The 56,239-nt window shown below is 66.5% G+C and carries 54 protein-coding genes and 3 tRNA genes (2 of these 57 only partly in view); 29 read left to right on the forward strand and 28 right to left on the reverse strand.

What is annotated here, in order from left to right; genetic code table 11:
- The 4 genes from BEP68_RS18045 to BEP68_RS02670 form a co-directional block, all read right to left on the reverse strand.
- A protein-coding gene (locus BEP68_RS18045; RefSeq protein WP_222839072.1) for a hypothetical protein crosses the window boundary here: on the reverse strand, nt 1-1,446 show its 5' end (the start). Its footprint begins 1,596 nt before the window's first position; only the first 1,446 of its 3,042 coding nucleotides appear in the window; it begins with the start codon at nt 1,444-1,446; its stop codon lies beyond the left edge, outside the window.
- A gap of 132 nt (nt 1,447-1,578) precedes the next feature.
- Nucleotides 1,579-2,958 (reverse strand): LCP family protein, encoded by a 1,380-nt coding sequence (locus tag BEP68_RS02660; RefSeq protein ID WP_187249145.1) that lies wholly within the window; start codon nt 2,956-2,958, stop codon nt 1,579-1,581.
- Nucleotides 2,959-3,085: 127 nt separating this feature from the next.
- On the reverse strand, nt 3,086-3,427 hold the full coding sequence (locus BEP68_RS02665) for a hypothetical protein (protein ID WP_187249146.1): 342 nt from the start codon (nt 3,425-3,427) through the stop codon (nt 3,086-3,088).
- Nucleotide 3,428: 1 nt separating this feature from the next.
- On the reverse strand, nt 3,429-3,722 hold the full coding sequence (locus BEP68_RS02670) for a hypothetical protein (RefSeq protein WP_053098275.1): 294 nt from the start codon (nt 3,720-3,722) through the stop codon (nt 3,429-3,431).
- Nucleotides 3,723-3,882: 160 nt separating this feature from the next.
- Here BEP68_RS02670 and BEP68_RS02675 point away from each other — a divergent pair, with 160 nt between their 5' ends.
- Nucleotides 3,883-4,296 (forward strand): hypothetical protein, encoded by a 414-nt coding sequence (locus tag BEP68_RS02675; protein WP_187249147.1) that lies wholly within the window; start codon nt 3,883-3,885, stop codon nt 4,294-4,296.
- An 86-nt stretch (nt 4,297-4,382) separates the two neighbouring features.
- Here BEP68_RS02675 and BEP68_RS02680 read toward each other — a convergent pair.
- Nucleotides 4,383-4,465, reverse strand: a tRNA-Leu gene (locus tag BEP68_RS02680).
- 271 nt (nt 4,466-4,736) lie between these two features.
- Here BEP68_RS02680 and BEP68_RS02685 point away from each other — a divergent pair.
- Genes BEP68_RS02685 through pknB form a run of 7 tightly spaced genes read left to right on the forward strand, consistent with a single transcriptional unit; the run spans nt 4,737 to nt 13,630 of the window.
- A complete protein-coding gene (locus BEP68_RS02685; RefSeq protein WP_187249148.1) occupies nt 4,737-5,465 on the forward strand; it encodes an FhaA domain-containing protein in 729 nt (242 codons plus the stop codon).
- On the forward strand, nt 5,462-5,992 hold the full coding sequence (locus tag BEP68_RS02690) for an FHA domain-containing protein (RefSeq protein ID WP_053098272.1): 531 nt from the start codon (nt 5,462-5,464) through the stop codon (nt 5,990-5,992). Before BEP68_RS02685 ends, BEP68_RS02690 begins: the two co-directional genes overlap by 4 nt.
- A gap of 7 nt (nt 5,993-5,999) precedes the next feature.
- The gene (locus tag BEP68_RS02695) at nt 6,000-7,295 is read left to right on the forward strand and encodes a PP2C family protein-serine/threonine phosphatase (protein ID WP_053098271.1); all 1,296 of its coding nucleotides are present in this window, start codon (nt 6,000-6,002) and stop codon (nt 7,293-7,295) included.
- A complete protein-coding gene (locus BEP68_RS02700; protein WP_072590403.1) occupies nt 7,292-8,677 on the forward strand; it encodes an FtsW/RodA/SpoVE family cell cycle protein in 1,386 nt (461 codons plus the stop codon). The genes BEP68_RS02695 and BEP68_RS02700 overlap by 4 nt, the downstream gene beginning before the upstream one ends.
- Before the next feature lies 1 nt (nt 8,678).
- A complete protein-coding gene (locus BEP68_RS02705; protein ID WP_053098269.1) occupies nt 8,679-10,133 on the forward strand; it encodes a peptidoglycan D,D-transpeptidase FtsI family protein in 1,455 nt (484 codons plus the stop codon).
- A complete protein-coding gene (locus BEP68_RS02710; protein ID WP_053098268.1) occupies nt 10,130-11,881 on the forward strand; it encodes a serine/threonine-protein kinase in 1,752 nt (583 codons plus the stop codon). The genes BEP68_RS02705 and BEP68_RS02710 overlap by 4 nt, the downstream gene beginning before the upstream one ends.
- A 54-nt stretch (nt 11,882-11,935) precedes the next feature.
- Nucleotides 11,936-13,630 carry a Stk1 family PASTA domain-containing Ser/Thr kinase gene (gene pknB / locus BEP68_RS02715; RefSeq protein ID WP_187249149.1) on the forward strand — a complete coding sequence of 565 codons (1,695 nt, stop codon included), beginning with the start codon at nt 11,936-11,938 and terminating at the stop codon, nt 13,628-13,630.
- Here the strand turns inward: pknB and BEP68_RS02720 are convergent.
- Genes BEP68_RS02720 through BEP68_RS02730 form a run of 3 tightly spaced genes read right to left on the reverse strand, consistent with a single transcriptional unit; the run spans nt 13,609 to nt 15,245 of the window.
- Nucleotides 13,609-14,277, reverse strand: coding sequence for an anthranilate synthase component II (locus BEP68_RS02720; protein ID WP_187249150.1), 669 nt, complete (start codon nt 14,275-14,277; stop codon nt 13,609-13,611). The two genes, pknB and BEP68_RS02720, sit on opposite strands and share 22 nt — an antisense overlap.
- Nucleotides 14,274-14,429, reverse strand: a complete 156-nt coding sequence (locus BEP68_RS02725) for a hypothetical protein (protein ID WP_167947501.1) — start codon at nt 14,427-14,429, stop codon at nt 14,274-14,276. The genes BEP68_RS02720 and BEP68_RS02725 overlap by 4 nt, the downstream gene beginning before the upstream one ends.
- 21 nt (nt 14,430-14,450) lie before the next feature.
- Nucleotides 14,451-15,245, reverse strand: a complete 795-nt coding sequence (locus BEP68_RS02730; RefSeq protein WP_072590401.1) for a class E sortase — start codon at nt 15,243-15,245, stop codon at nt 14,451-14,453.
- Nucleotides 15,246-15,331: 86 nt separating this feature from the next.
- On the opposite strand from BEP68_RS02730, the gene BEP68_RS02735 reads away from it, so the two are divergent.
- Entirely contained in the window at nt 15,332-15,571 is a 240-nt protein-coding gene (locus tag BEP68_RS02735; RefSeq protein WP_042541028.1) for a cell division protein CrgA, read from the forward strand.
- A 145-nt stretch (nt 15,572-15,716) separates the two neighbouring features.
- Here BEP68_RS02735 and BEP68_RS02740 read toward each other — a convergent pair whose 3' ends face one another.
- Together BEP68_RS02740 and BEP68_RS02745 are read right to left on the reverse strand one after the other, a co-directional pair.
- On the reverse strand, nt 15,717-16,619 hold the full coding sequence (locus tag BEP68_RS02740) for a rhomboid family intramembrane serine protease (RefSeq protein WP_187249151.1): 903 nt from the start codon (nt 16,617-16,619) through the stop codon (nt 15,717-15,719).
- 21 nt (nt 16,620-16,640) lie between these two features.
- A complete protein-coding gene (locus BEP68_RS02745; RefSeq protein ID WP_053098262.1) occupies nt 16,641-17,198 on the reverse strand; it encodes a peptidylprolyl isomerase in 558 nt (185 codons plus the stop codon).
- A 145-nt stretch (nt 17,199-17,343) separates the two neighbouring features.
- On the opposite strand from BEP68_RS02745, the gene BEP68_RS02750 reads away from it, so the two are divergent.
- Nucleotides 17,344-17,844, forward strand: a complete 501-nt coding sequence (locus tag BEP68_RS02750; RefSeq protein ID WP_053098260.1) for a hypothetical protein — start codon at nt 17,344-17,346, stop codon at nt 17,842-17,844.
- Between the two features lie 50 nt (nt 17,845-17,894).
- Complete coding sequence (locus BEP68_RS02755) at nt 17,895-18,356, forward strand: aminoacyl-tRNA deacylase (protein ID WP_053098258.1); 462 nt, start codon at nt 17,895-17,897, stop codon at nt 18,354-18,356.
- Nucleotide 18,357: 1 nt separating this feature from the next.
- Here BEP68_RS02755 and BEP68_RS02760 read toward each other — a convergent pair whose 3' ends face one another.
- Entirely contained in the window at nt 18,358-18,780 is a 423-nt protein-coding gene (locus tag BEP68_RS02760; protein ID WP_053098257.1) for an NUDIX hydrolase, read from the reverse strand.
- Between the two features lie 189 nt (nt 18,781-18,969).
- On the opposite strand from BEP68_RS02760, the gene BEP68_RS02765 reads away from it, so the two are divergent.
- The 3 genes from BEP68_RS02765 (at nt 18,970) to BEP68_RS02775 (ending at nt 21,246) form a co-directional block, all read left to right on the forward strand.
- Nucleotides 18,970-19,419, forward strand: coding sequence for a DUF1801 domain-containing protein (locus tag BEP68_RS02765; RefSeq protein ID WP_056275709.1), 450 nt, complete (start codon nt 18,970-18,972; stop codon nt 19,417-19,419).
- 43 nt (nt 19,420-19,462) lie between these two features.
- Complete coding sequence (locus tag BEP68_RS02770) at nt 19,463-20,578, forward strand: M24 family metallopeptidase (RefSeq protein ID WP_187249152.1); 1,116 nt, start codon at nt 19,463-19,465, stop codon at nt 20,576-20,578.
- A gap of 152 nt (nt 20,579-20,730) precedes the next feature.
- Nucleotides 20,731-21,246, forward strand: a complete 516-nt coding sequence (locus tag BEP68_RS02775; protein ID WP_187249153.1) for a DUF3253 domain-containing protein — start codon at nt 20,731-20,733, stop codon at nt 21,244-21,246.
- A gap of 22 nt (nt 21,247-21,268) precedes the next feature.
- Here the strand turns inward: BEP68_RS02775 and BEP68_RS02780 are convergent, their stop codons facing one another.
- The 13 genes from BEP68_RS02780 to dnaA all read right to left on the reverse strand — a co-directional run bounded on the left by BEP68_RS02780 (nt 21,269) and on the right by dnaA (nt 35,003).
- Nucleotides 21,269-21,550 carry a hypothetical protein gene (locus BEP68_RS02780; RefSeq protein WP_056275701.1) on the reverse strand — a complete coding sequence of 94 codons (282 nt, stop codon included), beginning with the start codon at nt 21,548-21,550 and terminating at the stop codon, nt 21,269-21,271.
- A gap of 232 nt (nt 21,551-21,782) precedes the next feature.
- Nucleotides 21,783-21,855: transfer RNA gene (locus BEP68_RS02785), tRNA-Ala, on the reverse strand.
- A 26-nt stretch (nt 21,856-21,881) separates the two neighbouring features.
- A tRNA-Ile gene (locus BEP68_RS02790) sits at nt 21,882-21,955 on the reverse strand.
- An 85-nt stretch (nt 21,956-22,040) separates the two neighbouring features.
- A complete protein-coding gene (locus tag BEP68_RS02795; RefSeq protein WP_187249154.1) occupies nt 22,041-22,976 on the reverse strand; it encodes a DUF4097 family beta strand repeat-containing protein in 936 nt (311 codons plus the stop codon).
- Nucleotides 22,973-23,659, reverse strand: a complete 687-nt coding sequence (locus tag BEP68_RS02800) for a LuxR C-terminal-related transcriptional regulator (protein WP_187249155.1) — start codon at nt 23,657-23,659, stop codon at nt 22,973-22,975. Before BEP68_RS02800 ends, BEP68_RS02795 begins: the two co-directional genes overlap by 4 nt.
- Complete coding sequence (locus BEP68_RS02805) at nt 23,647-24,915, reverse strand: sensor histidine kinase (RefSeq protein ID WP_187249156.1); 1,269 nt, start codon at nt 24,913-24,915, stop codon at nt 23,647-23,649. Before BEP68_RS02805 ends, BEP68_RS02800 begins: the two co-directional genes overlap by 13 nt.
- A gap of 136 nt (nt 24,916-25,051) precedes the next feature.
- Entirely contained in the window at nt 25,052-25,456 is a 405-nt protein-coding gene (locus BEP68_RS02810; protein ID WP_053098244.1) for a DUF3566 domain-containing protein, read from the reverse strand.
- Entirely contained in the window at nt 25,453-28,014 is a 2,562-nt protein-coding gene (gene gyrA / locus BEP68_RS02815) for a DNA gyrase subunit A (RefSeq protein ID WP_053098243.1), read from the reverse strand. Before gyrA ends, BEP68_RS02810 begins: the two co-directional genes overlap by 4 nt.
- A gap of 51 nt (nt 28,015-28,065) precedes the next feature.
- Nucleotides 28,066-30,135 carry a DNA topoisomerase (ATP-hydrolyzing) subunit B gene (gene gyrB / locus BEP68_RS02820; protein WP_171821963.1) on the reverse strand — a complete coding sequence of 690 codons (2,070 nt, stop codon included), beginning with the start codon at nt 30,133-30,135 and terminating at the stop codon, nt 28,066-28,068.
- 118 nt (nt 30,136-30,253) lie between these two features.
- Nucleotides 30,254-30,757 (reverse strand): DUF721 domain-containing protein, encoded by a 504-nt coding sequence (locus BEP68_RS02825; RefSeq protein ID WP_187249157.1) that lies wholly within the window; start codon nt 30,755-30,757, stop codon nt 30,254-30,256.
- Nucleotides 30,750-31,910: a DNA replication/repair protein RecF gene (gene recF, locus BEP68_RS02830; RefSeq protein ID WP_187249158.1), complete on the reverse strand. Its 1,161-nt coding sequence runs from the start codon at nt 31,908-31,910 to the stop codon at nt 30,750-30,752. The genes BEP68_RS02825 and recF overlap by 8 nt, the downstream gene beginning before the upstream one ends.
- 63 nt (nt 31,911-31,973) lie before the next feature.
- Complete coding sequence (dnaN, locus tag BEP68_RS02835) at nt 31,974-33,116, reverse strand: DNA polymerase III subunit beta (RefSeq protein WP_187249159.1); 1,143 nt, start codon at nt 33,114-33,116, stop codon at nt 31,974-31,976.
- A 495-nt stretch (nt 33,117-33,611) separates the two neighbouring features.
- Nucleotides 33,612-35,003 (reverse strand): chromosomal replication initiator protein DnaA, encoded by a 1,392-nt coding sequence (gene dnaA / locus BEP68_RS02840; RefSeq protein ID WP_053098239.1) that lies wholly within the window; start codon nt 35,001-35,003, stop codon nt 33,612-33,614.
- Between the two features lie 318 nt (nt 35,004-35,321).
- Between dnaA and rpmH the strand changes: the two genes are divergently transcribed.
- From rpmH to BEP68_RS02900, 12 genes are all read left to right on the forward strand, one after another.
- Nucleotides 35,322-35,459: a 50S ribosomal protein L34 gene (gene rpmH, locus BEP68_RS02845; RefSeq protein ID WP_022889115.1), complete on the forward strand. Its 138-nt coding sequence runs from the start codon at nt 35,322-35,324 to the stop codon at nt 35,457-35,459.
- Between the two features lie 6 nt (nt 35,460-35,465).
- Nucleotides 35,466-35,807, forward strand: a complete 342-nt coding sequence (gene rnpA, locus BEP68_RS02850; RefSeq protein ID WP_187249160.1) for a ribonuclease P protein component — start codon at nt 35,466-35,468, stop codon at nt 35,805-35,807.
- The gene (gene yidD / locus BEP68_RS02855; RefSeq protein ID WP_053098237.1) at nt 35,804-36,154 is read left to right on the forward strand and encodes a membrane protein insertion efficiency factor YidD; all 351 of its coding nucleotides are present in this window, start codon (nt 35,804-35,806) and stop codon (nt 36,152-36,154) included. Before rnpA ends, yidD begins: the two co-directional genes overlap by 4 nt.
- A gap of 3 nt (nt 36,155-36,157) precedes the next feature.
- On the forward strand, nt 36,158-37,228 hold the full coding sequence (gene yidC, locus BEP68_RS02860) for a membrane protein insertase YidC (protein WP_053098236.1): 1,071 nt from the start codon (nt 36,158-36,160) through the stop codon (nt 37,226-37,228).
- Nucleotides 37,225-37,719, forward strand: coding sequence for a protein jag (locus BEP68_RS02865; protein ID WP_056275682.1), 495 nt, complete (start codon nt 37,225-37,227; stop codon nt 37,717-37,719). The genes yidC and BEP68_RS02865 overlap by 4 nt, the downstream gene beginning before the upstream one ends.
- Nucleotides 37,720-37,756: 37 nt before the next feature.
- Nucleotides 37,757-38,377, forward strand: coding sequence for a 16S rRNA (guanine(527)-N(7))-methyltransferase RsmG (gene rsmG, locus BEP68_RS02870; RefSeq protein ID WP_315985259.1), 621 nt, complete (start codon nt 37,757-37,759; stop codon nt 38,375-38,377).
- Between the two features lie 2,742 nt (nt 38,378-41,119).
- Nucleotides 41,120-41,563, forward strand: a complete 444-nt coding sequence (locus tag BEP68_RS02875; protein WP_187249162.1) for an AAA family ATPase — start codon at nt 41,120-41,122, stop codon at nt 41,561-41,563.
- A gap of 587 nt (nt 41,564-42,150) precedes the next feature.
- Entirely contained in the window at nt 42,151-43,026 is an 876-nt protein-coding gene (locus tag BEP68_RS02880; RefSeq protein WP_269464941.1) for a ParA family protein, read from the forward strand.
- Nucleotides 43,026-43,994, forward strand: coding sequence for a ParB/RepB/Spo0J family partition protein (locus tag BEP68_RS02885; protein WP_187249163.1), 969 nt, complete (start codon nt 43,026-43,028; stop codon nt 43,992-43,994). The genes BEP68_RS02880 and BEP68_RS02885 overlap by 1 nt, the downstream gene beginning before the upstream one ends.
- A gap of 61 nt (nt 43,995-44,055) precedes the next feature.
- Nucleotides 44,056-45,504, forward strand: coding sequence for a sugar porter family MFS transporter (locus BEP68_RS02890; protein WP_187249164.1), 1,449 nt, complete (start codon nt 44,056-44,058; stop codon nt 45,502-45,504).
- Between the two features lie 9 nt (nt 45,505-45,513).
- Nucleotides 45,514-45,849 carry a hypothetical protein gene (locus BEP68_RS02895; RefSeq protein WP_053098229.1) on the forward strand — a complete coding sequence of 112 codons (336 nt, stop codon included), beginning with the start codon at nt 45,514-45,516 and terminating at the stop codon, nt 45,847-45,849.
- 18 nt (nt 45,850-45,867) lie between these two features.
- Nucleotides 45,868-46,392, forward strand: a complete 525-nt coding sequence (locus tag BEP68_RS02900; protein WP_187249165.1) for a GrpB family protein — start codon at nt 45,868-45,870, stop codon at nt 46,390-46,392.
- Nucleotides 46,393-46,482: 90 nt separating this feature from the next.
- On the opposite strand, the gene trxA is transcribed toward BEP68_RS02900, so the two are convergent.
- The 4 genes from trxA to BEP68_RS02920 form a co-directional block, all read right to left on the reverse strand.
- On the reverse strand, nt 46,483-46,806 hold the full coding sequence (trxA, locus tag BEP68_RS02905; RefSeq protein ID WP_042541543.1) for a thioredoxin: 324 nt from the start codon (nt 46,804-46,806) through the stop codon (nt 46,483-46,485).
- A 67-nt stretch (nt 46,807-46,873) separates the two neighbouring features.
- Complete coding sequence (gene trxB / locus BEP68_RS02910) at nt 46,874-47,848, reverse strand: thioredoxin-disulfide reductase (RefSeq protein WP_056277582.1); 975 nt, start codon at nt 47,846-47,848, stop codon at nt 46,874-46,876.
- An 88-nt stretch (nt 47,849-47,936) separates the two neighbouring features.
- Nucleotides 47,937-49,556, reverse strand: a complete 1,620-nt coding sequence (gene murJ, locus BEP68_RS02915; RefSeq protein ID WP_053098227.1) for a murein biosynthesis integral membrane protein MurJ — start codon at nt 49,554-49,556, stop codon at nt 47,937-47,939.
- Nucleotides 49,549-51,732, reverse strand: a complete 2,184-nt coding sequence (locus tag BEP68_RS02920; protein WP_187249166.1) for a DUF6049 family protein — start codon at nt 51,730-51,732, stop codon at nt 49,549-49,551. Before BEP68_RS02920 ends, murJ begins: the two co-directional genes overlap by 8 nt.
- Before the next feature lie 74 nt (nt 51,733-51,806).
- Between BEP68_RS02920 and BEP68_RS02925 the strand changes: the two genes are divergently transcribed.
- The 3 genes from BEP68_RS02925 to BEP68_RS02935 all read left to right on the forward strand — a co-directional run.
- Complete coding sequence (locus BEP68_RS02925) at nt 51,807-53,363, forward strand: methyltransferase (protein WP_187249167.1); 1,557 nt, start codon at nt 51,807-51,809, stop codon at nt 53,361-53,363.
- 40 nt (nt 53,364-53,403) lie between these two features.
- Nucleotides 53,404-54,459 carry an LLM class flavin-dependent oxidoreductase gene (locus tag BEP68_RS02930; RefSeq protein WP_053098225.1) on the forward strand — a complete coding sequence of 352 codons (1,056 nt, stop codon included), beginning with the start codon at nt 53,404-53,406 and terminating at the stop codon, nt 54,457-54,459.
- 96 nt (nt 54,460-54,555) lie between these two features.
- Nucleotides 54,556-56,239, forward strand: partial view of a collagen binding domain-containing protein gene (locus BEP68_RS02935; RefSeq protein ID WP_187249168.1) — the 5' portion only. The gene runs 266 nt beyond the window's last position; only the first 1,684 of its 1,950 coding nucleotides appear in the window; its start codon is at nt 54,556-54,558; its stop codon lies off the right edge, out of view.

Genomic DNA, 56,239 nt, shown 5'->3' on the forward strand with positions numbered 1-56,239 from the left:
GGGCGTGCCGCTCGCACCCGACACCGAGTCCACCGCCCCCGCTGCGCTCAGCGTCCAGTCACCCGGACCGAGCGTTCCCCCGCCGGTGTTCACGACATCCTTCACCAGCGTGAGGTGCGAGGTCTGCGAGACGTTCTCGATCGTGCAGGTGACCTCGTCGCCCTCGGCGATCGTGACCTCGTCGACGAATTCCGTGGAGTTGGTGCACTGCCATCCCGCGGTCGTGTACCCCTCGGTGGGGCCCGCTTCGGAGAGATCGTAGGTTCCCGCACCGACCGGCTCGTTCGTGACGGATGCGGTGCCGACGACGCCCTCGATGCGCTCCGCCCCGTCGTCCGCCGAGAGTGTCCAGGCCTGAGGAGGCTGCGGTCCGTCGACGGTCTTGACCAGCGTCAGCCACCCGCCCTCGAACGCGTTCACGATCGTGCAGCGCACGTCCTCGTCACCCTCGATCGTGAGCTGACCCGCCGAGACGGCCAACGGAGTGGCGGGCTCGGTCGCGAGGTCGACGCACTCCCACTCGCCCGCCGTGTATCCACCCGGACCGGATTCAGACAGCGTGTACGTTCCCGGTTCCACAGCGACGTGACTCACGTCCGCTGACCCGGTCACACCCGAATGCGGGGTGGGCCCGGCAGCTGACAGAGTCCATTCGGTGGGCTCGTCGAGGGGCACTCCGGCGGGTCCGTCGACCTCCTTGACCAGCGTGAGCCGCGGCACCGATCCCGTGTTGCGGATGGTGCAGGTCACTGATTGGTCGAGGTCGATGTCGATCCGTCCCGATGCGTCGACGGGCAGAGGGGTGGACGTGCCGGCGAGCGTCGTCGCGGTGCACGTCCAGTCGCTCGCGGTGTATCCGGACGGTCCCCCGCTCTCACTCAGCTGGTACTGGCCGATGCGCACCCGCTGCGCTGTCACGGCATCCGAGTTCCCGGGGCCTCGAATGTTCATCGGCCCCTGCGCCTGCAGCGTCCACAGTGACGGATCCGCGCTGCCGCCGACGACCTCTTTGATCAGGGTCAGTGTCGGTTCGATCGCCTCGTTCTCGACGGTGCAGGTGAGCTGCTGGTCTGCTGTGAGGGTGATGGTGCGCACCGGCTCATTCGTCACACTGCCGCCGCACTCCCACTCGACGAAGCGGTAGCCGCCGGGGGTGTCCTCCCGCACGATCTCGGAGATCTCGTACGTTCCCGGCGGGATCTTCATGCTCTGGATGCCGTTGAGCCCCTGCCCGCGGAACGTCTCGCCGGTGTCGACGTTGACGGCCTGCACATCCCACAGGGATCGATCACCGACGCTCGATCCGCTGTCGAGGTTCTCGATCCGCTTGAACAGCGACAGTGTCGCCTCGCCCGCTGCAGTGGCCGCCATCGGGGCGACGAGCGCTCCCGCCACGACGAGGAGCACAGCCACGAAGGCGGCTCGGACGAACGTGCGCTGTCTCATGAAGCTCCACTTCGTCCTGGGGATAGGGGCGAGTGCAGCCCACCCTACCGAGATGAGGCAACCGAATGGTGGTTCGATATATCGGTCGATGCCTCTTTCCGCGTCGCATCGAGTGCGGCCCCGGGGCGCGCCTCAGGCGGCGCAGAGGTCGGTGTCGGCGCTGCGGTTCACCGCATCCACCGGCCGCGGTGGCACCGGGGTGGCGCGGGGCTGCGAGGTGAGCGCTTCGTAGTCGGCGCCGAGCAGCAGCTGCACGCCGTCGACGTCTCCGACCTGGACGACGACCTGGATGCCGAGCTCTGCGGCGAGCGCCTGCGCCGTCTGCTGGGCGTCAGGGGTGTCTGCGGCCGTGATGGTCGTGAGGTCGACCGGGTCGGCATTGGCGATGCCGGCTACGGTGTATCCGTAGCCCGTCGCGTCATCGGAGACGCGGGACGCCAGACCGCTGACACCGGCACCGTTGAGGATCTGCACGGGCGCGGTGCGCACCGGCGCCTCGGGCTGCACCTCGTCGGTGGTGAGCACGATCGGCACGTCGTCGATCAGCGCCCGGAAGATGACGTCGGCGTCCGCGGTCGGCACGACGCGATTGGGGTCCTCCGGGGCCTCGGTCGTCGGCATGGTGAGGAATGTGACGCTGCTGAGCGGAACATTCGCGACCCGCGCGGCGAGGCCGGCGAGATCGGTCAGGGCTCCGAGACCGGGGTCGACGGTCATCGACGAGGTCACGGCATCGAGGAACGCGTAGAGCCGGTCGGGGCGCACGAGCACGGCGGACTTGGTGGCCTTCTGCACGATCGCCGAGAGCACCATCTGCTGGTGCCCGAGGCGGGCGATGTCGCTCTCCTGGGCGAGCGCATGGCGCGTGCGAGCGAGTGCGAGCGCCTGGTCGCCGTTGATCGACTGGGGGCCGGCGGGCAGGTCGAGGCGTGCGTGCCCGTCCTGCAGCGGCTCCGGCAGGCACACATCGATGCCGCCCATCGCGTCGACCATGCCGATGAATCCCTCGAAGTCCATCTGCACGAAGTGGTCTATCGCGAGACCGGTCAGCTGCTCGACCGCCGCGACGGAGCAGGCCGGGCCATACTGCAGTGCCGAGTTCAGCATGCCCCAGCCGCCGCCATACGACCCGCGCCCGTTGTCGTCGCACGCCGGCAGGTCGCCGACGGTGTCGCGCGGAAGCTGCACGGCGTCGATGCGGGTGTTGTCACTCGAGATGTGAGCGATCACCATCGCGTCGCTGCGCTCGGTGCCGTCGTCTTCGCCGAAGCCCTCGGACTCGAGCGCCCGGGAATCGGACCCGAGCAGCAGGATGTTCAGATCGCCCGTCGCGAGCTCGGGCTCGCTCTCACCGTCGTCCGAGCGGATGGGCGCCGTGGTGACGTTGCCCTGCAGCTGCCCGTAGGCGATGGCGCCCACGGCGACAAGGGCGGCCACGACGGCGACGCTGATCCAGCCGATCACTCGACCGCGCCGACGACGTGGTCGAGACGCGGGTTCGGAGCCTGACATGACGTCGTTCTGGTCGTCGCTGTGGGGGGAAGCTGGCGATCTCACCTGCTCACACCATCACGAGTGGGGCCTGAGCGCCAACACGTGGAGGCGGCGAGTCCTGCGAGGGTGCTGTGAGCCCGGTCGCTCACACCGTGACATACCCCCGGGAGGAGTCGTCGTGGATGAGGCGGTAGTCGGGCGTGGTGCCCCGCCGGTCGGCCAGGCTCCACACCCGGGTCGCTCGCCCGTCGCCGGCGGACGCGGCGCCGTACTCGAGCACGAGCGCGCTCGGCATCGCCCCGTCGCGGTACTCCCCGACGAAGTAGCGCGGGCTGCCGAGACCACCCGAGTCCACCCGCCCGACGAAATGACCCGAGTCGGTCAGTCGAGGAGGAGTGGCGAGCAGGTCGGCGGGTGTGATGCGCTGGACGGCCTCGTGCTGTGCGAAAGCAGACAGGGAGAGAGGCATGATCGAGTCGATTCGCATCTCAGACCGCCTCCGCCTTCTGATCGCTGCGCGACGATCGTTCGCGAAGGCTCTGAGCCCAGTCCTTCGTGTCGGTGAACCGGTGCTCGTCGAGGTAGGCGCGGATGACATCGTGCACGAGGCGGATCTGTGACTCCGTCCCCATCGCCGCCTGCATCATGTCGACCGTCGGCGCGGGCGCCCCGTCGATGCGCTCGAGCGCCTGGCGGATGATGCGCTCGCGCCCCTCCCGTCCGAGGGACTTCTCCATGGAGGGCGTCTGGCGTGGGTACTCTGGGGCGTGTTCGTGACTCATGCGAGCCTCCTCAGTCAGGGATGGTGGTGTATCACGGACAGTGGTGCCGGGGCTGCAACCCCGGCACCACGTCGTCTCCCCACCGTATCTTATTTTTAGTCATTCAAAATAAGTGAGGAGTTTCGGCGCGTCGGCCGCACACCGTGAGTAGCCTTCATCCATGAGCTTCCACATCGAGCACACCCTCGACGGCCGGCGTGCGAGCACCGGCGCCTACGACTCCCTCGGCGAAGCCGTGATGGCGGCGTTGGGCGTGAAGCGCCCGCCCGTTCTCGTCGTCGACGACTCCGCCGACAGTGGCACCGACGCCGTCGCCGCCGTCCTGAAGAAGGGCGAGGTGCTCACCGCGACACCTGAGGCTGAGTGGTGGGGTCGGGTGAAGAAGGCGTCGCAGGACAAGCTGCTCGCCGGAGGCCGGCTCGATGCCGCCGTGGTGACGGATCTCACCGATGCCGGTGGTGCAGTGGCAGCGACGGCATGGGAGAGCGGCCCCGTCGAGGAGTGGGAGCTGACGCCGGCATCCGACCACGACTGGGTGCGCTTCGAAGCCGCTCGGCGGACGATCCGAGGCTGAGGCCCCGCCGACACCTCTGCCGATGCATGAGAAAGGCCCGGCTTCCTCGAAAGGAACCGGGCCTGTCTCTCATTCACTGCTCGCTGTGCGCGAGGGGGGACTTGAACCCCCACGTCCATAAGGACACTGGCACCTGAAGCCAGCGCGTCTACCATTCCGCCACTCGCGCGAGTATGTCGGGCTCCGAAGAACTCAACTTCCCAAAGATATCACGCGTTTCGCCCATCGATGAAACCGGCGCCGCCGCGGTCTGCAGGAGTCGGGCACGGATGCCGGACGAGAGGATGTTCTTCGGTCCTGCAGACGTGCCGAGCTCCTGCATCCGGCGCATCCCACTCCCCCACTCCCCCGGAATCTCGGCGTTTTCCCGCCTCGCGAGGGCGTTCACCCAGCACACCTCGCTACGATGTGCCTACCGGTCGGCATGCCAGAGGAGCCCAGTGGGACTACTTGACAGCTTTGAGAAGGGTCTCGAGCGCGCTGTGAACAGCGCCTTCGCGAAGACCTTCCGCAGCGGCATCCAGCCCGTGGAGATCGCTTCCGCCCTTCGGCGCGAAGCGGACACCAAAGCGGCTGTGGTGAGCAGGGACCGCATCATCGCGCCCAATAACTTCGTCGTGCGCCTCAGCACCGACGACGCCGAGCGCATGCAGGCGCTCGGCGGAGCCCTCACCGACGAACTGCACGCGCTTCTCACCAAGCACGCGAAGTCGCAGGGTTACAGCTTCTCCGGCCCGCTCTCGATCTCGCTTGACGGTGACGACAAGATCGCGACCGGCACGGTCAACGTCAACTCAGGAACCGTCGAGGGGCGCGTCGAGTGGCAGGCCGTGATCGACGTCGACGGGCGTCGCCACTCGCTCACCCGCGCACGCACCGTCATCGGCCGCGGAACGGATGCCGACATCACGATCGCCGACGCCGGATCCAGCCGCAAGCACGTCGAGGTCCTCTGGGACGGAGAGCGCGCCATGATGCGCGATCTCGGCTCGACGAATGGCACCAAGGTCGACGGCCAGAAGGTGCGCGAAGCCGCCCTTCCCTCCGACACCACCCTGACCATCGGACGCACCGACCTGGTGTTCCGCATCGTTCCCGTCGCCACCCCGTCGCGCCCGCCCCGGCCGCGCGACGACGACGCGACCCGCGCGTTCGGGGCCATCTCGTGAGCACACCCAGTGAACTCGTCCTGCTGCTGCTGCGCGTGGGCTTCCTGCTGCTGCTGTGGTTCTTCGTGTTCGGCGTGGTCTACTCGCTGCGCGCCGATCTGTTCGGCATGAAGGTCCGCAAGCTCCCGGCCGAGGTCGCCGCGGCGACTCCCGCTCCGACGCAGTCGCCCGCATCCGCCCCGGCCTCGCGCCCCGCGTCGTCGAAGCCCAGCACCGGTCCCGCCACGGTCGCGACGGCCAAGCGGCTCGTCATCACCTCCGGTCCGAAGGCGGGGCTCGAGCTCCCCCTCGGCAACGAGACGTTGACGATCGGACGCTCCAGCGAATCCGCCCTCGTGATCCGCGACGACTACACGTCCAGTCACCACGCACGTCTGATGCTCCGCGGCGACAGCTGGGCCATCCAGGACCTCGACTCGACCAACGGCACCTTCGTCGCCGGCCAGCGCGTGACCGGCGGTCCCGTCGCCCTCGCCCTCGGCACCCCCATCAAGGTGGGCGCCACGACCTTCGAGCTGCGAGCCTGACCCCGGCATGGTCTTCGAAGGCTCGAGCGCCGCGATCTCCCACACCGGGAAGGTCCGCTCCAACAACCAGGATTCCGGGTACTCCGGGGCGAATCTCTTCGTCGTCGCCGACGGCATGGGCGGTCACGCCGGCGGTGACGTCGCCTCGAGCATCGCGATCCACCGGATGGAGCCGCTCGACCAGCCGTACTCGTCGGTCGACGACGCACAGGCCTCACTGCAGGCCGCCGCGACCACCGCGGCCGGCGATCTGATCCGCGCCGCCAAGGACCGTCCCGAGCTCGCCGGCCTCGGCACCACGCTCAGCGCCGTCATCATGGTCGACGACTACGCGGTCATCGGCCACATCGGCGACTCGCGCATCTACCTCTACCGCGACGACGCGGTGACGCAGATCACGGCCGACCACACCTTCGTGCAGCGACTCGTCGACTCGGGCCGCATCACGCCCGAAGAGGCGCGATACCACCCGCGTCGCTCGGTGCTCATGCGCGTGCTGAGCGACATGGACGCCGATCCCGAGCTCGACATGTTCGTGATGCACACCCAGCCGGGCGACCGCTGGCTGCTGTGCTCCGACGGCCTCTCGGGCGTCGTCGACGAGGCGCACATCCTCAAGGCGATGCGCATGGGCATGGCGCCTGGCCGCACGGCCGACAACCTGCTCAAGCAGGCGCTCGACGGCGGAGCCCCCGACAACGTGACCATCGTCCTCGTCGAGGTCGGCGGTCAGCACGCGATGCATTCCGGCACGGCGACGATCGTCGGCTCGGCATCGAACCCCGCCAACGTGACCGTTCCTCCGGTGCGCGCGCCCCGCGGCAACTGGCTGCACCCGGTACGCCAGGCCGCGAACGAGCCCAGCCACTTCGAGCCGGCCCCCGAATACCTCGAGGAGCTCATCGAAGAGGACCGTCGACGCGCCAAGCGCCGCCGTCTCGGATGGATCGCCGGGATGCTGGTGGTCGTCGCGATGCTCGTGTTCGCCGCCTTCGCCGCCTACAGCTGGACGCAGACGCGCTACTTCGTCGGCGCCGACGACGACAGTGTCGTGATCTACCAGGGCGTGCAGCAGAACATCGGCCCGATCACCCTGTCGACGCCGCTCCGCGACACCGACATCCTCCTCGCCAACCTCCCGCCGTACCAGCGTGATTCCGTGGAGCGCACGATCACGGCGCGGTCGTTCTCGGATGCCGAGGCCATCGTCGCGCGACTCCAGGCCGGCGCCGACCGCGTGATCGGCGAGACCCCGCTGCCCACTCCCCTGCCCACCGCGACGCCGACGGAGGACGCAGGATGACCACCGACGTCACGGCCGACACCAGCGTCATCAAGGCCCTCAAGAGAATGCGGATGCCGCAGACGCAGCGCAACCGCGAGTTCTGGCTGCTGCTCTTCGCCGTCGCTCTCAGTGGCGGCGCTCTCACGCTCGTGCAGCTCGGTGCTCTGGGTCTGATCGACCCCATGATCCTGGCGATCGGCGGTGGCCTCGCCGTTCTGGCCTTCGCCGTGCACTTCGTGCTGCGTGCCGTCGCGTCGGCCGCCGACCCGTTCCTGCTGCCGATCGCCACGCTGCTGACCGGCCTCGGCATCGCGATGATCTATCGCATCGACATCGCGAAGTCCCTCACGGGGTGGGACGCCTACTCGACGAAGCAGCTCGCGTGGACGGGCATCTCTCTCGCCGGGGCGATCGCGTGCGTGATCCTGCTGCGCAACTACCGGGTGCTGTTCCGCTACACCTACATCTTCGGCCTCTCCGGCATCCTGCTCCTGCTGCTCCCCTTCGTCCCGGGCCTGCGCATCCCCGATGCGAACGCCCAGGTCTGGGTGTCGCTCGGCGGCATGTTCGCCTTCCAGCCCGGCGAGCTCGCCAAGATCTGCCTCGCGATCTTCTTCGCGGGCTATCTCGTGCGCACGCGGGAGAGCCTGACGTCTGTCGGCACGAAGTTCCTCGGCATCATGTGGCCGCGCATGCGCGAACTCGGACCGGTTCTGGTGGTGTGGGCGATCTCGCTCGGCATCATCGTCATCCAGCGCGACCTCGGAACCGGAACCCTGATCTTCGGCATGTTCGTCGCAATGCTCTACGTCGCGACCGGCAAGACCAGCTGGGTGCTCATCGGCCTCGCCCTCGTGGCTGCGGGTGTCGCGGTGGCGACACAGATCCTCAGCTACGTGCAGGGCCGCTTCGTCAACTGGCTGTTCCTCTTCGACCCCGAGAAGGTCGACCCCGACGGCGCCGGCTTCCAGCCCATGCAGGGCCTGTTCGGGCTGGCGCACGGCGGCCTTCTCGGCACGGGCTGGGGTCAGGGACGCCCCGACGTCACGCCCCTCGCCCACAGCGACTACATCATCACGAGCCTCGGCGAGGAGATCGGCCTGATCGGGCTGTTCGCGATCCTCTGCCTCTACATGGTCTTCGTGAGCCGTGGCGTGCGCATCGGACTGGCGGGTCAGGACGACTTCGGCAAGCTGCTCGCCATCGGCCTCTCGTTCACCATCGCGCTGCAGGTGTTCATCATGGTCGGCGGCGTGACGAGGGTCATCCCGCTGACCGGTCTGACCACGCCGTTCCTCGCCGCCGGTGGATCCTCGCTCATCGCCAACTGGCTGATCGTGGCCATCCTGCTGCGCATCTCCGACGGCGTCCGCAGCCAACCCCGGGCGGTGATCGGCTGACATGACCAAAGAACTCCGCCGTCTCAGCATCGTGATGCTGTTCATGTTCCTGTCGCTGTTCGCCGCGACCAGCTGGATCCAGGTCGTCGAGGCCGACGCCCTCGGGCAGAACCCGAACAACAGGCGCACGCTCCTCGACAGCTACGAGATCCAGCGCGGGTCGATCATCGTCGACGACGTCGCGATCGCCTCCTCGACCCCCTCGGATGACCGCTACCAGTTCCAGCGCGTCTACACGGATGCCGCGATGTGGGCCCCTGTCACCGGGTACTTCAACCCGGCGCTGCAGTCGGCGACCGGCATCGAGCGGGCGATGAACGCCGACCTGTCGGGAACGGGATCGAGCGCCTTCTTCGCCGAGATCGAGCGGATCCTCTCGGGTCAGCCGCAGAGCGGATTCAGCGTCGAGCTGACTCTCGACACGGCCGCGCAGCGCGCCGCATACGACGCTCTGCAGGGCCTCAACGGCGCGGTCGTCGCGATCGAGCCGAAGACCGGGCGCATCCTCGCACTGGTGTCGACCCCCGGGTTCGACACCAACCAGCTCGCGACGCACGACGCGGATGCCGCGAACGCGACCTACGACCAGCTCGACGAAGACCCCACGAAGCCCCTCTCGAACCGGGCGATCGCCGGCGACCTCAACCCTCCCGGCTCGACGTTCAAGCTCGTCGTGGCGGCCGCGGCCTATGCGTCGGGCAACTGGACGCCCGACTCGACGCTCCCGAACCCGGCCCGCTACCAGCTGCCCGGCTCGACGAACACGGTCGCGAACGCCTGGGGCGGCACGTGCGGCAGCGGAGACACCGTGACGATCTCCGAAGCCATCCGCCTGAGCTGCAACATCCCGATGGCGGAGCTCGCCGTCGAGCTCGGCGATGACGCGATCCGCGAGATGGCGGAGAAGTTCGGGTTCAACCGGAGCTTCTCGACGCCGCTCGAATCGACTCCGTCGAGCTACCCGCGTGCCCTCGACGACGCTCAGACCGCCCTCACCGGGTTCGGCCAGGGACAGGTCACCGCGACGCCGCTGCAGATCGCGATGGTGGCGGCCGGCATCGCGAACGACGGCGTCGTGATGAACCCCCGTCTGGTCGACACGGTGATCGGCAACGACCTCTCGGTCATCCGTTCGTACGACGACACCCAGTTCGGTCAGACGACCGATGCGACGATCGCCGATCAGATCACGGCGTCGATGGTCGCGAGCGTCTCAAACGGCGCTGCGCAGGGTGCAAGAATAGACGGGGTCGATGTGGCGGGGAAGACCGGCACGACCGAGAACGATAACAAGCCGTACACGTTGTGGTTCACCGGTTTCGCGCCGGCGGACGACCCCGAGGTGGCAGTAGCGGTCCTCGTCGAAGACGGCGGTGGACAAGGGCAGTCAGGATCCGGCGACACCATCGCCGCTCCGATTGCAAAGAAGGTCATAGAGGCGGTGCTGGGCAGATGAGACCGACGCAGGGTGTGTCGTTCGGTGGTCGCTACGAGCTGCAGTCGCGTATTGCGATCGGCGGCATGGGCGAGGTGTGGGAGGCGACGGATCACGTCATCGGTCGCACCGTGGCCATCAAGATCCTCAAGGACGAGTACATGGGGGACCCCGGGTTCCTCGAGCGGTTCCGCGCTGAGGCGCGCCATGCCGCACTCGTCAACCACGAGGGCATCGCGAGCGTCTTCGACTACGGCGAGGAGAACGGCAGCGCCTACCTCGTCATGGAGCTCGTTCCCGGCGAGGCCCTCTCGACCGTGCTCGAGCGCGACGGCGCCCTGAGCGCCGACAAGACCCTCGACATCGTCGCGCAGACGGCATCCGCTCTGCAGGCCGCGCATGCGGCAGGTCTCGTGCACCGTGACATCAAGCCGGGAAACCTGCTGATCACGCCTGACGGCCGCGTCAAGATCACGGACTTCGGCATCGCCCGCATCGCCGACCAGGTGCCGCTGACGGCCACCGGTCAGGTCATGGGCACCGTGCAGTACCTCTCGCCCGAGCAGGCGTCGGGGCACCCGGCGTCACCCGCGACCGACACGTACTCGCTCGGCATCGTCGCCTACGAGTGCCTCGCAGGCAAGCGGCCCTTCACGGGTGAGTCGCAGGTCGCGATCGCGATGGCGCAGATCAACGAGCAGCCTCCGCCGCTGCCGCCGACCGTGCCGATCCCGGTGCAGAACCTCGTCATGGCGATGATCGCCAAGAAGCCCGCCGACCGCCCGTCGTCGTCGGCGACCGTCGCACGCGCCGCCCAGGCTCTGCGCCGAGGCGACCTGAACTCCGCTGCCATCGCGGTGCCGGCCATCGCGACCGGCGGTGTCGCCTCCGACGACGCCACCCGGCTGCTCACCGCATCGGGCGACGACGGCACGACGCGCATCCTCCCCACGACGGCCCAGCTGCCCACCGGCGAGCAGGCCGAGGAGGAAGCCGAGAAGAAGAAGAAGCGCAGCCCCTGGACGTGGCCGCTGATCGCTCTCATCGCACTGCTCGTGATCGTGCTCGGTGGAACCGTGTTCGCCCTGATGAATCAGGGCGACCCCGATCCCGAGCCGACCCAGTCGGAGACCGTGTCGCAGACCCCGAAGCCGACACCGACCGAGACCGAGACGCCCGAGCCCGAGCTCGTGGACGTCGATGCTCTCGGTCTCGTGGGGATGCAGTGCGATGCCGCGCAGACCGCTGCCGCCAACGCCGGACTCCAGGCCGAGTGCGTGGTGGGCAACACCATCGCCCCCAACGCGAACCAGGTCGGCACGGTCGAGTCCGTGCAGCCCGGCGGGAACGTTCCCGAGGGCACGGCCATCACGCTGACGACCTTCAAGGAGCAGGTGAAGGTGGGCAAGCCCTCGGGCACCCCGACCATCGCCGGCACCGCCACCGAGGGCGAGCCCGTGACCCTCAACTGGCCGAGCTTCGAGTGCCCCTCGGGCACCCCGGCGCGATCGGCCTTCGAGGTGACGCTCACCAACGCGACGTTCTCCGGCGGCAACGCCGGCGAGTCCATCCGCAGCTTCGGACCCAGCGTGCTCTCGACGCAGATCGTCCCCGGCACGGCCGGACAGTCGATCACCGCCACGTTCCGCGTCTTCTGCGGCAGCGACATGCCGTCCGAGCAGTCGGATGCCATGCCGGGCGTCGTCATCCTGCCCGCCGCGCCGGGCGCCGATGAAGGCGACGCAGACGGCGGAGACTCAGGCGAATAACCCGCTCCCGCCGTAGGCTGGAGCATCCACAAGGTCGTATCAGGGGGTCACTACGTGTCGACAGAGCCACGCGTTCTCGCGGGTCGCTATCGCGTCGACGAGCTCATCGGGCACGGCGGCATGGCGAAGGTGTACCGCGGGTACGATCTGACGCTCGGTCGTGCGGTGGCGATCAAGATCCTCGACCCCGAGCTGGCTCGCGACAACGCGTTCCGCACGCGATTCCGTCTCGAGGCCCAGTCCGCCTCTCGCATGTCGCACCCGTCGATCGTCCGCGTCTACGACGCCGGCGACCCCTCGACGACCGACAGCAGCACGGATGAGCCTCCGTACATCATCATGGAGCTGATCAGCGGCACGCTGCTGAAGGACATCATCGCCAAGGGCCCGGTGCCCGTCGAGGATGCCGTGCGCTATGTCGACGGCATCCTCGAGGCGCTGGACTACTCGCATCGTGCGGGTGTCGTGCACCGCGACATCAAGCCGGGCAACGTGATGGTGACCGACAAGGGCCAGGTCAAGGTCATGGACTTCGGGATCGCCCGAGCCGTGTCCGACTCATCATCGACGGTCGCCGAGACCACCCAGATCATCGGCACCGCGGCATACTTCTCACCCGAGCAGGCCAAGGGCGAACCGGTCGACGCACGCGCCGACCTCTACTCGACCGGCGTCGTGCTCTATGAACTGCTCACCGGCCGTCAGCCGTTCCGCGGCGAATCCCCTGTGGCCGTCGCCTACCAGCACGTCAGCGAGACTCCGGTCCCTCCGACCGAGGTGAACGAGGACTCCCCCGGCGCGCTCGACCCGATCGTCCTGCGCGCGCTGGCCAAGGATCCCTACCAGCGATACCCGGATGCCGCGCACTTCCGCGCTGCGCTCGACTCGGCGGTCTCCGGCCACGCGCCGAGCCGCAAGGAGCTCGGCGCGCTCACGAGCGAGCTGTACGGACCGAATCCGCGTGCCGCGCAGGAGACCGCCCGGTCGCTCCGCCAGCTGAGCACCGACACCACCATGGCTCGCACGCAGTCGGGTCCGCCCGTCGCGTGGATCTGGGCGGGTGTGGCACTGCTCGCCGTTCTTCTCGCCTCGGTGCTGTTCTGGGTCTGGACGCTCAGCATGCGCCCGGACGACGTGCCGTCGAGCTCGCGCGTGGTGCCTGATCTCGTCAATGTCTCGTCCGAGCGCGCCCAGGATGATCTCGGCAAGCTCGATCTCACCTCGAAGCTGGTGCTCGAGTCCAGCAACGACATCGTCGAGGGCAACGTGACCCGCACAGACCCTGCGTCCGGCACTGCCGTCAGCGAGGGCGATTCCGTGACGGTCTACGTGTCCTCCGGCAAGGAGACGGTCGTCGTCCCGATGCTCGAGGGCCTGTCTCTGACGGCCGCCAAGGACGCACTCGCGGCGGCAGGGCTCGAACTGGGCACGGTCATCCAGCGCAACGACAAGGGGCTGGCGGCCGAGACGGTGATGGAGGCCAGCGAGGCGGCCGACACCGAGGTCGCACCGCAGACCATCGTGAATCTCGTCGTCGCGAGCGGCCGGGTCACCCTCACCGACGTCACCGGGTGGACGATGGAAGCGGCTCAGGCTGAGCTCGAACGCATCGGCCTCACGCCCAGTCCGGTCGAGCTGATCGACTGCACGCCGACCGAACCGCCCACCGTGTCGTCGATGTCGGCCGCGCCGGGAGACGTGGCGATCGGCTCGACGGTCGAACTGCGCTACTGCGTCGCCGCCGGCTGATCCACACGAGCGTCGGGGCCCGACAGCGGGTGCAGTGCCGCTGAGCGTGCCACGGCGTGTGCGTCGCCGCACAGTTCGAGCCAGTTGGCGAGCAGACGGTATCCGCCCTCGGTCAGCACGCTCTCGGGGTGGAACTGCACCCCGAGTATGGGCAGACGGATGTGCTCCAGTGCCATGACGGTGCCGCTCGCGGTGCGCGCTGTGACGGCCACGTCAGCTGGCAGGTCGGTCTCCGCAAGAGCGAGGGAGTGATATCTGCCCGCGTCGAACGGCGACGGGATGCCGGCGAAGAGCGCTGATCCGTCGTGCGTGACCGGCGACACCATGCCGTGCATCAGCTCAGGCGCCTCTGAAACGGTGGTGCCGAACGCGGCGCCGATCACCTGATGCCCCAGGCAGACGCCGAGAAGCGGCATCCGGATCCTCGCGGCGAGCCGCACGGCGTCGACGGAGACGCCGGCATCGTCAGGGGTGCCCGGGCCGGGAGAGAGCAGCAGCGCGTCGAAGTCCGGCAGCATCACCGCGAGTTCAGCGGCATCGATGGTATCCGCCTCGATCAGCGCGACGTCGGCACCGAGCTCGCGCAGATAACCCACGAGCGTGTGCACGAAGCTGTCGTGGTTGTCCACGACGAGCACGCGGGTCATTCGAGGTCGACCTCGCCCGGGGTGATCAGCGGGCTCACCCAGGGGAAGACGTACCAGAAGAGCCCGTAGAGCACCGCTGCGACGAGCACGAGGAGGATGAAGAGCTTCAGCCACCACGGGCCGGGGAGGATGCGCCAGAGTGCGGCGTACATGGGTCGTCTCTTTCCGTTCGGCTAGATCGACGGCGCGGCCGGCGGAGGCGGTGGATCGGTGAGCGCGGCGGGCGGACCCTCGGCGCGGGGCTGGAAGCTCTCGTACACGCCGTAGGCGACGATGCGCTCGGCGAGGGAGTACAGCGGCGAACAGGCGGTCAGCGTGATGTACTTCTCCCCCGTCGCGACGCCGGGCATCTGCGGCACATCGAGCAGCACGTCCGTCTGCGTGGGCTTGACGTACTCCAGCGTCCGGAAGCGGTACGTGAACCATCCGTCAGGCGTCTCGACGACGATCGCGTCGCCGACCTGGAGCTTGTCGAGCTGGTTGAAGGGCTTGCCCCAGGTGGTGCGGTGGCCGGCCATCGCGAAGTTGCCGACCTCACCGGGCATCTTCGAGTCGGTGTAGACGCCGATCCCGAGCTTGTCGAGCGTGCGCGCGCGCGTCGTACCGCCGTAGATGCCGACGTTGTACTCGGCACCGAAGCGCGGCACGTGCATCTGGCCGAGAAGCTCGGTGTCGGCCGGAGCGGCGGGGATCACGGGCTCGAAGACTGTCGCTCCGTCGTCGGTCTCGACGACCGGTGGGAGCTCGGGAGTGGGTGCGTTCGCCCATTCCTGCGAGACCGCCGCACCCTCTTCGTTCTTCTGGGCCGCGATGATGATGTCGCCGATCCACATCTGCCACGCGACGAAGAGAAGCACGATCACTCCACCCGTGAGCAGCAGCTCGCCGAGCACGCTGGTGAAGGTCGCGCGCGACCGGGGGCGGCGGCGGTGTGCACGTCGCTCCCCCGAGACGACGGATGCAGTCATGGCGACATGCTATCCGCCAGACCTGTACTCACGCCCTGCGGCCCTGGTTTTCCGCGCGATATGACACTCTTGGGTACACTGTGGGAATGGCACGCGACCGCAAGACCGAAGAACCCGAAGCTCCGCGCAGCGAAGGCGAAGCCGCACCCAACGCCGTGTGGTTCAAGCCGGTGATGGTCGGCTTCATGCTCCTCGGTCTCGTGTGGATCCTCGTGTTCTACATCTCGGGCATGCAGTTCCCGATCCCGGGGCTCGACAACTGGAACCTTGCGATCGGCCTGGGCATCGCCCTGATCGGCTTCCTGATGACCACACGCTGGCGCTGACGCCCGCCCCACCGATATCGAAGAAGGCCCCTCTCGCGCTGGCGAGAGGGGCCTTCTTCTGAGTTATCCACAGGTTATCCCCAACATGGGGAGAATTACACAGATGTTATTCACATCGGTTAACAACCCTGTTAACAACTTCTGATCAGGAGTAAACCGTCGTGATCAGGAACGGTACCAACAGGGCGACGATCAGGACGAGCGCGACGACGACGGCAACGAGCAGCACGATCTGTAGCGTCCGCTGCTCACGCCGTCGGGTCCTCGTGAGGATGAACGCCACGAGCGCACCGACGATCGCCCCGCCGAGGTGCGCCTGCCAGGCGATGTTCTGAGAGAACACGAAGCCGACGACGAAGTTGATGCCGAGGATCACGAGGATGCCGGTCACGTTCGCGCCGATGTGCCGTCCGATGATCAGCAGGGCGGCCATCAGGCCGAAGATCGCGCCGGAGGCGCCCACCGTCGCGGTTCCGGGCGCGAGCAATGCGACGGCGACGGAACCACCGAGCCCGCTGATCAGGTACAGCGACAGGAAGCGGATTCGGCCGAGCATCGGTTCGAGACTCTGACCCAGCATCCACAGCGCGAGCATGTTGAGCGCGAGATGCAGGAAACCGCCATGCACGAACACCGCGGTGAGAAGCCGCCACGGTTCGAACGGCATGAGCGACAGATCCGGATACAGATAGCCCGCCGCGAAGAGCAGCTGGCCCGTGATCGCCTGGCCCACTCCCGGGATGAGCTGAAGGAGCCCGATGAACGACGTGATCGCCAGCAGCGAGTACGTGACGACGGGCTTGCCGCTGCCGCGCGAGGAGAGCGCGGTGCCCCGCCCGCCCCAGCGACGCTCGGCGCGCTTCTGGGCGGGAGTGCGGTTCTTTCGCTCTGCGGCCATGCACTCGGGGCAGATGACCCCGACAGCCGCCTGCGTCTGGCATTCGGGGCAGATCGTGCGGAGGCACCGCTGACAGAGCACGAAGCTCTGCCGATCCGGATGCCGGTAGCAGAAGTTGTCGCGGTTGTCCGCGAACTCAGGCGTCGTCATCCGGATCGGCCAGCGTCGGCGTCAGGCCGCGACGATGTCGATCGACTGCAGCACGACCGGCTCGATGGGACGGTCGCCCGCAGCCGTCGGCACAGCGGCGATCGCGTCGACGACAGCCTTGGAGGCGTCATCGGCGACCTCGCCGAAGATCGTGTGCTTGCCCTGGAGCCAGGGGGTGGGGTCGGTCGTGATGAAGAACTGCGAGCCGTTGGTGCCCTCGGCCTTGCCCGTGATGGCGTTGCGACGCAGACCGGCGTTGGCCATGGCGAGGATGTAGGGCTCGTTGAAGTTGAGCTCCATGTTGATCTCGTCGTCGAAGTTGTATCCGGGGCCCCCGACGCCCTGTCCGAGCGGGTCGCCGCCCTGGATCATGAAGTTCGGGATGATGCGGTGGAAGATGACGTCCTTGTAGAGAGCACCCTCGCCCGGCTTGCCGGTGGCGGGGTGCGTCCACTCCTGGGTGCCGTCGGCGAGGCCGACGAAGTTCTTGACCGTCTTCGGGGCGTGGTCGCCGAAGAGGTTGATGACGATGTCACCGTGGTTGGTGTGCAGGGTTGCGACATGAGAAGCGTGAGCCATGGGTCCATTCTCGCAGAGCTTCCCATGAGTTGGCCCGCGTCTAGCGCTCATCGGCCTCCGACGCAAGGGTTCGGCGATTCCCTCGCCCCATACACGGTCGCGTGGCAAGATGGGGAATCCGTACTCCAATCGACAGGAGAGCATCGTGAGCATCAGCCGCAAGCGGAAGAAGGAGCTGCGTCGTCTTCAGAACGACGCCAACCAGCTCTGGGAGAACCAGCAGGTCCTCGTCGGCCACGCCGCCGACGTCGCGCGTGAAGCCGGACGTCAGCTCGGCCACTTCGGTCGCGAGCAGGTCGGTCCTGTCGTCCAGGACACCTACAACCGTCGCGTCGCACCGGTCGTCGACCGCGGCGTCCGCTTCGGTCACCACGTGGTGGACGACAAGGTCGTCCCCATCGTCGGCGGAGTCGTCGGCACCGCGCTCACCGCGTGGGATGTCGCGAACGCCAAGCGCGAAGGCGTCGTGAAGAAGGTCAGGAAGGCCACTCAGCCCGAGCCGAAGGGCCCGAGCGTCGGTTCGGTCATCGCCCTGATCCTCGGAGTCGCCGCAGCGGCCGGCGTTCTCTACGCCGCGTGGCAGGCACTGCGCGCAGACGACGAGCTCTGGGTCGCCGACGACCCGCTCTCCGCACCTGACGCGTGACCTCGACATCGGAGCCCCCGGCCACTGAGCCGGGGGATCTCCATGCCCGGGTGAGGGACGCCGCAGCGGCTCGCGGACTCGACATCGAGATCCGCGAGCGTCCTGCCGCCCGCAGTCTCTTCGAGGCGGCTGAGCTGCTCGGCATCCCGCCCTCCGGCATCGTCAAGACGCTCGTCGTCAAGCGGTCGGACGACACGTATCTCTTCGCGCTGGTTCCCGGCGGCAGGTCGATCTCGTGGCCGAAGCTGCGTGCGGTCGTCGGAGTGAACAAGCTCCGCCTGCCCGAGCCTGATCTCGCCCTCGCGGCGACCGGCTACGAGCGCGGAACAATCGTGCCCATCGGCAGCACCACGGACTGGCCGGTCTTCGCCGACGAGTCGATCGTCGGGCAGCGGATCGCCATGGGTGCCGGCGCTCACGGCTACAGCCTCTTCGTCGACGCCGATGACCTCATCGCCGCGTACGGTGCCACAGTCGCCGACATCTCGGTGCCCGAAGAGGCCCGCGACTGAGTCAGAGGATGCCGGCCATCCGCAGGGCGATGTCGACCAGCTTGACCCTCTGCAGTTCCTTCACAGCTTTGAGCGGGAACCACTCGGCCATGTCGGTCGAGCCATCGGCCTCGAATGTCAGCTTCCCGCCCGTCACCGACGCCCGGTAGACGATGCGCAGGGTGTGCAGAGGCTGATCCGACTGGTTCACCCGCTGGCTCGCCGGGATGACCCTCGAATGGATGCCCAGCAGCTCGCCGACTTTGACCGTGTAGCCGGTCTCCTCGCGCAGCTCACGCCGCACGGCGTCCTCGGGAGCCTCACCCGGTTCCAGCCCTCCGCCGGGCATCGTCCATGCCACTCGACGACCCTCGGTCCAGCGCGCGAGAAGTATGCGACCGTCGTCATCGGTGACGACCGCGTATGCCGCGACCCGCATATCCATGCGTCCACCATAGTGGCCGGGGTTCAGCCAGGGTACGCGCGTGACGATCCTGGACGAAACCTCGCCTCGAGAGGCGTCCGGCTCGTCACGCTCGGCCCCGAGACATCGATCACGAATCAAGAAGCACAGCAGTGCGCTGCATCCGTAGTGTGAGATTCATCGCAGATCACACAGTGAAAGGAGTCGGCCATGGCTGACAACGAGAAGAACTTCAGTGCCGAAGAGCGCGAGGCGATGAAGGAGGCCGCGGCCGACAAGCGCAAGTCTCGGTCGCGTGCCAAGAAGACCCCGGAAGAGGTGCGGGCCGAGGGTGTCGCAGACCTCGAGGCGGCGATCGCGAAGCTTCCCGATGACAACGATCGAGAGCTGTCGAAGGCTCTCCACGACCTCGTGACGGAGGTCGCTCCCGAGCTCATGCCGCGGACCTATTACGGCATGCCCGCATGGGGCAAGGACGGCAAGGTGCTCTGCTTCTTCCAGCCGGCCAGCAAGTTCAAGGTCAGGTACGGCACGTTCGGTTTCGAGCCGATCTCGAACCTCGACGACGGCACGATGTGGCCGACCGCATACGCGCTGCTCGATCTCTCGGCCGCGAACCGCAAGGTTCTCACCGAGCGCATCCGCCTCGCCGTCAGCTGAGTCGTCGTTCCCGGGGAACGGCCGGCGCAGTAGCGTGGATGCCGTGAGCACACTGCCGTTCCCCGCCTCCGTGTACGCCGCTCGACTCGAACGCGCAGCAGCGCTTGCCGCTGACGCCGGTCTCGACGGGATAGTGGTGGGTCCTGGCCCTGATCTGGAGTATCTGGTCGGCGTCGAGGGAGACACGATCGAGCGCCTCACCGCACTCGTGCTCGGACCCGGCATCGCTCCCACCGTCATCGTGCCGCGCATGGAGTTGGCGAAGGTCAGGACCACGGCGGTGGGTGAGCTCGGCCTCGCCGTCTCCGACTGGGTCGACGGACAGAATCCCTACGACCTCGTGGCCGCCGCCCTGGGCGCAGTCACGCGAGTGGGAGTTTCAGACGCTCTGCCGGCGTTGCACGTGATCCCGCTCTCCGATCGGATCGACGTGCGCGTCGAGCTCGCCACCCCGGTGCTGCGTGAGGGCCGCATGATCAAGGATGCAGAAGAGGTCGCCGAGCTCCGGCGTGCCGGCTCCGCGATCGACGCCGTGCATCGTCGAGTGCCCGAGTGGCTGCGGACGGGGCGCACCGAGCGCGAGGTGGCGGCCGACATCGCCGAGGCCATCGTGGCCGAGGGCCACCGCACCGTCGAGTTCGTCATCGTCGGCTCGGGACCCAACGGCGCGGATCCCCACCACGAGGTGTCCGACCGCGTGATCGAGGACGGAGACGTCGTCGTCGTCGACATCGGCGGCGCCGTGCCGAGCGGCTACAACTCCGACAGCACCCGCACCTACGTGGTCGGCACACCCGACAGTGAAGCCGCCGATCGCATCGCCGTGCTCGTCCGCGCTCAGCAGGCCGCTGTCGACGCCGTGCGCCCCGGCGCGACGGCCGAGGCTGTCGATGCCGCGGCGCGGTCCGTACTCGCCGAGGCGGGGCTCGGCGAGGCCTTTCTGCACCGCACGGGTCACGGCATCGGCGTCTCGGTACACGAAGAGCCCTACATCGCGCCCGGCAACGATCTCGTGCTGCGCGAGGGCATGGCGTTCAGCATCGAGCCCGGGATCTACTTCGCGGGCCGATGGGGTGCACGCATCGAGGACATCGTCGTCGTGACAGCCGACGGGTGCGAGCGTCTCAACGTCGCCCCGCACGACCTGCGCGCCGTCTGACCTGACCGAGAACAGTTCGGGAGGAGATCCGCACACGGGAGGGCGCTTGTCCGTCGACTCGTCCTCCGCAGCGCAGATCTCCTCCCGATCGGGGGTACCCAGGTGCGGTCAAGCCCCTGGTCGACCTGATCATGGTCGGATTGACTGGCTGCATGACCTCGGACGACAGCGCGAACGGCGGCGGTGCGAGCGGTCCGGAGCGCACGCCCGACGGTCATCACGTCGTCATCGAGGGCCGGCGTTGGCGCGCGACCGACCCCTCGATCCCCGAGACGTTCCGCCAGGAGCTGGTCAACGAGCTGATGGCTGCGCGGCGCGCGGTGAAGGCGCAGGAGCCGGACGCACGACGTCGGGTGCAGGACGTGAAGACCGCGCTCGGGGAACGAGGGGCGCCCTGGTGGGAGGACCGCACCGGCGACGACTTCGACGAGAGGATCGCGGCCGCGATGCGCGCGCTCATCCGCAAGCGGGGCGAGTCTTCGATCTGTCCGAGTGACGTCGCCCGGACTGTGGGCGGGGACTCGTGGCGCTCGACCATGTCGGATGTCCGCCGAATCGCGGCTGCACTCGCCGAGCGCGATGAGATCGTCGTGACGCAGAAGGGCGAGAAGGTGTCCATCGACGACGCCAGAGGACCGGTGCGGATGATCCGCGGGCCGAACCTCTGATCACCCGCTCAGACGCGTGGAGTCAGAGCTCGTCGTAGAAACCGGTGTACGGGAAGTCGACGTCACCGGTATCGCGGGGGTCATATGCCACAGTCGCCACACTGATCGTCACTTGCGTCGTCGGGGTGATGAGCACGCTGACTGCCCGGTTGCCGACGACGACCATGTCGACGAAGGTGCCGGCGGTCTTCGTGGCTGACTCGATACGTTCTCGCAGATCATCGATGTTCTGATCCTGGGCGAGTAAGTAGCTCGATCCATCGAACACGATCTCGGTCTGGATCATCGTCTTCCCGTCGGTCATGCCAGCACGCTACGCCCTCGACCTGAGAATACGGAGGGGGGTTGATATCTAGGAGGTCTAGTGAGAGGCGGGTGCCGCATCGCCCTCGTTGTTAACAGGTCCATCCACAGCTGTGCACTCAGATGGCACCGCGCGAGCAGTTGTTAACAGGGTTGTTAACACCTGTGGAGACATGCGAAAACGAGAAGGCCCCGCACATGGCGGGGCCTTCTCGAACTGTCTCAACACAGTGTGGAGCCTAGGAGATTCGAACTCCTGACATCCTGCTTGCAAAGCAGGCGCTCTACCAACTGAGCTAAGGCCCCGTGAGGGTATTCATTTAGTTGAGGAGTGGGCCCACCAGGACTTGAACCTGGGACCTCTTCATTATCAGTGAAGCGCTCTAACCGCCTGAGCTATGGGCCCGTCAACCTCCGAAACTTTACCGGAGATTTCCCGAAATACCCAATCGAGGGCGAGGGCACCGGCGCGCCCTCGCCCTCGATCGGAATCAGCGGCCCGGACGGATCGTCACACTGCCTGCCGCAAGTGTGACGTCGATCGTGTTCCGGGTGCCGGATGACTGATCGACCTTCGCGTCGAGCGATCCGGCGCTGACGTCCTGGATGATCGAGTACGACTCATCCGGAACCGTGAGATCGACCGAGCCCGCGCTCACGTCGATCGTCGTCTCAGACGGTGCCCGGCCCGTCAGCTCGACGGTGAGGTCGCCCGCCGACACACTGAGATCGGCCGCGTCGACGCCGTCGAGCATCGCATCGGCACGACCCGCGCTCATGTCGATGCTGAGGCTGCTCGCCGCACCTTCGACATCGAGCGCACCGGCGTTGACCGTGACGTCGAGGGCACCGAAGTCTCCGACCACATCGAGACTGCCCGCATCGAGAGTGAGGTCGGCATCGAGCTGCGCGTCGCTCAGCTCTTCAGGCAGGGTCAGCACCGCCGACTGGTCGTCGCCGAACCACTCGCCGAACCACCATCCGAAGCGGAACTCCGGGCTGCGGACGATCAGCTCGTCGCCCTCGCGTTCGAGTCTCCAGGCAGGACCGCGAGCGTTCGTCACTGCCAGCTCGGCCTCATCGACGTCACCGAACTCGATGCGCATGTTGCCGGCATCCACGTCGAGGTCGAGCGTGTCGATGCCGGACGCATCCTCGGTCAGCACGGCGTCGCTGCCCTGAGTGGAGGCCATCATGCTGCCGGTGGCGGCGACAGCCGCCGACCCGCCCGCTCCGAGAAGCGCGATGCCTCCGACGATCGCCGTGACGATCATGATCGCCGTCGTCCCCGAAGAGCGGCCGGCATCGGCCGGTGCCGCCTGCGCCTGCGCGGGCGCCGGTGTGGGCTCCTGTCCCTGCGGCGCGGATGCCGGCGGGGGAGTAAGGGGCGTGTGCCCGCCCTGGTAGTCGTCGTTGTTCGTGGTCATCGTCCCAGTCCTGTCTGTCCGGTCGGCGTCGAGCCGCCCGTGTTCTCGATGTGTGCCAGGGCCGCCAGCACGCGTCGGTTGCCCGACTCGCCCTGTTCGAAGCCGAGCTTCTGGAAGATCGCGGTGATGTGCTTCTCGACGCTCGCCTCCGAGAGGAAGAGCAGACCGGCGATGGCCTGGTTCGACTTGCCCTCGGCGATCAGTGCGAGCACGGTCCGTTCACGCTCGGTGAGACGCTGCATCCGGTCGTCGCGGTTGCGGCGGGTGAGCAGCTGAGCCACCACCTCGGGGTCGAGCACGGTGACACCCTCGGAGATCCGCTGCACGGAGGCGAGGAACTCAGAGACGTCGGCGACCCTGTCCTTGAGCAGATATCCCAGGGGCCCTCCCTGTGCGGCGATGAGGTCCGACGCATACCGCTCCTCGACGTACTGAGAGAGCACGAGCAGCGGAAGCGCGGGATTGGTGTCCCGGAGTCCGAGCGCCGCGCGGATGCCCTCGTCGGTGAAGGTCGGGGGGAGCCGTACGTCGAGGATGCACAGCTCGGGATCCGTCTCGATGACGGCCTCGCTGAGACCGCTGGTGTCGGGAAGAGCCGCGACCACACTGTGTCCGGCGTCCTCGAGCAGTCGCACGAGTCCCTCGCGCAGCAGGACGGAGTCCTCGCAGATCAGGATACGCATGGCACGTTCACCTCCAGGCTGGTCGGTCCGCCGACGGGGCTCTCGAGGCGGAAGGTTCCGCCGGCTGCGAGGATGCGATTCGCGATGCCGTCGAGGCCTCCGCCGGGCTGCACCTGGGCGCCGCCCATGCCGTTGTCCTCGACGCGGGCCCAGAGCACCCCTCCGTCGCGGAGGCGGACAGTGACACGTGCCTCGCTGGCCCGCGAATGCTTCGCGGCGTTGGTGAGCGACTCGGCGATCGAGAAGTAGACCGCGGCTTCGGCCTCACGGCTGCAGCGGCCGTCCATGCGCACATCGAGATGGACGGGGATGTGCGAGCGGCCGGCGAGGGCGGACAGCGCCGCGTCCAGGCCCCGGTCGTCGAGGACCGATGCATGGATGCCACGGGCCAGCTGACGCAGCTCGGTGATCGCGGCCTTGGTCGAGGTGTGCGCCTCGGCGATCAGCTCCTTCGCGGCATCCGGGTCGTTGTCGATCTTCTGCTGGGCGAGCCCCAGGGTCATGCCCACCGATACGAGTCGCGGTTGGACGCCGTCGTGCAGGTCACGCTCGATACGTGTGCGTTCGACATCCGCGGCACGTACAGCGCCCTCACGCTGAGCAGTGCTGGTGCGCACTCGCTCGGTGAGCTCGGCCTCGCGGCTGCGAACGACGATGGCGAGTGAGAGCACGCGGTTGAGGAGCGCCAGTCCGATCATTCCGGCGAGGCACGCGGCGACTCCGAGGATCCCGATGAGCGGTGCCCACGCGGGGTCGATGCCGCCCCCGCCGAACGGACCCATCACGGCATCCGTTCCCGTGAGAGGAGCGAACGAGACGGCGATCGACCAGACGAGGCCGAAGGCGAGCCGCAGCACGATCCAGCCGAGAACGGCGGTGATCGCGAAGTTCGCGAGGGCCCTCCACATGCGGCCGTCGATGGCCTGGCGGCCGAGCGAGCGGAGCCAGCCCGCGAACCCGGGGCGATCCCGGGGGCGCCATCTGAGCGGCGTGATGGGCGACCTGTAGAGAGCGCTGACTCGCGCGACCTCGAACCAGCCGACGCCGAACAGGGCGTACACGAGCCCGACGAGCAGCACGATGCCGACGCCCGCCGCGAAGAGCAGGCCGAGGCCGGTGCCGAGGAGTCCGGAAAGAGTCGCGAAGATGAAGCCGCCGATGACTCCGATTCCCGCGAGATGCAGGATAGAGAGCACGATGCGCAACGGCGGCTTCGTGGCCGTCGCCGGTGGTGGCGTGGCAGTGTGTGTCGTCATGGTTCAAAGGTACGGCGGCCCCGATCCGGCCGACACCGAGGCAACCGGAGACCCGGGTTCGGGTTTTCCCTACTCCGTCGGAGAACAGAAGAGGGGCGGATGCTGTTCGCATCCGCCCCTCCTCGAATCCTGACGATCAGTTCGACATGAACCCGACCAGCAGTCCGCCGGTCACCTTCACGGCGACGTTGTAGATCCCGGCGATGACCGCACCCAGCACCGTGAACACGATGAGGTTGAGGATCGAGACCACCGCGGCGAATGCCATCACCTGCGGCAGGCCGGCGACCTCGGAGATCCGCACGGAGTTGTCGGTGATGGTTCCGATGAACTCATCCGCCTGCGTGAGGATGCCGGTCGCCTGCAGCACGAGGAAGATCAGGAAGAACGACACCATCGTCACGATCGCGAGCGCCACAGCGCCCAGGAACGACAGCTTCACGGCCGACCAGAAATCCACGTAGACGAGGCGCAGGCGCACCTGCTTGCCACCGGTCTTGCGCGTGGACTTCTTCGCCAGCTTGTCGGCTACTGTGCTCATGCGTCTGCTTCCTCAGGGTTCTCGTTCGTCTCGGGGGCCGTGGACTCGGAGTCCACCGCAGCCTCATCCGATTCGTCTTCTTCGGTGAGGCCCCGCTCACCGTTGCGGGCGATGGCGAGGATCCGGTCGGCTTCCGTCGTCCGTGCGAACACCACTCCCATGGTGTCTCGGCCCTTCGCGGGCACCTCGGCCACGGCAGAGCGTACCACCTTGCCGCTGGACAGAACCACAAGGACCTCATCGTCGGAGGAGACCATCAGACCACCCGCGAGAGTGCCCCGATCGTCGTTGAGCTTGGCGACCTTGATGCCGAATCCACCACGTCCCTGGACGCGGTATTCCTCGATGGCGGTGCGCTTCGCATAGCCCCCGTCGGTCACCACGAACACGAACTGGCCGAGGGCGGCGACGGATGCCGACAGCAGGCTGTCGCCCTCACGGAACTTCATGCCCTTCACGCCGGCGGTCGCGCGTCCCATCGGTCGCAGCGCATCATCAGTCGCACTGAACCGGACGGACATGCCGCGGCGGCTGATGAGCAGGATGTCATCCTCAGCGTTCACCATGAGAGCCGAGACCAGCTCGTCCTCGTCGTTCAGGCGGATCGCGATGACGCCGCCCTGGCGGTTGGTGTCGTACGCGTCGAGACGCGTCTTCTTGACCAGACCGTCGCGCGTCGCGAGAACGAGATAGTCGGCGACCCCGTAGTCGCGGATGTCGAGCACCTGCGCGATGTTCTCGTCGGGCTGCAGGGCGAGGAGGTTCGCGACGTGCGTTCCCTTCGCATCGCGGCCGGCCTCGGGAACCTCGTAGGTCTTCGAACGATAGACGCGACCCTTGTCGGTGAAGAACAGCAGCCAGTGGTGCGTCGTCGTCACGAAGAAGTGCTCGACGATGTCGTCGGCCCGCAGCTGGGCGCCCTTGATGCCCTTGCCGCCTCGGTGCTGCGATCGGTAGTTGTCGCTGCGCGTGCGCTTGATGTAGCCGGCGCGAGTGATGGTGACGACCATCTCCTCTTCGGCGATGAGGTCTTCCATCGAGACGTCGCCGTCGAAGCCGTGCAGGATGTGCGTGCGACGGTCGTCTCCGAAGCGCTCGACGATGCCGGTGAGCTCTTCGCGGATGATGTCGCGCTGCAGCGACTCGTCGACGAGGATCGCCTGGTACTCGCCGATCAGCCGCTCGAGCTCCGAGGCCTCGTCGAGGATCTTCTGACGCTCGAGGGCGGCCAGTCGGCGCAGCTGCATGTCGAGGATGGCCTGGGCCTGGATGTCGTCGATGTCGAGGAGCTTCTGCAGTCCCTCGTTCGCATCCTGCGTGGTCTGCGATCGACGGATGAGAGCGATGACCTCGTCGAGAGCGTCGAGCGCCTTGAGGTAGGCGCGCAGGATGTGCATGCGAGCCTCTGCCTTGGCGAGACGGAAGCGCGTGCGTCGGACGATCACTTCGAGCTGGTGCGTGATCCAGTGGGTCACGAACCCGTCGATCGCGAGCGTGCGCGGCACGCCGTCGACGATCGCGAGCATGTTCGCGCCGAAGTTCTCCTGCAGCTGCGTGTGCTTGTACAGGTTGTTGAGCACGACCTTCGCGACCGCATCGCGCTTGAGCACGACCACGAGACGCTGACCCGTGCGGTCGGACGACTCGTCGCGGATGTCGGCGATGCCGGTGATCTTGCCGTCACGGGCGAGGTCGCCGATCTTCACCGCGACGTTGTCGGGGTTCACCTGGTACGGCAGCTCGGTGATCACGAGGCACGTGCGGCCCTGGATCTCCTCGACGTTGACGACCGCGCGCATGGTGATCGAGCCGCGACCCGTGCGGTACGCCTCGTGCACGCCCTTGGTGCCGAGGATCTGCGCGCCGGTGGGGAAGTCGGGGCCGGGGATCCGCTGGATGAGACCCTCGAGCAGCTCTTCGCGGGGGAGGCCGGGGTTGTCGAGCGCCCAGAGGGCGGCAGAAGACACCTCGCGCAGGTTGTGCGGAGGGATGTTGGTGGCCATGCCGACCGCGATACCCACCGACCCGTTGACGAGGAGGTTCGGGAAGCGGGCCGGAAGAACCGTCGGCTCCTGAGTCTGGCCGTCGTAGTTGTCGGTGAAGTCGACCGTGTCCTCTTCGATGTCCCGAACCATCTCGAGCGCGAGGGGGGCCATCTTGGTCTCGGTGTACCGGGGCGCCGCGGCACCCATGTTGCCGGGAGACCCGAAGTTGCCCTGGCCGAGGGCCAGCGGGTAGCGCAGCGACCAGGGCTGCACGAGACGCACGAGGGCGTCGTAGATCGCCGAGTCACCGTGCGGGTGGTACTGACCCATGACCTCGCCGACCACGCGAGCGCACTTCGAGAAGGACTTGTCGGGGCGGAATCCGCCGTCGTACATGCCGTAGATCACGCGTCGGTGGACGGGCTTGAGTCCATCGCGCACGTCGGGCAGCGCACGGCCGACGATCACGGCCATCGCGTAGTCGAGATAGCTGCGCTGCATCTCGGACTGCAGGTCGACCTGGTCGATCTTGCCGTGGTCGTGTGCCGGCTCGGGGCGTACTTCGTCAGTCATGTGTGTTGTCGATTCCGGTCGTTATGGGAACGAATGCAGGCGCGGGACGCGTCAGATGTCGAGGAAGCGGACATCCTTGGCGTTGCGCTGGATGAAACTGCGTCGCGATTCGACGTCCTCACCCATCAGCACGCTGAAGATCTCGTCGGCCGCTGCGGCATCCTCGATGGTCACCTGGCGGAGCGTCCGGGTGCTGTGGTCCATCGTGGTCTCCCACAGCTCCTTGGCGTTCATCTCGCCGAGACCCTTGTAGCGCTGGATGCCGGCATCCTTCGGGATCCTCTTGCCGTTGTCGAGTCCGAACTTGAGCAGCGCGTCGCGCTCGGCGTCGCTGAACACGTACTCGTGGGGCTGGTTCGTCCACTTGAGACGGTAGAGCGGCGGCATCGCGAGGTACACGAAGCCGGCCTCGATCAGTCCGCGCATATAGCGGAACAGCAGCGTGAGCAGCAGCGTCGTGATGTGCTGGCCGTCGACGTCGGCATCCGCCATCAGCACGATCTTGTGATAGCGCGCCTTCTCGATGTCGAACTCTTCGCCGATTCCGGTGCCGAAGGCCTGGATCATCGCCTGGACCTCTTTGTTGCCCAGGGCCTTGTCGAGACGCGCGCGCTCGACGTTGAGGATCTTGCCTCGCAGAGCGAGGATCGCCTGCGTGTGCGGATCGCGACCCTGCACAGCGGAGCCACCTGCCGAGTCACCCTCGACGAGGAAGATCTCGCTGATCGAAGGATCCTTGCTCGTGCAGTCCTTGAGCTTGTCGGGCATCGCGGCGGACTCGAAGACGCTCTTTCGACGAGCGGTCTCGCGGGCCTTGCGCGCGGCGAGACGAGCGGTGGCCGCATCGATCGCCTTGCGGATGACGTTCTTCGCCTGGATCGGGTTGCGGTCGAACCAATCGCCGAGCTGGTCGCCGACGACCTTCTGCACGAACGCCTTGGCCTCGGTGTTGCCGAGCTTCGTCTTGGTCTGCCCTTCGAACTGCGGCTCGCCGAGCTTGATCGAGATGACCGCGGTCAGACCTTCACGCACGTCGTCGCCCGACAGGTTGTCGTCCTTCTCCTTGAGAAGGTTGTTCGCCCTGGCGTACTTGTTGACGAGCGTGGTGAGCGCTGCACGGAAGCCCTCTTCGTGCGTGCCACCCTCGTGGGTGTTGATCGTGTTCGCGTAGGTGAAGACGTTCTCGGTGTACGAGGTGGTCCACTGCATCGCGACCTCGAGAGAGATCTTGCGCTCGGTGTCCTCGGACTCGAACGCGATGATCTCGTCGTTGACGACCTCGGCGTGACGCACCTTGTTGAGGTATTCGACGTAGTCGACGAGACCGCGCTCGTAGAAGAAGACGTCGTTCGGCTGAGTGAGGGTCGGCTGTCCGTCGACCTCGACCTGGTAAGCCGAATCGGGACGCTCGTCGGACAGCTCGATGCGGAGGCCCTTGTTGAGGAACGCCATCTGCTGGAAGCGCGTGCGCAGGGTGTCGTACTCGAAGTTCGTGGTCTCGGTGAAGATCTCGGCGTCCGGCCAGAACGTGATGCTGGTTCCGGTGTCGTCGGACGCCTCGCCCTTCTCGAGCTGCTGCTGCGGGACGCCGCCGTTCGCGAAGCTGTGCCGCCAGACGAAGCCCTTCTGCTTGACCTCGACGTCGAACCGCGTCGACAGGGCGTTGACCACCGACGAGCCGACGCCGTGGAGACCGCCGGAGACGGCGTACGCGCCGCCGCCGAACTTTCCGCCGGCGTGCAGGATGGTCAGAACGACCTCGACCGTGGACTTCGTCGGGTCGGAGGAGTGGGGATCGACCGGGATGCCGCGGCCGTTGTCGACCACGCGGACGCCGCCGTCTTCGAGCAGCGTCACGAAGATGGTGTCGGCGTAGCCGGCGAGGGCCTCATCGACCGAGTTGTCGACGATCTCGTAGACGAGGTGGTGCAGACCACGCGGTCCTGTGGAACCGATGTACATACCGGGGCGCTTGCGGACGGCTTCGAGACCTTCGAGGATCTGGATCGAGTCGGCACCGTACTCACCGGGCTGCTTCACCTTGGGTGAGATCTTGCCCTCGGTCGCGGGGGTTCCCCCGTTGGTCGATTCCGTCTCGTCAGCGGGGGATTCAGGCGTCATCAGAGGGCATTCTCCACATCGATATCACGAATCCCCAGTCTAGCGGCTTTTCGTGGCGAGATGCGGCTCAGCGGCCGCGTGTGGCCCTCTGAGCGTTTCAGACCCCATCCGTGGTGTCCTACCCGTAGGTATCGCGCGGGCCCCGTCCTGGAACGACTCTGGGACCCCATTTCCAGGAGGGTACGTCCGGGCCGATGAAGCGGAGGTTCTCGACACCCGCGTCCGGATACCGTCGGCCGATCTCCGTCAGGATCGTTCCCCGCATGTACTGCAGGTTCTTCGCCCAGGCGGTCGAGTCGCACTTCACCGTGAGCACACCGCGCTCGAGGGAGACGGGTTCGGAGTGCTTGGCGGTGTCCGTGCCTGCGAGGTCGGACCACTGCCTGACCAGGTCCTCACGGGCGAGAGTCTTCTGCCAGCCGGAGTCCCGCGTCAGCTTGTCGAGCACGGCTCCGAGCGGTCCGGGGTCGCGGCCGGGCGTGAACGGCGCGTTGTCGTCGTCGGTGACGATGCGTCGCTTGCGCTTCCACGTCTTCGAACTCGGCGCGAGTCCGCGCAGGCGCAGATAGGTCGCGACGGTCTCGGGAGTCTCGGATGCCGGATCGGGTGCGATCTCAGTCATCTGCCACCTCCCTCTCATCACTGATCGTTCCCGCCGAGATCCGCACCACATGGGCGTGGAGCACCTCGGGGATATCCTCCTCCACGGCTGCCGTCACGACCACCTGCTCATAGCCCGCGGTGAGAGCGGCCAGCCGCTGACGGCGATCGGCGTCGAGTTCGGCGAACACATCGTCGAGGATGAGGACGGGATCGCCGGCAGGAGACTCGCTGCGCAGCAGCTCGGCGGAAGCGAGGCGCAGTGCGAGGGCCACCGACCAGGATTCTCCGTGGGACGCATACCCCTTCACCGGAAGACCACGAACGCGCAGGACGAGGTCGTCGCGATGAGGGCCGGTGAGAGTGAGACCGCGGTCGAGCTCGTTCGACCGTTTCGCGAGAAGTGCGGCGTGGAACATCTCGGCGATGTCTCCGGAGGTCTCGGCCGGCGCGTCGACACCCTCTTCGGGATCCGCTCCGCGCACCGACAGAGCCCACTCGAGCTGCGGGCGATGATCCTCGCCCGCGATCGCCGCGTACGCCTCGGCCACCGGCTGCTGGAGATCTGCGGCGAGACGCTGTCGCGCGGTGATGATCTCGGCACCGAGGGAGACGAGCTTGTCGTCCCACACATCGAGGGTGCTCAGGGCCTCGCCCTTGATGCCACGCGCCCTGGCCGACTTCAGAAGCGCATTGCGTTGCTTGAGCACTCGGTCGTAATCGGCGAGGACCGAAGACATGCGGGGCGTGCGCTGGATCAGCAGCTGGTCGACGAAACGACGCCGAGACGAGGGGTCGCCGCGGACGATCTGCAGATCCTCGGGAGCGAAGAGCACCACATGGGCGTAGCGAGGCAGCTCATTGGTCTTCGAAGGGGAGCCGTTGATCCGCGCCTTGTTCGAGCCCTGCTTGTTGAGCTGGACCTCGATGAGCACCTTGCGTTCGCCGTGGGAGAGGCGAGCGCGGATGATCGCGAAATCCTGACCCTCGCGCACCATCGGGGCATCCGACGAGACCCGGTGCGAACCGAGAGTGGCGAGGAAGACGACAGCCTCGGCAAGGTTGGTCTTGCCCTGGCCGTTGCGCCCGACGAGGACGTTGGGACCCTTGTGCAGAGCGAGATCCGCGGTCGCGTAATTGCGGAAGTCGACCAGGCTCAGGTGTTCCACAATCACGCTGTCAGCCTACCTTCGGGCTCTGACACTGCCGTCGCCGCGCGGAGCGCGCCCGTCGCAGGATCAGCGAAGCAGCAGGTTCGGCTGCAGCAGGTACTTGAACGAATCCAGACCGGCCTGGTCGACCGAGGTCTGGCTCGTGATCAGCACGGGGCTGAGCTTGTTCGCGTTGTCGCTCGACGTGAAGGTGACGCGGACGAACTCGCTCTTGACCGCGCCGAGCGCCTCGATCAGGTACTGCGGGTTGAGGCCGAGCGTGACGTCGTCGCCACCCGAGAGGATCGCGTCGACGGACTCGGATGCACGCGCATGCTCACTGCCCGACGCATCCATCGTCACGCTGTCGGACGTGAACGTGAAGCGCAGCGGAGCTGCGCGGTCGAGCACGAGGGACACACGGCGCACGGCCTCGACGAGGTCTGCGGTGTTCACGACCGCGTAGTGCTCGGTCTGCTCCGGGAAGAGACGGCGGACCGGAGGGAAGTTTCCCTTGATCAGCAGCGAGGTGACCGTCTTGTTTCCGGCCGTGAATGCGATGATCTCGCGGTCGCCCGCTCCCGAGAACGCGATCTGGATGGTGCCGGCGTGACCGAAGGTCTTTCCGACCTCGAGAAGAGTGCGTGCGGGCACCAGTGCGTTGGCTTCGACCGCTTCGCCGTCCCACGGCACGTCGCGGAGCGAGACGCGGTAGCGGTCGGTGGCCACGAGGCTGAGCGTCTGACCGGAGACCTCGAGCTGCACTCCGGTCAGGACCGGGGTGACGTCGTCGCGCGAGGCGGCGAAACCCACCTGGCTGATCGCGGTGCCGAAATCGTCGGCGGGCACGACGCCGGAGGAACCGGACACCTCGGGGATCGACGGATATTCCTCGACCGGCATGGCTGCGAGGGTGAACCGCGCCGAGCCGCAGGTGACCGTGATGCTGCCGTCGTCCTCGACGGCGATCTCGATCGGCGCGTTGGGAAGGCGGCTGGCGATGTCGGAGAGCAGTCGACCGTGCACCAGGATCGTGCCCGGTGTGTCGACGGTGGCTTCGATGGTCGTGCGCGCGGATGCCTCGTAGTCGAACGCCGAGAGCGTGAGACCGGAGCCGTCTGCCTCGATCAGGACTCCGGCGAGGATGGGCTGCGGGTTGCGCTGCGGAAGCAGCTTGACCACGAACGACACGGCCTCGCTGAAGACATCGCGGTTGACCTGAAACCTCACGGCTGCTCCCTTGTCGTCGTTCTGAGACGCGTCGTCATCGGTCCTGCCAGTGCAGGGCTTCCCATGCTAGCCCCCAACTCGGGAGTATCCCTACGACCGGATCAAAGCTCGGGCCTGTCGGACTTTCCCCACCCTCTGGTGATCGGATCGCCCCTGAATTGAATTAACTCCTTAACGGTGTTAACACCTGTGGATACTGTGGATAACTCGGTGGAAAGCAGACGCGAGTAGGGAACTACACGGTTGTCAGTTGTGGAATCCCTGAGGAATCCGGGGGTGGACGGCATCCGTCGGGTCGAACGGTCTCCCACAGTTATCCACAGGTTCGACGGTTTCACACACATTCGTCCCGACCTGCAGGCGAGTCATCCACAAGTTATCCACATGTGCAAACTGGCATCGATCTGCTCCGTCGTATGCCGCTCACACGCACGCAAAGGGGGTCGCAGCCTCCTATCGGAAGCTACGACCCCCTTTTTTCGAGGCGGCGTGGACTCAGCGTCGACCGAGCTGCGTGGTGATCTCGGTCACCTGGTTGTAGATCGAACGGCGCTCCTTCATGAGCTCGCTGATCTTCTTGTAGGCGTACATGACGGTGGTGTGATCGCGGTTGCCGAACAGCTGGCCGATCTTCGGCAGGGACAGACTCGTCCGCTCGCGGCACAGGTACATCGCGATCTGGCGCGATGTGGCGATCTGCTGAGACCTGCTGGAGCCGTACAGGTCGTCGACCGTCAGCTTGAAGTACTGCGCGGTCGCAGTGATGATGTCGGTCGGCGAGATGATGTTGTCCTCTGCCGTGTCGATGATGTCGCGGAGCACCGTCTGGGCGAGCGAGATGTCGAGGGCCGAACGGTTCAGGCTGGCGAATGCGGAGACGCGGATCAGCGCACCCTCGAGTTCACGGATGTTCGACGACACCACGGTGGCGATGTACTCGAGTACCTCGTCGGGAATATGAAGCGCCTCGCTCTGCGCCTTCTTGCGGAGGATCGCGATGCGCGTCTCGAGGTCGGGCGCCTGCACGTCGGTGATCAGGCCCCATTCGAACCGACTGCGCATGCGATCCTCGAAGCCGGTGAGATGCTTCGGCGCGACGTCGCTGGTGATGACGACCTGTTTGTTGTGGTCGTGCAGCGTGTTGAAGGTGTGGAAGAACGCCTCCTGGGTCTCCGCGCGACCCTGTAGGAACTGGATGTCGTCGATCAGGAGGATGTCCACATCGCGGTAGCGGGCCTGGAAGGCTGCACCTCGGTTGTTCGCGATCGAGTTGATGAAGTCGTTCGTGAACTCCTCGCTGGAGACGTACCGGACCTTGACCCCTGCATAGAGGGATTGGGCGTAGTCGCCGATCGCGTGCAGCAGGTGCGTCTTGCCGAGGCCCGAGTCGCCGTAGATGAAGAGCGGGTTGTACGCCTTGGCCGGCGCTTCGGCGACGGCGACGGCAGCGGCATGGGCGAACCGGTTGGACTGCCCGATGACGAAGTTGTCGAAGGTGTACTTCGGGTTCAGGCGGGACTCGTGGCGCAGCTGCGTCGGCTGCTCCATCGGGGATTCGACGCGGATCTGCTCCTGGCGGCCGTAGTCGGCGACCGCGATGGGCGCCGTCGGCTGCTCGGCGAGCTCATGATTCACGACCACGCGGTACGACGTCACCTCATCGCCGATGTGGGAGAGGGCCTCCATGATCGGAAGCCGCAGCCTCTTGTTGATCTGCGCGGCGGTGAGATCGTTCGGGACCTCGAGATAGAGGGTGGCGGCCATCACGCCGGCCGGAACCGCGAGGCTGAGGAATCCCTGGAGCTGAGGAGTGACTCGGTCGTCCGCCTCGAGGAGCTCCTGCACCGTGGTCCAGATCGGAACGTCGGGCTGGGCAGGTGATGACATGACGCTCCGTGCTGAGGGGACGACGGGCTGTCTGGATGACGCGGCCCGCCTGTGGATAACTTCGGATGCCACGGTAGTCACCACGGCTGGGAACGGCAACCTGCCTACGGGAATCCGCGCGCGTGTTGCTCATACGTGCATGCCGCAGGGTTGTGGATAATAGCTGTGCGGATCGTGCCTGAGCTGGTGGTCGAAGCGCGCAGATTTGCTCTGCGCGCCGTCAAGACGTACCCTTAATCGGTTGACTTATGCCTGAACGGCAGATCCCTATGTCTCCGGTCAAAATGATCCCGGTGGCAGCATTCCCGGAGTGATTCCATGAGCAAGCGCACCTTCCAGCCCAACAACCGTCGTCGCGCCAAGAAGCACGGCTTCCGTCTTCGTATGCGTACCCGCGCCGGCCGCGCGATCCTTTCGGCTCGTCGCGCGAAGGGCCGCACCGAGCTCTCCGCGTAGATCGCTGTGCTCGCCCGCCCGTATCGTGTGACCCGCGGGAGCGACTATCGACTGGTCGTTCGACGCGGATCCCGTTGTGGCGGAGCCAAGGTCGTCACCTCGATGCTGACGACGGGCGAGAGCAGAGCCGCGAGGTTCGGATTCATCATCAGCAAGCAGGTGGGCACCGCTGTGGTGCGCAATGCCGTGCGCCGGCGACTCAAAGCCGTGTGTGCGGACGCGCTGGCGCGGGTCCCCGAGGGCACGGATGTCGTCATCCGTGCCCTTCCTGCATCCGCGACCGCGACCTACGCCGAGCTGAGTGCGGACGTGAACCGGTGTCTGGATCGTCTCGGGCAGCGGCCATGACCGCTCTTCCGGCATCCTCGATCGGCTCCGCTCAGCTTCATGCCGGTGACGCGATCCGCAGCATCCCGCTGATCCCCCGGAATCTCGTCCTGGGGTTCCTCGCCGGGTACCGCAAGGTGATCTCCCCGATGTATGGAGATGTCTGCGCCTATTACCCATCTTGTTCCGCTTACGCTGTAGGTGCGGTGCAACAGCACGGCGCAGTGCGGGGAGCGGCGCTCTCGGCGTGGCGCATCGTTCGTTGCAATCCCTGGAGCCACGGCGGCGTCGATGACGTCCGTCCGCACGAACACTTCCGTTATGACCTGACCGCTCACGGTTTCGTCGTCCCTGCCCGAAAGGATTGATCGGTGGGTCTTGACCTTCTGCTCGCCAGCGCAACACCCTCGCCGGAGCCTGCCTCCGGCGGCTTCGATCTGATCGGAACCATCCTCTGGCCCCTCAAGTGGGTCGTCGAGCTCGTACTCGTCGCCTGGCACTGGCTGTTCACGGCCGTCGGTCTTCCTGCCGCATCCGGTCTGACCTGGGTGCTGTCGATCGTCGGTCTCGTGATCGTGGTCCGTGCTGCCCTGATCCCGCTCTTCGTGAAGCAGATCAAGAGCCAGCGAAAGATGATGGAAATTGCTCCTGAGCTGCGAAAAGTTCAGGAGAAGTACCGGGGCAAGAAGGATCAGCTCTCTCGCGAGGCCATGAGCCGCGAGACCATGGCGCTCTACAAGAAGCACGGCACGACGCCGATGTCGAGCTGTCTTCCGCTTCTTGTGCAGATGCCCATCTTCTTCTCGCTGTTCAGCGTTCTGAGCGACGTCTCGAAGCACCACAACCTGGGTGTCGGCGGCGTCGGTCTGCTGAACGCCGAGCTCACCGAGCAGTTCTACAACGCCGAGCTCTTCGGTGTCGCATCGCTGCACGAGACGCTGGGGAACGCGGTCGACGCGGGGAACACCACAGCGATCATCATCCTGGTCACGCTCGTCGTGCTCATGATCGCGTCGCAGTTCTTCACGCAGCTGCAGATCATCTCGAAGAACCTGTCGCCCGAAGCCAAGACCGGCCAGGCGTACCAGATGCAGAAGATCATGCTCTACGTGCTGCCTCTCGGCTTCATCTTCTCGGGCATCTTCTTCCCGCTCGGCGTGGTCGTCTACTGGTTCATCTCGAACCTCTGGACCATGGGACAGCAGTTCCTCGTCATCCGTGAGATGCCGACTCCCGGATCTGAGGCGGCGAAGGCTCGTGAAGAGCGTCTTGCTCGCAAGGGTAAGGCGATCGACTCCTCGGGCAAGGTCGTCCCGATGGCGGCATACGAAGCAGAGCAGCAGCGTCTGCTCGAAGAGGCGGAGCGCGCGAAGGCGCAGGCTCCCAAGCGTCAGCAGCCGGTGGGCAAGAAGCGTTCGAAGAAGAAGGGGAGCGGTTCGTGACGACCGACAACGTGACCGAGACCGTGGAGCCCACGGTCGCAGAGCTCGAGAACGAGGGCGACGTCGCCGCTGACTACCTCGAAGAGCTGCTCGACATCGCCGACATCGATGGGGACCTCAACCTCGACGTGCGGCAGGGCCGCGCATATGTCTCGGTCGAGGCTGAGGGAGACGGACTGGCGCTCCTGTCTGCACCCGACACGGTGCAGGCGCTTCAGGAGCTCACGCGTCTTGCGGTCCAGAGCAAGACGGGTTCGTTCTCGCGATTGATCCTCGATGTGGGCGGATCGCGCGATGCGCGCCGCCGTCAGCTCGAGACGCTCGTGAACGCCGCCGCAGCCAAGCTCGACGATGGAGCGACCCAGGCGTCGCTGCCCGCCATGTCCAGCTATGAGCGCAAGCTGGTGCACGACATCGCGGCTGATCAGGGTCTCGTGTCAGAGTCCTATGGCGAAGGTGCCGACCGACACACTGTTCTGCGTCGTCGTTGACGTTTCACATGCGACGTCAGGCCAGCGGGATGCTGTCGTGAGTGATCTGGAGATCGAACCGTCGGTGGCGGTCGATCTTTTCGGCGATCGGATCGAGCTGGCTCGGCAGTTCACGGCGGCTCTCGCGCAGCATGGCGAGGAGCGAGGACTCATCGGTCCTCTCGAGCTCCCGCGTTTGTGGTCCCGGCACATCTTGAACAGTGTCATCGCCGCCCCGTTGTTCCACGGTTCGGTTGCGGACATCGGTTCGGGTGCGGGGCTGCCCGGTATCGTCCTCGCGATCGCGCGACCCGATGTGCACTTGACGCTCGTCGAGCCGATGGAGCGCCGGGTGATCTGGCTGAACGAGCAGGTCGCCGAGCTGAAGCTCACGAATGTCGAAGTTCTGCGCGCGCGTGCCGAGGAGGTGACTCCTGCGAGCTTCGACGTCGTGACAGCTCGTGCGGTGAGTGCTCTGAAGACGCTGATCCCGCTCACCGCTCCGCTCGTGCGCGATGGAGGCGAACTCACCCTTCTCAAGGGAATGAATGCCGCCAACGAGATCGAAGCAGCGCAGAAGCAGATCAAGAAGTTCCGCCTGTCGGACGTCCGCGTCGAGACTCTCGGCGAGAACGTACTGCCCGAGACGACCCGCGTGGTGAGGGCAGTCGTCCGCTGACGGGTCGATGCCGCGGTTCAGGAACCTGAGCCTCGTCGGGGATGGGCGCACATTCCACGTTCGAGATGTGTACTCGCGTGCTAGGTCGCAGGTGGTGGGTGACTTGGCCACGCACGGTGGTCATGGGCCAGGCACTGTTGTGATCTGCCTCTGCAGCATATGAGATCTATTGTCGGGGCTCGTCCGGTTGAGCCAGACCGGGTCACCGCGCGCGGCCGGTAGAGTCCCTCGACGATCGTGCCACGATTCGAGTTTATGGCCGATGAGAAGGGGTTTCTTCCGACCCTGGTCGTGCACCTGTGTGGGAGCTCCGTTGCGACGTGACGAGGCACTCAAGCGCTGCTGGATACGGTCAGCAGTGCCGGATAGCCGCCGGCACTCTGCCCTCGCCGTCAAAGACTGTCCCGGGATCACGGTCGGTGGTAACGGAACGTGGGCGTGTGGCACGACAGATCAGGCTTCACAGCAGACGTGTCCGGTGTCGGAATCCGGAATGGGTCTGTCCCCGTGTGCTCGCAAGCGAGAGTGTTCGCCCCTCTGGGAACGACCGGGGGTCCTGACGATGTTTCACGTGAAACATGGATGGTCGACGAATTGCCGTGCAGGTGCAATAAGTCGACGTGCGCCGAGTTGAGGTGGCGGGGGTCCGTCGACAAATTGCGGTGATTCGGGCCTGGAGGGCGTTGCGCTGAAGTGTGCCACTCAGCCGTACTTCGGGGCACTGCGGACGGATGGTGCGCGCTGCGATGCTCGTCGCCGTGCTGGTGAGCGGTGCTGCGAGCCACCCTTCTTCGTAGCGCTGTGGTCCTGATCTCTGCTTTTCAACCCACGTCACTTCACAGCAGCGGACTTCACCTCGCTGAACTGCACGAGACCGCACTGCACCGTGTGGTCGGTCGGGGTCTCTTCTGTTCTGATCTGTGCTCTCGTGATCTGACCTGCGACACTCGGCCCCGTGCTGTCTGTTGGGCGTTTTGACGACTGAGTGGGGTATTGCGCGAGGTGGAGCGCACGTGTGGCGCTCAGAACTCGTGGACAGGGGCGCCGGTCCACCCGGGGAGTCGTATGTTTCACGTGAAACAATGGTTTCTTCGCTGCCACGGAACGGGTCACGGTTTCCCTGGCGTGGCTACGGATGGCATCCCGGTACACCATCCGCCGGGGGAGCGTTGTGAGCTGACAACCAGATCATGGCGCCGAGGGGCGGGACCGTCTGCTCCAGGCATGGTGGGCGGCCGAACATAACTGGAACTTTCAATCGGGTATCGCGGCGGAACCTGTCAGGCAGCAGCTCTGACCCGCTGCCGCTGCCAACATTCGGGCGACAGGGTGACCTGGCAACACCCTGCTCAGTCTCACCGGGATTCCTGCGGCGTGCGGGAATGAACGACCACCCTTCGACCGCGCGAATGGACAGCTCTCCTCGGACTGACCGCGTCGCGCTATGCGGCAGGCACAAGTGTTTCACGTGAAACATCAAGCGGCGGGTGGTGATGGCTTCGAATGATCGCGACCGCGCGAAAGCAGGAACAGGGGGAGGGTCTCGGGGGCCAGCCGCGACGTGGGCGATTGAGGGCGCGCTAGTGGCGCGTCGTTGCTGGGTGCCCGTGCACCGTCGGGTGGACGGTCTCAAAGACTAGTGATCGCGTCACGATCCCAGTGAGTAGTTTGCGAAGCCCCGCTCGCGAGACAGTCGCTAGCTCATTGATGCGACAAGTCATCGGGCGTCTCGAAGGTGCGGGGATTCTTGGCTCGAGAAGCGGCGGTCCCCGGTCTGAACGATAGAAATCGTGAGCTGGCGCGAGGCTCGGTATCGCACCGAGAGCCCGAGCAGCAGCGCTCTGGAGGGCTACCCGCAATGGGACGCACCCGGTCGTTGCTGATGCCCATGCTGCGGATGCCAGCGAGGTGCACCCCGAGGTCTGTTGCGGCGGTCGCGCGCGGGGTTTTCGGATAAATCCCAGTTCAGGGCGGTATCCGTGCACCACCCGAGCTCGGCAACTGTGGCCAGGCGGTGGGCATGGCTCGTGCTGAGTTGCCGTCAGTATGACGCAAGGGAAAAGTAGACGGGACTCAGTAGACGAACGTTTCACGTGAAACACCGTGAGTGGTGTTTCACGCTTGCGGTTCCTTGCGGATCGACGCCACGCACTAGATCCTCACCGGACCCAAGGTGGGCGAGCTGACTCTAGAGCGATGCTTGCAGCGAAGAGCGGGGGCGTCGACGCGCGTCGTCCCAGTCCTTGACGAGTGTGCAGCACGCGCACGACGTAATTCTGTCGGGTCCGTCTGAGCAGATGTTTCACGTGAAACACCGCTGAACTCGTGAGGCGATGGGTGGGGCTCGACCTCGAATAGTCGGTCTCACGTGACCACGGCGCTATCCTTCGTCATCCGACTCGGGTCGGCTATGTGAAGCCGCGCGTGGCGTGCCCGATGCGTCTCTGATGAGTACGTGATCTGCGCGTGGGTGCCCCCGAGGTGAGGTTCACTGGTGACACGACCCTGAGGCAATGAGCACAGGCGCTCACGCAGCGGAGCGAAACCCGTCGCGGCTCATGGTTATGCGCCGGCTGGATGCGGCGCATAACCCGAAGCAAGAGTGGGGGCCCGCTACCAATCGGCTAGCCGGGGCAGCTCTGGGCGCGGAGGCAATCGCGTCAGGCTGCACGCGATCCGGGTAGAACGCTCCTGTGACTCACGTCGGCAATGCTCCACGTGAAACATCGATATGGTGAATGCATGGTGCGCATGCTCATCACTGGGATGTCCGGCGTCGGCAAGTCCAGCGCGCTGCACGTACTGGGGGAGCGGGGATACTCCGTCGTCGATACCGACTATGGACCGTGGACAACCGAGTCGGGACTGTGGGACGAGGTCTTGATGGGTGCGCTTCTCGGGGAGAGCACTGAAGTCATCGTGTCTGGCACGGTGTCGAATCAGGGTGCCTTCTACGACCGATTCGACCATGTGGTGCTCCTGTCAGCGCCTATTTCGGTGATGCTCGATCGTGTTGGTCGGCGATCTTCGAATCCCTACGGCTCGACGACGGTGCAGCAAGACGAGATTCGCACGAACCTCGAAGCCGTGGAGCCGCTACTGCGGGCGACATGCACGTCCGAGATCGACGCAACTCAACGGCTGACCGCCGTCGTCGACCGGATCGAGCAGCTCCTACGATCTTGATAGAGGCCGAGGTGCGTCAGATGTTTCACGTGAAACTATGCGGCTGTCTACCGTCACCACGGACCTCGGCGCACCGGGGGAGGATCCGGTTCCACGCGATAGTGGTGTGAAGGACGCTGACGAGTTCTGTGCGACCGGTCGGTCTCCCCGAAACGAGGGGCCTCAGCGACGGGGACTCGTCGAGTCCAGTAAGCCGCTCGTGGACAGCCTCTTTCACAGAGGGCAGGACATCCGTGTGGGCCGAGCACAGAGCCCTCCCCTCTCCTCACGCCCACGAAATGACCGACACGAACTTGTCGCAGGCGCGACAGATGGTGCAGTGCGTGGACGTCGTCCCTCCATGCGTGTACCCCTATCTCCGGTGCGTCAGGACGTTCAACGGCACAATGAACACCCAGGCCAGAAGGCGAAAGTGCCATTCTCTCCGCAACGGCACGTCCGGACGAGGTATCACCGGCCTGCACGACTCGGGAAGGATTCGAGAAGGCAACGTCTGCCGCAGCGATTAGAGTGGAACACGGCCCCGAAAGGAGTGGATGTTTCACGTGAAACAGCCCGAAAAGGCATCACCGAAGGACTCTTTCGGGATGGATACGCCGCTCGCGCGGGAACTCGCCGACCTCTCCGCACGACGCAGAGCACTCGAGACCGTGTCCATCGACTTCGCCGGAGACACCCGCATCCTGACGGTCTCCAACCAGAAGGGCGGCGTCGGTAAGACCACGAGCGCCGTCAATGTCGCCTCTGCACTCGCGGGTCTTGGCGCACGGGTCCTTGTGATCGATCTGGACCCTCAGGGCAACGCCTCGACCGCGCTCGGAGTGCCGCACAACGCCGAGACTCCGAGCGTCTATGACGTCCTGATCGAAGACACCCCGCTCGCCGACATCGTGCAGCAGAGTCCCGAGGACGAGAACCTCTTCTGTGCACCGAGCACCATCCATCTCGCCGGCGCAGAGATCGAACTCGTCGCGCAGGTCGCACGGGAGCATCGACTGCGACGTGCGCTCGAGGAGTATCTCGTCGACAACCGTATGGACTTCGTCATCATCGACTGCCCTCCGTCGCTCGGGCTGCTCACGATCAACGCCTTCACCGCGGCGAACGAGGTCTTCATCCCCATCCAGTGCGAGTACTACGCGCTCGAGGGTCTGAGTCAACTGCTCGGCAGCATCCAGATGATCCAGAAGCACCTGAATCCCGGACTGCACCTCTCCACGATCCTGCTGACGATGTTCGACGGACGCACGCGACTCGCGCAGCAGGTGGCGGACGAGGTCCGCACGCACTTCCCCGAACAGGTGCTCGACACCGTCATCCCGCGTTCTGTGCGGGTGTCGGAGGCACCGAGTTTCGGTCAGACCGTGATCGCCTACGATGGGCAATCCGCCGGCGCCGTCGCGTATCGCGAGGCCGCTGTCGAGATCGCGTCGCGCACGGCGACGCAGAGCAAGGAGAAATGATGGCGAAGCGCACTGGACTGGGTCGGGGCATCGGAGCCCTCATCCCGACGGCTGATCAGTCCGAGCGTCCCGTGGATGTGTTCTTCCCCGGAGCCAATCTGCGCCCGGCGACGGAGCAGACCAGTGACCAGCCCGCAGCAGAAGCCGACCTCGAGGTCGTTCCCGGCATCCACCTCGTCGAGGTCGATCCGCAGAAGATCGTGCCGAACCCGCGTCAGCCGCGCACGCACTTCAACCCCGAAGACCTCGCAGAGCTCGTGCACAGCGTGCGTGAGTTCGGCGTTCTGCAGCCGGTGGTCGTTCGCAAGAACAGCGACGGCGAGTACGAGCTGATCATGGGGGAGCGGCGCACCCGCGCCGCGCGGGAGGCGGGCCTCGAGAAGATCCCGGCGATCGTCCGCGAGACCGCCGACGAAGATCTCCTGCGCGATGCTCTGCTCGAGAACCTGCACCGCTCCGAGCTGAATCCGCTCGAAGAGGCCTCGGCATATCAGCAGCTGCTCGAGGACTTCGGGATCACCCAGGAAGAGCTCGCCACGCGGATCGGTCGGTCGCGCCCTCAGATCAGCAATACGATCCGTCTGCTCAAGCTCCCCGTTCCCGTGCAGCAGCGTGTGGCGGCGGGGGTGCTGACGGCTGGACACGCTCGCGCGATCCTCAGCCTGGACTCACCCGAGGCCATGCAGCGTCTCGCCGACAAGGTCGTGAACGAGGACCTGTCGGTGCGCGCGACCGAGGTCGCTGCGAAGACGGAGCCGGCAGCACCCGGCCGGACGGCGAAGCCGACTCCGGGCGCTCGACGGGCATACCTCGACGAGGTGGCCGGCAACCTCGGCGATCGGCTCAACACTCGCGTCAAGGTGTCGCTGGGCGCTCGAAAAGGCCAGGTCATCATTGATTTCGCATCGATTCAGGATCTGAACCGCATCCTCGGTGAATTGGGCGAATCGGGGTACGGTCCGGCGTGATACCGCCGCTCGACCCCTGAGCGGTCGTAGACTCTCGACATCTCGTCGATGAGGGGGAGTCATGTCCGGAGCAGCGAGTCCAGTGAAGTTCCAACGCCGCGTCATCGCGGTGAGTATCGCCGCAGCACTCGGTGGCTTCCTCTTCGGATTCGATACCGCCGTGATCAACGGCGCCGTCGATGCTCTCGCGGGGAACGTCTCGGGCTTCGACCTCGGGGTCGGGCTCAAGGGCTTCGCGGTGTCGTCGGCCCTGATCGGGTGTGCCGTCGGTGCTTGGTTCGCAGGACCGATTGCGAACAAACGCGGGCGAATCCCCGTGATGGTCTTCGCGGCGGCGATGTTCTTCGTCTCCGCCATCGGCTCGGGACTCGCGTTCAGTGTCGTCGACCTCATCATCTGGCGAGTGGTGGGTGGTCTCGGTGTCGGTGCGGCATCCGTCATCGCTCCCGCATACATCGCCGAGGTCTCGCCTGCCCGGGTGCGAGGTCGACTGGGCTCTCTGCAGCAGCTCGCCATCGTCACCGGAATCTTCGCCGCTCTGCTCTCCGACGCGTGGCTGGCGGGCCTCGCGGGTGCCGCAGACCAGCCTCTGTGGGGACTCACCGCCTGGAGATGGATGTTCATCGTCGAGGCGGTGCCCGCACTCGTCTACGGGATCATGTCGTTCCGTCTGCCCGAATCGCCGCGATATCTCGTGCGCAAGGGCGATCTGAAAGGCGCGTCCCAGGTGCTCGAGACGGTCACGGGGGCCGTTGACGTCGACGCGAAGATCCAGGAGATCACCAGCACCATCGACACCGAGCGCAAGGAGTCGCTGAGCGACCTGCGGGGCAGTCGTCTGGGGCTCAAGCCGATCGTGTGGGTCGGCATCCTGCTCTCCGTGTTCCAGCAGTTCGTCGGCATCAACGTCATCTTCTACTACTCGACGACACTGTGGCAGTCCGTCGGCTTCGATGAGTCGAGCGCCCTGCTGACCTCCGTCATCACGTCGGTGACGAACATCGTGGTGACCATCATCGCGATCCTGCTGGTCGACAAGGTCGGCCGACGCATCATGCTTCTCGTCGGCTCTGTGGGTATGACGGTGACGCTGGGCCTCATGGCGCTCGCCTTCTCGTTCGGTGAGCTGAACGCCGAGGGCACAGCGACCCTGCCTGACCCGTGGGCGACCGTCGCCCTCATCTGCGCGAACGGCTTCGTGGTCTTCTTCGGTGCCACCTGGGGTCCGCTCGTCTGGGTCCTTCTGGGAGAGATCTTCCCGAACTCGATCCGCGCCGGCGCACTCGCGGTCGCGGCAGCAGCCCAGTGGGCAGCGAACTTCTTCATCTCGACCACCTTCCCTGTGTTCGCCGAGATCGGCCTCACATTCGCCTACGGCTTCTACGCGTTCTTCGCGCTGCTGTCGTTCTTCTTCGTGTACTTCAAGGTGCCCGAGACCAAGGGTCGCGAGCTCGAGGAGATGACGGACGAGCTGAAGGTGGAGCGCCGGGGCACCCGCAGGGCGACGTAGGCTGGAAGCATGACCGAGTCAGTTCCGCGCCGCGCCAGCCTCGAAGTGCTGAGAGCAGAAGCGTCGGACGAACTCGCCGTGCTGATCCAGGAGAGACTCCTCGGCGGGGAAGACCCATGGGAGTTCATGGAGGAGCTGCCGAGCGTCGATGAACTCGTCGTCTACCTGCTGCGAGCCGACAACATCACCGCGAACGACGGTGTGCGACCGAACGCGGCTCGGCACTACCGGGTGCTGCGCCAGATCGCGCTGGAGTACCCCGAGCTCACGCCGGCGGTCTGGGGCCTTCTCGACGAGAAGCAGCGGCATCGACGCTGGGACCCGTCCGTCGCCGACGCCTCCTAGGCAGCTATTGTGCCGCGAGTGCTCGTCTCCTACGACCCGGAGTGGCCGAAGCAGTTCGAGGCGTTCGCCGCTGAGATTCACGCGGTCGCGGTCGCGGACGCGGATTGGCTGATCGAGCACATCGGATCGACGGCGATCCCCGGCATGCGCGCGAAGCCGATCATCGACCTGGCCGTCCGCATCGTCGATCGCAGCGACTTCGACGCGCGCAGGGCCGCTCTGGAAGCCGCAGGATGGCGCCTGGGAAGCGCTGTGCGCACGCACCCGGTCATGATCCGCGAATCTGACGGCGTGCGGATCGCGATCGCGCACTTCTTCGTCGAGGAGGAGTGGGATGCGGTGCACCAGCGCATCCTGCGGGACTGGCTTCTGGAGCATCCGGAGGATGCCGATCGCTACTCGCATGCGAAGTGCGACGCCGTCGCCGCCCAGGCGAGGGGGAGGACGACCTACAACGCCGCGAAGTCCCCCATCATCCAGGAGCTCGTCGACCGCGCTCGAGCGTCTCGAGGACTTCCTCCGGTGCGGATCTCCGACAAGTAGTCGGCTCTCGTCTCAGGAATGGGGACGGAAGCGGCTGGGTACGAGAAAGGGCCGCCACCCGGAGGAGTGACGGCCCTGAAGACTGCAGGATCAGCCGATGAAAGCCGCGAGGTCCTGCTCGAGGGCCGGCTTCGGCTTGGCGCCGATGATGGTCGTCTTGACCTCACCGCCCTGGAACACCTTCATCGCGGGGATCGAGGTGATCTGGTACTTCATCGCCAGCTGCGGGTTCTCGTCCACGTTCAGCTTGAGGATGGTGATCTTGTCGGGGTTGTCCGCCTGGATCTGGTCCAGAACGGGGGCGACCATACGACACGGTCCGCACCACTCGGCCCAGAAGTCCACGAGGACGGGACCTTCGGCCTGCAGAACGTCCTGCTCCCAGGTCGCCTGGCTCGTAGCCTTTGCACTCATCAGAGTTCTCCTTGATTCGAGGTTCGCCTGCTACAACAGCGGGCGAGGTGAAAGTGTTCCCGTCCGCTCAGGCGGTGATGATCTCGGCGGCTTCGGCGGCCGGGAACTCGACCGAGGCGTCTTCGAGGTCCGCCAGGAAGTGCTCGGCGTCGAGAGCGGCGACCGTGCCCGAGCCAGCGGCCGTGATGGCCTGACGGTAGGTGGGGTCGATCACGTCGCCGGCGGCGAACACACCGGGGACCGAGGTGACGGACGAACGGCCGTCGACCCAGATGGTGCCCTCGGCGGTCAGCTCGAGCTTGTCGTGCACGAGGTGCGTGCGCGGGTCGTTGCCGATCGCGATGAACAGGCCGTCGAGCGCGAGGTCGCTCAGCGTGCCGTCGACCGTGTTGCGCAGCTGCACGCCCGTGACGGAATCGCCACCGAGGATCTCGGCGACCTCGCTGTTCCACACGAACTCGATCTTCTCGTTCGCGAAGGCCCGCTCCTGCATGATCTTCGAGGCGCGCAGGGTGTCCTTGCGGTGGATGACGTAGACCTTCTCGGCGAAGCGGGTGAGGAACGTGGCCTCTTCCATCGCCGAGTCGCCGCCGCCGACGACGGCGATCGTCTTCTCGCGGAAGAAGAAGCCGTCGCAGGTGGCGCACCACGAGACGCCGTAGCCCGACAGGCGCTCTTCGCCCTCGATGCCGAGCTTGCGATAGGCGGAGCCGGTCGCGTAGATCAGCGACTGGGCCTCGTGCACCGTCCCGCTGCCGAGGGTGACCTTCTTGACGGGGCCGGCGAGGTCGAGCTCGGTGACGTCGTCGTAGACGACCTCGGTGCCGAACTTCTCAGCCTGCTCCTGGAACTTCGCCATGAGCTCGGGGCCCTGGATCCCCTCGGGGAAGCCGGGGTAGTTCTCGACCTCGGTGGTGTTCATCAGCTCTCCGCCGACCTCGACCGTGCTCGCGATGAGCAGCGGCTTGAGGTTCGCGCGCGCCGCATAGATGGCGGCGGTGAATCCGGCGGGACCGGAACCGATGATGATGACCTGACGCATGTGCTCTCCGTCGTAGATGCTGAGACGCCGAAAGACGTTCGACTGCTTCAACCAATGGTAACCGCGCGACATTCCCGCGCGAGGGGGCTCAGCGGCCCGGCAGGAAACGCCGCAGCATGCCGCTCGCGACCTTGAGCTCCGGAGCGCGCAGGACAGCCAGGATGCCGATGTAGACGACCACGACGGCGAGGCCGATGATGCAGGTGCCGATGGCTCCCTGGATCTTGTCGGACGTGGTCCACCCGGTCGGGCCGCCGAGCAGGAGGAAGACGCCCCACCCGGCGAACCCGGCAGGAACGGCAGCGACGGCGTAGCGGACGACAGCGGTCATCCAGGTGCGGATCTGGAGTCCGCCGATCTTGCGGTGCAGCAGCCAGCTGGCCACGATCATCTGCAGGGTGCTCGCGATCGACTGGCCCAGCGCGATGGCTGCGGCCAGCATGGTCACCTCGATGATCTCGGCGGCGAGCAGCCACTGCGCGACCAGAGCGGTGACGACCACGAGACCGCACTGGAACAGCGTGAACCAGAAGGGCGTGCGGGTGTCGCCGTAGGCGTAGAAGGTGCGTTGCACGATGAAGAGGATCGTCAGCGGAACCAGGCACACGAGGAAGGCGAGCAGCACCAGCGCCGCTTCTTCGGCGTGCGACGCCTGATTGGTGAAGACTCGCGACGCCGGAATCGCTGCCGCGGCGACCGCGGCGACGGCGACGGCGATGAAGAAGAGCAGGGTGCGGATGCTCTGGGCGATGTCTGCGCGGACCTCGGCATGTCTGCCGGCCGCCGCGTGCTCGCTGATCTGCGTGAAGTAGGGCGTGCCGATCGACAGCACGATGATCGAGTACGGGAGCATGAAGATCAGCCAGGCGTACTGGAAGGTGGCGACGGACGCGCCTCGTCCGGAGGCTTCGGTGAGGATCTGGGTCTGCACGAGTCCGGCGCCGAGGCTCGTCAGCGCCATGAGGAACGTCCATCCGGCGAGCCGTCCGACGTTGCCGAGTCCGACGCCGCGCCAACGGAAGTCGGGGCGGAGCGCGAGACCCGTGCGGCGCCAGAAGATCAGCAGGATCGCGGCCTGGATCACGATGCCGAGCGTGGCCGTTCCACCGAGGGCGGCGATCATCTCGGGAGTCCAGTCCGAGACGCGGGTGAGCGGGCCGCCGAACAGCGCGCCCACGACGAGGAAGCCTGCGATCGACACGATGTTGTTGACGACCGGCGCCCAGGTGAAAGGCCCGAAGATCCGCCGTGCGTTGAGCGCCTCGCCCAGCAGCGCGTAGAGCCCGTAGAAGAGGATCTGCGGCATGCACCAGTACGCGAACGCCGTCGCGAGCGCGAGGAACTCCGCGGAACCCTCCTTGCCGGCGTAGAGCCACACGAGCCAGGGCGCGGCGATCGTGGCGATCCCCGTGATGACGACCAGCACGACCGTGCCGAGCGTGAAGAGCTTCGAGATGAAGGCGTTGCCGCCGTCGGCATCCGCTGTGGCCTTGACGATCTGCGGGATGATCACGGCGGTCAGCACGCCCACCGAGATGAGCGAGAAGACGTTGTTCGGCAGTTGATTCGCGATCGCGAAGGCGTCTGCGGCGCCCGCACCGACCGAGCCGATCACGCCGACGAGGACGATGGTTCGCAGGAGCCCGGTGACGCGCGAGATGAGCGTTCCGGCCCCGATCAGTGCGCTGGCGCGGCCGAGACTACTCATTCAGCTCCTCGACGGCATCCGGTGAGGAGGTCGCCTGTTCTTCGTCGCCGGCGAGGGCTTCACGCCGCCGGCGTCGGACGGTGCGGATGATGCCGAGACCGAGCAGCAGCACGATCAGACCGCCGAATGCGGCGAGCCCGATGGTCTCCCATTCGGCCCGCACCGAGACGCGCACGCGCTCGGGCTGACTGATCGGCACACCGGTGGGGCTCGAGAGCGACAGCGTCAGGGTGACCTCGCCACTGCCCACTCGGGCCGACACGGGGACCTTCACCCTCGTCGTCGTGCCGGGCTGGATCGTCCACGGCGTGACGGACTGCACCTCGAGGCGCGGGTCGCTCGGCTTCACCGTGAGCTCGATGTTCACCGGCCATGGCAGGTCGTTGCGCACCGAGAACGGGAGGTCGGCGTTGGCGGAGAGCAGCTGGATGGTGCTCGCCGGAGGGATGTCGACCGCGTTCAGCGTCTCGGTCGTCTGCTCGTTCACGTCGGCGACGGCCTCTGAGAAGCCCTTGTCCGTCAGGCCGACCGCGGTCGCCCGCATGATCTGGATGCGCTTGGGGCTCAGCAGAAGCTGGCTGTCGTCGAGGATCGTGGAGAACTCGCCGAGCACGACCTCGCTGTCGAGCATCCCCTGCAGGGCCGTGGCTCGTGCCGGGTCGGGCTCGGTCGAAAGGGTCGAGGGTGTCGCCGGGATCGCGAGGACCTCGGAGAGACCGAACCCGAGGGAGTCGACCGATGAGACGGCCTCTCTGAGCGCATCAGCGGTGCGGGTCTCGTCGCGGTCGAGTCCGATCAGAAGCGGCGTCGTCGGACTCGCCTGAGCCGACAGGGCGAGATAAGCGCTCGCCTCGGCCAGCGACTGCTGACGGGCGGCGTCGTCGTCTTCGCTCGCCGCCTGCGACAGAGCATCCGATGCGGCATCCACGGCGACCAGCACGCTGTGCGAATCGATCGCGACGTGCGCGCCGACCGCACCGCCGACCGCTGCAGAGGAGAGGACAGTGACCGCGCCGCCGCTCAGGTACGTCGAGAACGTGTCGAGATCGGCGGCGGAGACATCGCTGCGGGGCCACAGAATGCCGGGGGTCGACCCCTCGACGGCCATGAGCTGTGCGTCGTCGGGCAGCACCGGACCGTCGGTGGGCTGAGGGCTCGGCTCATCACTCGGTGTCGGCACGGGAGTCGGTGCGCTGCCATCCGTCGGCAGCGAGGCGGGAGTCGGCGCAGGAGTCGCAGTGGGGGTCTCGTCCGGAGGCTCGGTGAAGCTGCTGAGGGTGAGGAACGGCGCGAGCGTCGTGGGCTGCAGCAGTCCCGGAAGACCCGCCTGCGCCTGTGTGGTGGCATCGGCATCGCCGAACTGCAGAGAGAACCGCTCGTTGGGCAGAGCGTCGAGAAGTCGCAGCCACTCGCGCGCGCTCTGCGGCGCCGAAGAGCCGAGCACGCGGATGGCGGCGGGGATCGCCGGGTCGATCGCCAGGATCGCGGACGTCCCTCGGACACCCTCGATCGTCGCGGTGAGTGCGCCGTCGGGCGCGGTGAGAGCGCTGAGCTCGTCCGCGGTGAGAAGGGCGCCGTCGGAGGGCGTCGCCGTGATCGGCACCATCACGGCGACGGGCGGATTCGCAGCAGCGGTCACCACGAGCACGGATGTCGACGTCACCGTTCGCGCGGCATCCTGACCCTCGTTCTGCGCCCCGCTGAGCGTCGCGCGCAGCGGGTACACACCCGGTGCGAGGTCGCCGAGAACTTCGGGAGGCAGGAAGAGGCTCGTGGTCGCGGAGGTCTCGGCGTCGACCGGTGCGACGGTGTCGGTTCCGAGCTGGTCGAAACCCCCTGTGGCGTCGGAGTCATTCAGCCACGTCGTGACCGAGGCTTCGTCCGCGAGCGGAGTGCGGTTGATCTCCAGAGTGACTCGTCCGGCGGAGAGTTCGGACTTCGCGTCGTTCTGCACGGTGATCGAGGCCGTCGTCGCTGTGCCAGGGGCGACCGTTCCGCGCACCCCCGCCGACAACAGGAGCTCGACGGAGGACGCCTCTGACTCGTCGTCGGCGGCTGCGACCGCGCTGCCTGCGCCCGTGCTGAGCAGGCCGAGTACGATCGCCGAGATGACGGACCCGCGTGCCAGGCGCTGCAGGCGCGTGCGGAGGCCGTTCTCGAAGATGGTCGCGGTCATGAAGGTCTTCCTCGAACGCCGGGATCCCAGGCTGCTCGTGAGTGGTGACCTTGTGATTCTAGGCCGCTGGCTGAATGAGAACCCTGAAGACGCGTAGAGTGACGGCCGTGTCCGACACCCTCGCCCCCACGCCCGATCCGCTCCGCAGCACCGCGCTCGCCGCAGATCTCGACGCCGCGGATCTCCGCTCCGAGCCGCTCCGTCGCCTGTGGGGCGAGGAGGAGGACGACGCGCTGGCCAGAGGCATGCGCGAGCCGATCCTGCGCGCGATCGCCGGTGACGACGGTGTGCTCGCGACTCTCGGCAGGCTGTTGGTGCTCGGGATGCCGCAGCCGATCGCCGCGGTGACGACGGCTCTCCCGAGACTCGGAGCGGACGGCCTCGTGGCCCTCGGCCTCGCGAGGATCGAGGGCGACGAGGTGATCCCCACTGCGCTGCTGCGTCCCCAGTCGTTCGTCGACGCCGACGGGATCGGCGAATGGTGGATCGCCAGCGATCTCGACGAGGTGGCGCTCGACGGCGCGCTGCCCGCGGATCACGTGCTCGGAGTCGGCGGCGCCTCCCGCACGCTGGCCGAGGTCATCATGCCGATCGAGGTCGACCGTGCCCTCGATCTCGGCACCGGATGCGGCATCCAGGCACTGCTCGTCGCTCGTCACGCAGGATCCGTCGTCGCCACGGACATCTCGGCGCGAGCGCTCGCCTATGCCGAGTTGAACGCCCAGCTGAACGGCGTCTCGAACATCGAGTTCCGATCGGGCAGCATGTTCGAGCCGGTCGGGGGAGAGGCGTTCGACCTGATCGTGTCGAACCCGCCCTTCGTGATCACCCCGCGCGCGGAAGGGGTCCCCGAGTACGAGTATCGCGACGGGGGACTCGTCGGTGACGCGCTCGTCGAGCAGTTCCTGCGTGCGGTTCCGTCTTTCCTGACCCCGGGAGGCGTGGCGCAGCTGCTCGGCAATTGGGAGTCGCGCGGTGGCCAGGCATCGCTGAGTGGACGCGCGGGTCTCGATCGCCTCTCGTCGTGGGTTCCTGCCGACCTCGATCTGTGGGTCATCCAGCGCGAAGAGCTGTCGCCGCTGGGCTACGCAGAGCTGTGGATCCGAGACGGAGGCACGACCCCCCGCGATGCCGCGTTCACCCCGCTGCTCACCGCATGGCTCGATGACTTCGCTGCGCGTGGAGTCACCGCCGTCGGATTCGGCTACATCCTGGTGCGGCGGCCGGCAGGCGGCGGAGCGCCCCTGCGTTGTCTCGAGCGCGTCGCACAGCCTGTCTCGAACGTGGGCGGGGCGCTGCGTTCGGGTCTCGCGGCGCACGACGTGCTCGCAGAGGGACTGCCTACGACGCTGATCGTCGCTCCGGATGTCACCGAGGCACGACATCTGCTTCCGGGCAACGACGATCCGAGCATCATCGAACTGCGTCAGGGCGGTGGCTTCGCACGGACCATCGCGGTCGACCCGGCGCTCGCCGCTCTCGTCGGGGCCTGCGACGGCGAGCTCACGGTGATGCAGATCGTCGCAGCTCTGGCCGACCTGTTCGAGGTGCCGCTCGTCGACCTGTGGGCCGACCTCGAGCCCCGCATCCGCCAGCTCGTGCTCGACGGTCTGCTGATCCCGGGGGAGTGATGCAGGAATACCCGCTCGCATATATGCGTTCGAATACACCATGAAGGCTTTCGGATTCCTCTCCTTCGGGCACTATGCAGACGTGCCCGGTTCGGCGACCCGCACCGCGGGGGACATGCTGAAGCAGACCATCGAGATCGCGGAGGGTGCCGACGAGATCGGCGTGAACGGCGCCTCTGTGCGCGTGCACCACTGGGCTCGCCAGGCGGCGTCGCCCATGCCGCTGCTGTCAGCCATGGCTGCGCGCACGAAGCGCATCGAGGTCGGCACCGGCGTGATCGACATGCGGTACGAGAACCCGTTCCAGTTCGCTGAGGAGGCGGCGGCACTCGACCTGATCGCCGACGGTCGCATCGCGCTCGGCGTGAGCCGCGGGTCACCCGAGACGGCTCTGCGCGGATACGAGACCTTCGGCTTCCACGACGAGGAGGACCCCGAGCGCGGCAGTGTGATCGCTCGCGAGAAGTTCGACCTCTTCCTCCGTGCGATCGACGGCGAGGGTCTCGCCCCCGGCGACCCCCGCATGGTGGGAGCCGGCCGGTACCTCGCGATCGAGCCCCAGTCGCCCACCCTGCGCGACCACATCTGGTGGGGCTCGGGTTCCCGCGCGACTGCGGAGGAGACCGGCCGCAAGGGTCTCAACATGATGAGTTCGACCCTGCTCACCGAGGCGACCGGTGTGCCGTTCCATCAGCTGCAGCGCGAGCAGATCGACCTGTTCCGCTCCGCCTACAAGGAGGCAGGACACACCGGAGCACCTCGCGTCTCGGTGAGCCGCAGCGTGTTCCCGCTCGTCTCGGACATGGACAGGGCGTACTTCGGTCTGCGCAGCGAGGAGAACGCCGACCAGATCGGCATCATCGACGGCTTCCGCTCGACGTTCGGCAAGACGTATGCGGCCGAGCCCGACGTGCTGATCCAGCAGCTCTTGGCTGACGAGGCCGTCATGTCGGCAGACACTCTGTTGCTGACGATCCCCAACCAGCTGGGCCCGGCATACAACCTCCACGTGCTCGAGGCGTTCGCGACCCATGTCGCCCCGGCGCTCGGCTGGAAGCCGAACACCGAGGGTCCCGTGCAGGGAGATCCGGTCTGACGATCGACCGCAACTGCGGTTGAAGGGGCGGATGCGAACTGCATCCGCCCTTCTTTTTCCTCGACCGGCGAGCCGATATATCGATAGCCTGGCCGCATGCGGGCGCCCAAGAGCGGATTCCTGGCCGGAGCCATCGTCCTCGTCGCAGTGCTTGTCGGCGCGATGCCGGCGGCCGCAGCCACCACCACCACATGGTCGACCTGGCAGCCGCTCACCGGTGTGGGCGGCGCGTACACCACCACCGTGCAGGTGGCAGCGCAACCCGCCCTCACCGCGACGGTGACCAGCGATTCGCGCGCAGGGCAGGTCGGAATCATCTCGGGTGCATCGACCTGGCTGTCTCAGGGCACCCCCGTCGGCGAGAAGTACGGCAGCAGCATCGATCAGCAGTATCTGAACCTGCGGCCGAAGGTCGACAGCCCCACGAGCCCCTCGACGACGACCTACTCGTTCGCACGGCCGACGCCGACATCCGGCTGGACGTTCGTGCTGGGCGACATCGATGCTGACTCCGTGCGCATCCAGGCGATCGGCGTCGACGGTCAGACACTCACCGCCGAGGATCTCGGCTTCAACGGAGGCTTCAACTACTGCGCCCCCGGCATCGCGGGCAAGCCCTCGTGCTCGGGAGACGCCGCGGATGTTCCCGCCTGGGACGCCGCGACCCAGACCCTCACGGGCAATGCGGCCGCGTCTGACACGAGCGGCTCGGCGGCCTGGTTCGAGCCGTCGGTGCCGATCACCTCTCTCACGTTCTTCTTCACGCAGCGCTCCGGATTCCCGATCTACCAGACGTGGTTCGCATCGATCGCACGGGACATCACAGGGACCGTCACCGATCAGGCCGACGGCCCGCTGCCGGGGGCCGCTCTCGCGCTCACGGATGCGAACGGCGATGTGGTCGCCACGACCACGACGGATGCCGACGGTGCGTACTCCTTCCCCGGCTTCGTCGCGACCGACGGATACACGGTGACGGTCACTGTCCCGGAGGGCAAGATCGCCGTGTCGCCGTCGGCGCAGGCCGTCGACCTCACGACCGACGACGGCAGTGCCGACTTCGAGGTGCGTGACATCGTTCCTGTCGCGGTCTCCGGTCGCGTCGTCGACGAGGAGGACGCCGGGGTTCCCGGTGCCGTCATCACGATCGACGGCGTCGAGCCGGTGGCGACCGATGCCGACGGCGGATTCCTGATCGAGGGCGTTCCGGCCGGTCCGCACACCGTCGAGATCACTCCTCCGCCCGGATTCACCACGACCGAGACCGCTGAGATCATCGTCCCGGACGGCAGCGAGGAGCCGATCGTCCTCGAGGAGCTGGTCGTGGTCGAGAACCCTGACCTCAGCGGCACGGTGCGGGTCGACGGAACGGGCATCGCCGATGTCACGATTGCCGCCTCAGACGGCGTCGACACGGTCACGACGGTCACCGACGACGAGGGCACCTTCACATTCCCGCGACTGCCGGCGGGAGAGTACGAGATCACGATCACGCCCCCCGACGGGTACATCGCAACCGGACCGACGACTCGCACCGAAGAGCTCACCACGGACGACCTCGCGGGCATCGACTTCGAGCTCGCCCGCCCGGGATCGATCTCGGGCGCGGTGCTCACGGACGAGGGCGACCCTCTGGCCGGCGTGGTACTCACGGTGGAATCGGATGACATCTCGCAGGAGGTGACCACCGACGCCGACGGCGCCTACGAGATCGTCGACCTGCCGCCGGACACGTACGACCTGACGATCATCGCTCCGGAGGGACGCACGATCATCGGTC

This window comes from Microbacterium sp. 4-7 (assembly GCF_014332665.1).
GTDB lineage: Bacteria > Actinomycetota > Actinomycetes > Actinomycetales > Microbacteriaceae > Microbacterium.

What these genes read in the sequence shown, in the direction of transcription:
- BEP68_RS02665 (WP_187249146.1), bottom strand. Translation starts at nt 3,427, where the DNA reads ATGCGAATCGACTCGATCATGCCTCTCTCCCTGTCTGCTTTCGCACAG.
- yidD (WP_053098237.1), top strand. Translation starts at nt 35,804, where the DNA reads ATGACCGCTCTTCCGGCATCCTCGATCGGCTCCGCTCAGCTTCATGCC.
- BEP68_RS02700 (WP_072590403.1), top strand. Translation starts at nt 7,292, where the DNA reads ATGACCACCGACGTCACGGCCGACACCAGCGTCATCAAGGCCCTCAAG.
- BEP68_RS02875 (WP_187249162.1), top strand. Translation starts at nt 41,120, where the DNA reads ATGGTGCGCATGCTCATCACTGGGATGTCCGGCGTCGGCAAGTCCAGC.
- BEP68_RS02920 (WP_187249166.1), bottom strand. Translation starts at nt 51,732, where the DNA reads ATGACCGCGACCATCTTCGAGAACGGCCTCCGCACGCGCCTGCAGCGC.
- BEP68_RS02805 (WP_187249156.1), bottom strand. Translation starts at nt 24,915, where the DNA reads ATGACGACACACACTGCCACGCCACCACCGGCGACGGCCACGAAGCCG.
- BEP68_RS02725 (WP_167947501.1), bottom strand. Translation starts at nt 14,429, where the DNA reads ATGTACGCCGCACTCTGGCGCATCCTCCCCGGCCCGTGGTGGCTGAAG.
- trxA (WP_042541543.1), bottom strand. Translation starts at nt 46,806, where the DNA reads ATGAGTGCAAAGGCTACGAGCCAGGCGACCTGGGAGCAGGACGTTCTG.
- BEP68_RS02765 (WP_056275709.1), top strand. Translation starts at nt 18,970, where the DNA reads ATGGCTGACAACGAGAAGAACTTCAGTGCCGAAGAGCGCGAGGCGATG.
- BEP68_RS02675 (WP_187249147.1), top strand. Translation starts at nt 3,883, where the DNA reads ATGAGCTTCCACATCGAGCACACCCTCGACGGCCGGCGTGCGAGCACC.
- BEP68_RS02925 (WP_187249167.1), top strand. Translation starts at nt 51,807, where the DNA reads ATGAGAACCCTGAAGACGCGTAGAGTGACGGCCGTGTCCGACACCCTC.
- BEP68_RS02880 (WP_269464941.1), top strand. Translation starts at nt 42,151, where the DNA reads ATGGATACGCCGCTCGCGCGGGAACTCGCCGACCTCTCCGCACGACGC.
- BEP68_RS02695 (WP_053098271.1), top strand. Translation starts at nt 6,000, where the DNA reads ATGGTCTTCGAAGGCTCGAGCGCCGCGATCTCCCACACCGGGAAGGTC.
- BEP68_RS02895 (WP_053098229.1), top strand. Translation starts at nt 45,514, where the DNA reads ATGACCGAGTCAGTTCCGCGCCGCGCCAGCCTCGAAGTGCTGAGAGCA.
- dnaA (WP_053098239.1), bottom strand. Translation starts at nt 35,003, where the DNA reads ATGTCATCACCTGCCCAGCCCGACGTTCCGATCTGGACCACGGTGCAG.
- BEP68_RS02735 (WP_042541028.1), top strand. Translation starts at nt 15,332, where the DNA reads ATGGCACGCGACCGCAAGACCGAAGAACCCGAAGCTCCGCGCAGCGAA.
- BEP68_RS02890 (WP_187249164.1), top strand. Translation starts at nt 44,056, where the DNA reads ATGTCCGGAGCAGCGAGTCCAGTGAAGTTCCAACGCCGCGTCATCGCG.
- BEP68_RS02670 (WP_053098275.1), bottom strand. Translation starts at nt 3,722, where the DNA reads ATGAGTCACGAACACGCCCCAGAGTACCCACGCCAGACGCCCTCCATG.
- BEP68_RS02825 (WP_187249157.1), bottom strand. Translation starts at nt 30,757, where the DNA reads ATGACTGAGATCGCACCCGATCCGGCATCCGAGACTCCCGAGACCGTC.
- BEP68_RS02810 (WP_053098244.1), bottom strand. Translation starts at nt 25,456, where the DNA reads ATGAGCACAGTAGCCGACAAGCTGGCGAAGAAGTCCACGCGCAAGACC.
- BEP68_RS02705 (WP_053098269.1), top strand. Translation starts at nt 8,679, where the DNA reads ATGACCAAAGAACTCCGCCGTCTCAGCATCGTGATGCTGTTCATGTTC.
- trxB (WP_056277582.1), bottom strand. Translation starts at nt 47,848, where the DNA reads ATGCGTCAGGTCATCATCATCGGTTCCGGTCCCGCCGGATTCACCGCC.
- BEP68_RS02660 (WP_187249145.1), bottom strand. Translation starts at nt 2,958, where the DNA reads ATGTCAGGCTCCGAACCCGCGTCTCGACCACGTCGTCGGCGCGGTCGA.
- BEP68_RS02795 (WP_187249154.1), bottom strand. Translation starts at nt 22,976, where the DNA reads ATGACCACGAACAACGACGACTACCAGGGCGGGCACACGCCCCTTACT.
- BEP68_RS02760 (WP_053098257.1), bottom strand. Translation starts at nt 18,780, where the DNA reads ATGGATATGCGGGTCGCGGCATACGCGGTCGTCACCGATGACGACGGT.
- BEP68_RS02745 (WP_053098262.1), bottom strand. Translation starts at nt 17,198, where the DNA reads ATGGCTCACGCTTCTCATGTCGCAACCCTGCACACCAACCACGGTGAC.
- gyrB (WP_171821963.1), bottom strand. Translation starts at nt 30,135, where the DNA reads ATGACGCCTGAATCCCCCGCTGACGAGACGGAATCGACCAACGGGGGA.
- BEP68_RS02720 (WP_187249150.1), bottom strand. Translation starts at nt 14,277, where the DNA reads ATGACCCGCGTGCTCGTCGTGGACAACCACGACAGCTTCGTGCACACG.
- BEP68_RS02740 (WP_187249151.1), bottom strand. Translation starts at nt 16,619, where the DNA reads ATGACGACGCCTGAGTTCGCGGACAACCGCGACAACTTCTGCTACCGG.
- gyrA (WP_053098243.1), bottom strand. Translation starts at nt 28,014, where the DNA reads ATGACTGACGAAGTACGCCCCGAGCCGGCACACGACCACGGCAAGATC.
- BEP68_RS02780 (WP_056275701.1), bottom strand. Translation starts at nt 21,550, where the DNA reads ATGACCGACGGGAAGACGATGATCCAGACCGAGATCGTGTTCGATGGA.
- BEP68_RS02775 (WP_187249153.1), top strand. Translation starts at nt 20,731, where the DNA reads ATGACCTCGGACGACAGCGCGAACGGCGGCGGTGCGAGCGGTCCGGAG.
- BEP68_RS02885 (WP_187249163.1), top strand. Translation starts at nt 43,026, where the DNA reads ATGGCGAAGCGCACTGGACTGGGTCGGGGCATCGGAGCCCTCATCCCG.
- BEP68_RS02800 (WP_187249155.1), bottom strand. Translation starts at nt 23,659, where the DNA reads ATGCGTATCCTGATCTGCGAGGACTCCGTCCTGCTGCGCGAGGGACTC.
- BEP68_RS02710 (WP_053098268.1), top strand. Translation starts at nt 10,130, where the DNA reads ATGAGACCGACGCAGGGTGTGTCGTTCGGTGGTCGCTACGAGCTGCAG.
- BEP68_RS02730 (WP_072590401.1), bottom strand. Translation starts at nt 15,245, where the DNA reads ATGACTGCATCCGTCGTCTCGGGGGAGCGACGTGCACACCGCCGCCGC.
- rpmH (WP_022889115.1), top strand. Translation starts at nt 35,322, where the DNA reads ATGAGCAAGCGCACCTTCCAGCCCAACAACCGTCGTCGCGCCAAGAAG.
- murJ (WP_053098227.1), bottom strand. Translation starts at nt 49,556, where the DNA reads ATGAGTAGTCTCGGCCGCGCCAGCGCACTGATCGGGGCCGGAACGCTC.
- BEP68_RS02930 (WP_053098225.1), top strand. Translation starts at nt 53,404, where the DNA reads ATGAAGGCTTTCGGATTCCTCTCCTTCGGGCACTATGCAGACGTGCCC.